This window comes from Neorhizobium descurainiae (assembly GCF_051400715.1).
Classification (GTDB): Bacteria; Pseudomonadota; Alphaproteobacteria; order Rhizobiales; family Rhizobiaceae; genus Neorhizobium.
Window position 1 is genome coordinate 1 of the sequence record NZ_JBLFFK010000010.1, and the last position, 56,346, is coordinate 56,346.

Consider the following 56,346-nt stretch of genomic DNA (forward strand, 5'->3'; position numbering starts at 1 on the left):
GGTCGTCATGCCGTGTGGCAGCAAAAGTGACATTTCTACTTTGCGCAAAAGCGGACATTCCAACTCATCCCCCACATGGATGTAGCCGGGGTACGTTCTATTTCCAAGAGCTTTGACGGGGCTAATGTCTCCCACCCTTCTCAGCTCTCGGCGAAGTTTTTCAGCGCCTCGCCGGACAGCCGGTAGCGGATCCATTCGCTCATCGGTTCGGCGCCGATCGCTTCATAGACATGGATGGCCGGTTCGTTCCAGTCGAGCACGCTCCACTCGAAACGGCCGCAGCCATTTTCAAGTGCGATCTCGGCCAGTCGCTTCAGCATGGCTTTGCCGGCGCCAAGCCCGCGCGCCGTCGGCGTCACGTACAGGTCTTCGAGGTAAAGCCCGTTCTTCGCCTGCCAGGTCGAATAGCTGAAGAACCAGATCGCCATGCCGACCGGCTCGCCGTCCCGTTCGCAAATCAGAGCCTGCGTCACTGAATTCCTGCCGAAGATGGACGCTTCAATCGTCTCCACCGTCGCCGCGACCTCATGCTCGGCTTTTTCATAGATCGCCAGCTCGCGGATGAAACCGAGAAGCGTCGCCGCATCGTCACGGATTGCCTCACGTATGGTCAGAGCCATGGAAAATTCCTTTTGAAATTAATGGATTAAGGCTAAAATTTGAAGCAATTGGCGGCGCAAGACGGATTTCGACGTCGGCCATCTACTCGGCTGCGGTCTTGATCTCGATCGCATCCGTCTCGTAGGAATAGCCATCCAGCATCCCGTAGGCCTGCTCGATATTTTCGATCTCGGCCTCCGCCTTGCCGATCGCCTCGCCGATCGCTTCGCAGCGTGATCTGAGCATGCGCCCCAGAACATCCGTCTCCGGCTTCCTGCCTATGCGGTCCATATGGTTGCGAATGCGGGCTCGATGGCGCTCCATCTCCAGGATATGGAAGCGCGCGTTGACGATCCTGTCGGTGAGCTTGCGTCGTATGGCGGCAACCGGATCGAAACTCCCCGGCTCCCGCTCGTCGAGGATGACCTCGTTGACCAGTGTTTCGAGGATCACCAGCCCTTGCAGATCCTTGGTGTCGGCGAGTTCCGGATCATAGCCGGTATCGTCATAGACCTTGCGGCGTACCGGATCGCAGAGCAGTTCGTAGGACGTCGTCAGCTTGGTGAACAGGTCGACATCGCCGCCGGCATCCGGATGGGCCGTTTTCGCGCGTTTGCGATAGGCCGACTTGATGGCTGCGCCATCCGCCTCGCGGGAAACACCAAGCATCTCATAAGGGTCGATCACAGTGTCACCTGTTTTCGGCAAGTCAGTTTTCATTGTCGTAACGGCTATGGCCCGCGGGCTCAACCCATTATGCATTCTTATGGCCAATTAGGGGCAGACCACCCCCTGCCCGATTTCCCCACAGCTAAGGGCGGCGGGAAAACAGGGAAAGGCGGCGGCCTTCCGATACGGGCGCCATCAGGAAACTGACGACGACGCAGGGCAGCAGCACGAGGAAGGTCGCGACAAGACTGACATGTTCGGCGATGAAACCGAGCAACGGCGGAATACCGATGGTGGAAAGCATCAGGGTCAGCGCCAGCGCCGCGAGGTTTTCCGACGGCTGCCCTTTGCCGAGCGTGATCGTCGTGGAGACGGCCAGCGGGAAAGCGAGCGCCACGCCGCACCCGATCAGGAAAAGCGCGACGCCGGCGAGCATCAGTCCGGGCGTCGTCACAAGAAGCACGATGCCGGCGGCTACCGAAACGGCCGAGGCGCGCACCAGGACCACCGGTCCGAAACTATCGCGCAGCATGTCGCCGGAAAGCCTGGTCAGCCCCATGCCGACGGTGAAAACGGCATAGAGCACGCCGGCGATCGCCGGGTCGGCTTTCAGTTCTTCGCGCAGAAAGAAGATGCCCCAGTCATAGATCGCGCCTTCGACGATGCACAGTCCGAAGACCATGACGCAGATCAGAATGATCGTACGGTCCGGCAGGACATAGGCCGGGCGTTTGCGATCCATCTGCGGTTCGGGGGCGACGTCCTTCGGCGTTATCCAGAACACGAGCAGGCAGGCGGCGATGACGAAGCCGGCGGCCATGACCTGCTGGTGAAAGGGCGCGACCGCCCTCTCCGCCAGAAAGCCGGAACACAGGGAACCGACCAGCAGGCCCACGGACCAGAAGCCATGGCTGCGTGCCAGGACTTTCGTGCCCGTGCGCTGCTCGATGCCGGCGGAGATCATGTTGGCGGCCACATCGAAGATCGTCCGGAAGAAGCCGAAGAGAAAAAAGCAGATGGCGAAGCCGCCGACCGGAAGAACAGTCAGGGCCGGGCTCAGCACGGCGCAGACCGGCAGCGTGACCAATGCCGTCAGCCGCGGCGTGAACCGGTCGGTGATCCTTCCCGCAAGTGGCAGGGCGAGAAACGTACCGACGGGCGCACTTAGAAGCGCGAGGCCGAGAACCGCCTTGTCTATGCCCATCGAGGCCTGGATGGCCGGCAGGCGCGTGAACAGCGAAATGAACAGGATCGCATTGCTGAAATAAAGCAAGGCCGGCGGCAGAAGGGTTTTCATCGAAATGGCAGTCCGGGCGAATCAGGGTTCCCGGCCGCATTCCTGCCAGCGCGGGACGCCGCGGGCAAGCGACGATAATGGGACCCTGCCCTGCGCCACCACAGGGGGAAAATTCACGGAAAAGTGCGTATTCCGCTCGCTCTTCGGCCGATGTGTCATCATCCTGTAATCATTCAGATTCGTTTGCCCAACCAAAGGCACCGCCGGAAAAATTCGCGCGAACCATCTTCTCCTTTGCCGGAAAGGCGCTAGCCTCTTCGGGCCCGCTCCTGGAGAAACCCGATGCCCGTTCGATCTCTTTACGTCGTTCTGAGTTTCGTTCTCTTTTCCTTCACCGCCGCCAAAGCCGAAGATCCGGTCGCAGAGGCTCAGGCCGTCATTTCCGGCCAGATCGACGCACTCCTGCGCAACGATGCGGAAAAGGCCTATTCTTTCGCCTCCCCCGGCATCCGCAGCCTTTATCCGAGCAAAGATCAGTTCCTGGACATGGTGCGCAAGAGCTATGAGCCGGTCTATCACGCCGGCAACTACGCCTTCGGCCGCTCGAAACTGATCGGCGGCGGCGAAATGGTGTTGCAGGAGGTGATGATCAGCGCCCGCGAGGGCAAGGACTGGACCGCGATCTACCAAATGCGGCTGATGGACGGAAGCTACAAGGTCGACGGCGTCAGGATGATCCGCAACACCGCCAGTACCGGCATCTAATTACCACCCCCGCCCTCAGACCGGATCAACATCGCCCTTGGCCCACATTTCCTGGGTCTCGGCATAAAAATCCGCAAAGCGGCCTTCGGCGATCGCCTGGCGGATACCCTTCATCAGGTCCTGATAGTAGTGCAGATTGTTCCAGGAGAGCAGCATGCCGCCGAGCGCCTCGTCGGAGCGGACGAGGTGATGCAGATAGGCTCGGGAATAGTCCCGCGCCGCCGGGCATGCCGATTCCTCGTCGAGCGGCCGCAGATCCTCGGCATGGCGGGCGTTGCGGATGTTGACCTTGCCGCGGCGCGTGAACGCAAGGCCGTGACGGCCGGACCGGGTCGGCATGACGCAGTCGAACATGTCGATACCGCGCGCGACCGATTTCAGGATATCGTCCGGCGTGCCGACACCCATCAGGTAGCGCGGCTTTTCCGCAGGCAGCACCGGCAGCGTGATTTCCAGCATCTTCAGCATGACGTCCTGCGGTTCGCCAACGGCGAGGCCGCCCACCGCATAGCCTTTAAGGTCGAGTTCCCTCAGACCTTCGGCGGAACGGATGCGCAGGTCCGGCTGGTCGCCGCCCTGGACGATGCCGAACATGGCCTTGCCGGGCTGATCGCCGAAAGCGATCCTGCAGCGCTCGGCCCAACGCAAGGACAATTCCATGGCGCGCTCGATTTCTTTGGGCTCGGCGGGAAGCGCCACGCATTCATCGAGTTGCATCTGGATGTCGGAGCCGAGCAGGCCCTGGATTTCGATGGAGCGTTCCGGCGACATGTGGTGCAGGCTGCCGTCCACATGGCTCTTGAAGGTGACCCCCTTTTCGTCGAGCTTACGCAGACCCGACAGCGACATGACCTGGAAGCCGCCGCTGTCGGTGAGGATCGGATGCGGCCAGCGGATGAGATTGTGAAGCCCGCCGAGGCGCGCGACGCGTTCCGCTCCGGGCCGAAGCATCAGGTGATAGGTGTTGCCGAGAATGATGTCGGCGCCGGTATCGCGCACCTGGTCGAGATACATCGCCTTGACGGTGCCGACCGTACCGACCGGCATGAAGGCGGGCGTGCGGATCGTTCCGCGCGGCATGCTGATCTCGCCGAGGCGCGCGCCGCCGTCGGTCTTCTTGAGATTGAACTGGAAGGTTTCGGTCATTTGTCGGTCCGGAAAAGGAGACTCGAATCTCCGTAGGAATAGAAGCGGTAGCCGGCTTCGATCGCGTGGGCGTAAGCCGAGCGCATCGTCTCAAGCCCCGAAAAGGCCGAAACGAGCATGAACAGCGTCGAGCGCGGCAGATGGAAGTTGGTCATCAGCATGTCCACGGCCTTGAAACGGTAGCCGGGCGTGATGAAGATGCCAGTGGGGCCGCTCCAAGGTTTTATCGTGCCGTCCTCGGCGGCAGCGCTTTCGATCAGGCGCAGCGAGGTCGTGCCGACGCATACGATGCGCCCGCCCCTTCGCTTCACGGCATTCAGCCGCGCGGCCGTCTCGGCGCCGACATAGCCGATCTCCTGATGCATCTTGTGCTCTGTCGTGTCGTCTGCCTTCACCGGCAGGAAGGTGCCCGCCCCGACATGCAACGTGACGAAATGCCGTTCGATGCCGGCGGCGTCGAGCGCGGCGAAGAGTTCCAGCGTGAAATGCAGACCGGCCGTCGGGGCCGCGACGGCGCCCTCCTCACGGGCGTAAATGGTCTGATAATCCTTGCGGTCCCGGTCGTCTTCCGGCCGCTTGGCGGCGATATAGGGCGGCAGCGGCATATGGCCGACCGCCATGATCGCCTCGTCAAGCGCCGGGCCGGACAGGTCGAAGCGCAGCGTCACCTCGCCGCCCTCGCCCTTCTCCTCGACGGTCGCAGCAAGCGAACCGAGAAGGCAGGCGCTCCCGGCATAGCCAGACTGGGGACCGAACTCGATGCGGTCGCCGATCTTGATGCGTTTTCCCGGCTTGGCGAAGGCTTTCCAGACATCCGGCGCGGTGCGCATGTGGAGCGTTGCGGAAACCTGTTGACCGCCCGCCCCTTCCCGGTGGCGAATTCCTTCGAGCTGGGCGGGAATGACCTTGGTATCGTTGAAGACCAGAGCATCGCCCGATTTCAGAAAGCCGGGCAGCTCCGATACGCGATGATCGGAAAGAACAGGCTCACCATCCGGCCGGACGACAAGCAGCCGGGCGCTGTCGCGCGGGCTCGCGGGCCTCAGCGCGATGCTTTCCTCCGGCAGATCGAAATCGAACAGATCGACACGCATTCGGGCTTAAACTTCCAGAAAAGCGAAACCCGCCCCGCCGAGAGACGGAGCGGGCCATGAATTCAGATCGGATCAGACGTCCGCGGCAACACGAAGCGACACGATGGAATCCGGATCCTTGACCGGCTCGCCCTTCTTGATCTGGTCGATATTGTCCATGCCTTCGATGACCTGGCCCCAGACCGTGTACTGCTTGTTCAGCCACGGGGCATCCGTGAAGCAGATGAAGAACTGCGAATTGGCCGAGTTCGGGTTCTGCGAGCGGGCCATGGAGCAGGTGCCGCGCACATGCGGAACAGCGGAGAATTCCGCCTTCAGGTCCGGCTTGTCCGAGCCGCCCATGCCGGCGCGGGCCGGGTTGAAGCTTTCGGCGCCCTGCTTGCCGAACTTCACGTCCCCCGTCTGAGCCATGAAATCGGCGATGACGCGGTGGAAAACGACGCCGTCATAGGCTTTATCGCGGGCAAGCTCCTTGATGCGGGCGACGTGGCCAGGCGCCAGGTCAGGCAGGAGCGAGATGACGACCTTGCCCTTGGTGGTTTCCATGATGAGGGTGTTTTCCGGATCCTTGATCTCGGCCATTTGCTTCTCCTTTCGAGGCGGCAGACATGTCGTCCGACTTAACGCCTTGGTTCATTACTTCTTGCCGACGGAGACCTTGATCATCTTGTCGGGGTCCGTCACTTCGCCGTTGGGGCCCTGGCCGCGCTTTATTTTGTCGACGAATTCCATGCCCGACACGACCTTGCCGATGACCGTATACTGGCCGTTCAGGAAAGCACCTTCGTCGAACATGATGAAGAACTGTGAATTGGCGGAATTCGGATCCTGGGCGCGCGCCATGCCGACGGTGCCCCGTTCGAACGGCACTTTCGAGAACTCGGCAGGCAGGTCCGGGAGGTCGGAGCCGCCCGTGCCGGCGCGGGCCGGATTGTAGCTCGGACCGCCTTCCTTGCCGAATTGAACGTCACCGGTCTGCGCCATGAAGCCGTCGATCACACGATGGAAGACGACGTTGTCGTAAGCGCCCTTGGCCGCGAGCGCCTCGACCTGCGCCACATGCTTGGGCGCCACGTCCGGCATGAGCTCGATCACCACAGGCCCGTCCTTGAGCTGGACGGTGAGCGTGTCGGCCGACGCGGCGACGGATGGTAGGATCATCGAAGCGAGAGCAAATGCGCCAACGGCGGCGAGACGAAACAGTTTCATGGGAACTCCGGGGTTCGGAAACGATCAGCGTTTCAGCTTGCTATTGAGGGCTGCGAGGACTGCGCCGGGTACGAAGGCGCTGACATCGCCGCCCATGGCAGCGATCTGCCGGACCAATGTGCCGGTAATGGGGCGGGTGGCGACGCCCGCCGGCAGGAAGACGGTCTGGATGTCCGGCGCCATCTGCCGGTTCATGCCCGCCATCTGCATCTCATAGTCGAGATCGGTGCCGTCGCGTAAGCCCCGGATCAGCAGCGTCGCACCGCTGGCGCGGGCTGCATCGACGACCAGCCTGTCGAAGGCGACGACGGAAAGGCTGTCCGCGCGCCCGGGCAATACCTCTTCGAGCGAGGCACGGATCAGCTCCGCCCTTTCCTCGAACGAGAACATCGGCGCCTTGCCTGGATGAATGCCGATCGCGACGATGAGCTTGTCGGCGACATTCAGCGCCTGCACGAGCACGTCCAGATGACCGTTCGTCATCGGATCGAAAGAACCCGGGTAAAAAGCAGTGGTCATGCCGGCGTCCGGACCTGTTTCAGCGGATATTTTCTGCGCCTTTTGTCACGGAAGTTCCGCCGCCGCAAGGCTCCTATTCTGAACGAGAGATGAACGGCCCGTTCAAGGGCGTTTCAGCGGCGCTATGGTTTCATAGGCATCGTGGCGGGCACGAAGACCCGTCCGTATCGCGGGAGAACAACAGGAAGATGCTGGCCGTGGTGGTGATAGGCGCTGTTGCCTTGTCACTTTTCATCGAGGTCGTGCTTTTCTTCCTCGCTCCGGAAGAGCCGTGAAACGGTTCGAATTCTGAACGCCAGATGAACGAAGCATTCAAGGACGCTTCAGAGCAAGCCGGATAAGTTTCTCTCAAAATGCGGTGGAACCTGTTTGCGCGGCGCGCGTTCAGGCAAACAAGAAGGACAGACGGAGATGATCGCGAAAAGGAAAACGATCATGCCGGACAAGATCACCATGATCAATCTGGTATGGACGGCAATGATCGCTGTGATGCTGACGGCAACAGTAACCCTTTATCAAGATAAATCCGAGTTGACAGATTTGAATTATCCGCAGGTAACGGGTCGTTATACCGATCTTTCCTATTACTGAGGCGGATACGAACAAGAAGGGATGACCATGTTCGTGACGTTGACTGTACTGGCAGGTTTAATCAGCATCATGTTCGTGGCATCCGTGGCCTCCACGATTTCCGAGCTTCGCCGCGAGCGCGAAGACATGAAGGATTTCAGGGATTTCGCGCGCCGCCACAGCGCATTCTGACGATTTTCACAGTAGCGGACCGGTTCGCAGATTCCCGTCGCGCCCGGTTCAAACAAAAGCCGGAGGACTTTCGTCCTCCGGCTTTTCAGTTCGTTCATCTGCCGAAAGAGGTGCGGCTTATTCAGCCACCCCCTCGTCATTCGGGCCCTCTTCCGGAGCGGCACCCAGATCGCCAGTCTCGGCCGTGATCTCTTCCGGCAGACCGTTGCCGTTTTCCTCATCGCCTTCCGGCTCGCTGATGCGTTCGACCGAGACCACCTTCTCGTCCTTGGCGGTGGAGAAGATCGTGACCCCCTTGGTCGCGCGGCTGGCGATACGGATGCCGTTGACGGGCACGCGGATCAGCACGCCGCCATCGGAAACGAGCATGATCTGGTCGTTCTCTTCGACGGGGAAAGCGGCGACCAGTTCGCCGATCTCCGCCGTCTTGGATGTGTCGGTGGCACGGATGCCTTTGCCGCCACGGCCCGAGGTGCGGAAATCGTAGGAGGACGAACGCTTTCCAAACCCCTTTTCCGAGACCGTCAGCACGAACTCTTCGCGTGCCTTCAGCTCCTCGTAACGTTCGTCGGAAAGCTGTCCCCCTTCGGTGACCTCCTCCCCGACCAGCGCGATATCCTCCTCGTCGACGCCCGCGGCGCGCCGCTCGGCGGCCGAGCGCTTGAGATAGGCTGCACGCTCCCAAGGCTCCGCATCCACATGGCCGACGATGGTCATGGAGATGATGCGGTCGCCCTCGCCGAGCGTGATGCCGCGCACGCCGATCGAATTGCGGCCGGCGAAGACGCGGACGTCGTCCACAGGGAAGCGTATGCACTGGCCGAGCGCCGTCGTCAGAAGCACGTCGTCGCCGGGCTCGTTGAGATCGGGATTCGGCCCCGTGCAGGTCTCGACGGAGAGGATCTCGTCGCCCTCCTCCTCGAGCTTCATGGCGATCTTGCCGTTGCGGTTCACCTGAACGAAGTCCGACAGCTTGTTGCGCCGGACGGTGCCGCGCGTGGTCGAGAACATGACGTCCAGATTATCCCAGGTCGCTTCGTCCTCGGGCAGCGGCATGATCGTCGTGATGCGCTCGCCGGCTTCCAGCGGCAGCATGTTGATCAGCGCCTTGCCGCGCGACTGCGGCGTCCCGATCGGCAGGCGCCAGACCTTCTCCTTGTAGACGATGCCGCGCGAGGAGAAGAACAGCACCGGCGTATGGGTATTGGCCACGAACAGGCGCGTGACGAAATCCTCGTCGCGCGTCGCCATGCCGGACCGGCCCTTGCCGCCGCGGCGCTGGGCCCGATAGGTGCCGAGCGGAACGCGCTTGATATAGCCGAGATGCGATACGGTGACGACCATGTCCTCGCGGGCGATGAGGTCCTCATCGTCCATATCCGGACCGCCTTCCATGATCTCGGTACGGCGCGGCGTGCCGAACTCGTCGCGCACGGCGGCCAGCTCGTCCTTGACGATCTGCAGAATGCGCAGGCGCGACGACAGGATATCGAGATAATCGCTGATCTCGGCGCCGATCTTGTTCAGCTCGTCGCCGATCTCGTCCCGGCCGAGAGCGGTGAGACGGGCAAGGCGCAGTTCGAGGATGGCGCGCGCCTGCTCTTCCGAAAGATTGTAGGTGCCGTCCTCGTTGATCTTGTGGCGCGGATCGTCGATCAGGCGGATCAGCGCCTCGACATCCTGAGCCGGCCAACGACGGGTCATCAACTGTTCGCGCGCCGTCTGCGGATCGGGCGCACGACGGATCAGCAGGATGATCTCGTCGATGTTCGCAACCGCAATCGCCAGGCCCACCAAAACGTGGGCCCGCTCGCGGGCCTTGCGCAGCAGGTATTTCGTGCGCCGGCTCACCACGTCCTCGCGGAAGGACACGAAGGCCTTCAGCATGTCGATCAGGGTGAGCTGTTCCGGCTTGCCGCCGTTCAGCGCCACGATGTTGCAGCCGAACGAGGTCTGCAGCGGCGTATAACGGTAAAGCTGATTGAGGATCACTTCCGCGTTGGCATCGCGCTTCAGCTCGACCACGACGCGGTAGCCCTGGCGGTCGCTCTCGTCGCGCAGGTCGGAAATGCCCTCGATACGCTTCTCGCGCACCAGTTCGCCGATCTTCTCGACCATCGCGGCCTTGTTCACCTGGTAGGGAACCTCGGTGACGATGATCTGCTCCCGGTCGCCGCGCATGGGCTCTATGGTCGCCCGTCCGCGCATGATGATCGAGCCGCGGCCCGTCTCGTAAGCCGCCCTGATGCCGGAACGGCCGAGGATCAGGGCGCCGGTCGGGAAATCAGGACCGGGGATGATCTGCATCAGCTCCGGCAATTCGATCGCCGGATTGTCGATCATGGCGATGCAGCCGTCGATGACCTCCGAAAGGTTGTGCGGCGGAATGTTGGTCGCCATGCCGACGGCGATGCCGCCCGCGCCGTTGACGAGCAGGTTCGGAAACTTCGCCGGCAGCACGACGGGCTCGGAGAGCGTGCCGTCATAGTTGTCGCGGAAATCGACGGTTTCCTTGTCGAGGTCGTCGAGCAGAGAATGGGCCGCCTTCTCAAGGCGACATTCGGTATAACGCTCGGCCGCCGGAGGGTCTCCGTCGATCGAGCCGAAATTACCTTGGCCGTCGATCAGCGGCAGGCGGAGCGACCAGTCCTGCGCCATGCGGGCGAGCGCGTCATAGATCGCCAGGTTGCCGTGGGGATGGTATTTACCCATCACGTCTCCGGTGACACGGGCGCATTTGACGTATTTCTTGTTCCAGTCGATGCCGAGTTCCGACATGCCGTAAAGGATGCGCCGGTGGACAGGCTTCAATCCGTCACGGACGTCCGGAAGGGCGCGGCTCACGATCACGCTCATGGCGTAATCGAGATAGGACCGCTGCATCTCTTCCATGATGGAAATGGGTTCGATGCCTGGAGGCAGCTTTCCGCCGCCGGGTGTGCTTTGCTCAGTCAAATCGGATCACGATCTCTGTTCGGAATCAGTTGGTTGTCTTATAGCGGAAAGCGGTTCCGAGCGCCAATTTCCACAGTGGTTTTGAACAGCTTTTGCGGTGTTTTCCAGGCATCTTTGGCAGGATGCCGCCTTATTTTCGAAAGCCCGTTGCAGGCTTCCCTAAACCGCACACCTGTCCTAACAATCTTCGCATGAGACTGCAAGAACTGCAGCCGGACGGGGGAAGACATGGCGACGCCTGACATGCTGATCAATGCGCTCACGACGATGCTCGTGACACTCGACCCGCCAGGGCTCGCACCGGTCTTCCTGGGCCTCACCGTCGGCATGACGGCACCTCAGCGCCGCCAGGTCGCCTTCCGCGGCTCGCTGATCGCCTTCGGCATACTGGCGGTCTTCGCGCTCTTCGGTTCGAGCGTGCTCGGGCTTCTCGGCATTTCGATCGGCGCCTTCCGCATCGCAGGCGGCATGCTGCTCTTCTGGATCTCCTTCGAAATGGTCTTCGAAAGACGCCAGGAGCGGAAGGAAAAGACTTCCCAGGCGGCAATCACCATCGACCATATTCATAATATCGCGGTCTTTCCGCTCGCCCTGCCCTTGATCGCCGGGCCGGGCGCGATCTCCGCCACGGTGCTGCTCGCCGGCACTTTCCCCGGCCCCGCCGACCGGGCGCTGCTGATCGGCGTCATTGCGCTGATCATGGCGCTCGTCTACGTGACCCTGCTGATCGCCGAGCGCCTCGACCGCTTCCTCGGCGTCACCGGCCGGGCCATCCTCACCCGCCTGCTCGGGGTCATCCTCGCTGCGCTTTCCGTCCAGTTCGTGGTCGACGGTGTGCGCTCCGCGTTCAATCTCTGAAAGCTGCAAGAACCCCATGACGGAGCGGTGTTTTCTGTTAAAAGCCGATGCACCGAACGGAATCGAAGGTTTTGCATCAATGCGCCCCATCCTGCGCCGACTCTTGCCGGAAACCCCACCCGTCAGCGCAAGGGAACGGTTGCGCGCCGCGCTTGGCGCGCTTGCCGGCATCCTGGTGACCGGTCTGCTGGGCAGCCTGGCTTTGCGGGCGGACGCGTCGCTTCCGGCCCTGATCGCACCGATGGGCGCCTCGGCCGTGCTGCTGTTCGCCGTCCCGTCGAGCCCGCTCGCCCAACCCTGGTCGATCCTCTGCGGCAACACGATCGCAGCGCTGGTCGGTGTGACGGCTGCTCTGCTCATCGGCGACCTGTTCCTGGCATCCGCGCTGGCGATCGGCGTGGCGATCGCTGCGATGATGACGTTCCGCTGCCTGCATCCGCCGAGCGGAGCGATCGCGCTCACCGCCGTGCTCGGCGGGCCGGCCATCCATGAATTAGGTTACGGTTTCGTGCTGTGGCCGGTCGCCGGCAATTCGCTGGCTCTCGTGGTGCTGGCGCTGATCTTCAACAATCTGACCGGCCGCGCCTATCCGCATGCAGTCAAGCTATCGACGGACCACGGTACCAGGGACCTTGCCCCGATCCAGCGGATCGGCTTCACCTCCGCCGATCTGGACGAGGTGCTGAAGGAATATGACGAATTCCTCGACATCGACCGCGACGATCTCGAAACGATCCTGCGGCGGACGGAGCTGCGATCCTATCGCCGGCGCGCCGGCCATTTCGACTGCGCCAGCATCATGTCCCGCGACGTGGTGGCCGTGGCGCCCGACAATACGCTGAAGGAAGCACACGACCTGATGCGCTCCCACCATTTCAAGGCCCTGCCGGTCACCAACGACCGCGCCGAAGTGGTCGGCATCGTCACCCAGACGGATTTTCTGGACAAGGCGCGCTGGACCAACGGACGGCCGAAGATCGGCTTCGGCCAGCGGCTCCGCCTCGTGCTGTCCGGCGCCAGCGCTCCGAACGACACGGTAAAGGACATCATGACGACGCCGGTGAAAACCGTCCGCCCGGATACACCGATCGCCAACGCGATGATCATCTTCGCCGAGGAAGGCCTGCACTACCTGCCGGTGACGCGGGAGAACAACAAGCTGGTCGGCATCCTGTCGCAATCCGACGTGATGGTGGCCATGCTGGCTGACAAAGCGGCCGCCTGAAAACCATTCGGGGAAATCGCAAACACTTCCCCGAATGTCAAAACGCAAATGAGTTCTGCGGCTAGACCGGATTAGAACGGAATATCGTCGTCGAGATCGCGCGAGAAATTGCCCCCGGCGGCCGGCGGCTGGCTGCCGCCGCGGCTCGCACCGCCGGACGGCCGGCGGTCGTAGTCGTTTCCGCCACCGAAATCGTCGCCGCCGCCGAAATCATTGCCGATGCGGCCGCCACCGCCGCCGTAACCACCGCGATCGCCGCCGCCTTCGCCACGGCCATCCAGCATCGTCAGCGTCGAATTGAAGCCCTGCAGCACCACTTCCGTCGAGTAACGGTCATTGCCGCTCTGGTCCTGCCACTTGCGGGTCTGCAACTGGCCCTCGATGTAAAGCTTGGCGCCCTTCTTCACATATTGCTCGACGACCTTGCAGAGGCCTTCGTTGAAGACGACGACAGTATGCCATTCGGTCTTCTCACGGCGCTCGCCCGAATTGCGGTCGCGCCAGGTCTCGGAAGTCGCAATTCGCAGGTTGGCGATCGGCCGGCCGTCCTGTGTGCGGCGGATTTCCGGATCGGCCCCGACATTTCCCACCAGGATGACCTTGTTCACGCTACCAGCCATAACTCTCACCTTGTCCGCCGCATCCCACGGCCTTGAACCAATCCCATCACTTTAACCCATCGGCCCGATCCGTTGGGCGCCCATGATTTTTAATCCACAGGCAAATTTGTTCTTTATTTGTTCTAATTTATTCCTATAGTGCTGTCAACCGACTCGGAACGGCGCTGCATCGCAGCAGTTTCGTCTCGACAGGCGCGCATCAATCACTACATAAGGACCTTCAATCCTCCCCGATGAGTATGACGATGAGTGAACTGAAGACCATTTCCATACGTGGTGCGCGCGAGCACAATTTGAAGGGCATCGATCTCGATCTGCCGCGCAATTCGCTGATCGTCATGACGGGCCTTTCCGGCTCCGGCAAATCGTCGCTCGCCTTCGACACGATCTATGCCGAGGGTCAGCGGCGCTATGTGGAAAGCCTGTCGGCCTATGCCCGGCAGTTTCTGGAGATGATGCAGAAGCCGGATGTCGATCAGATCGACGGGCTTTCGCCGGCGATTTCGATCGAGCAGAAGACGACCTCGCGCAACCCGCGTTCGACCGTCGGCACGGTCACCGAAATCTACGACTACATGCGCCTGCTTTTCGCCCGCGTCGGCGTGCCCTATTCGCCGGCGACGGGCCTGCCGATCGAAAGTCAGACGGTGAGCCAGATGGTCGACCGCGTGCTTGCCTTCGAGGAGGGAACGCGCCTTTATATCCTGGCCCCGATGATCCGCGGCCGCAAGGGCGAGTACAAGAAGGAACTCGCCGACCTGATGAAAAAGGGGTTTCAGCGCGTCAAAGTCGACGGCCAGTTCTATGAGATCGCCGACGTTCCGGCGCTCGACAAGAAATACAAGCACGATATCGACGTGGTGGTAGACCGTCTCGTGGTGCGGTCCGATATCGGCGCGCGCCTGGCCGACAGTCTCGAAACCTCGCTGAAGCTCGCCGACGGGCTGGCGGTCGCGGAATTCGCCGACAAGCCGCTGCCGCCGGAAGAGACCGCAGCCGGCGGCTCGGCCAACAAGTCGCTCAACGAGACGCATGAGCGCGTGCTGTTTTCGGAAAAATTCGCCTGCCCGGTTTCCGGCTTCACCATTCCCGAGATCGAGCCGCGGCTCTTCTCGTTCAACAATCCCTTCGGCGCCTGCCCGACCTGCGACGGTCTCGGCTCGCAGCAGAAGGTCGATGAGGCGCTGATCGTGCCGGAACCTGCCCGCACGCTGCGCGACGGGGCGATCTCGCCCTGGGCGAAATCCGCATCGCCCTATTACAACCAAACGCTGGAGGCGCTCGGCAAGGTCTTCGGCTTCAAGCTCTCGAGCCGCTGGAACGAGCTTTCCGAGGAGGCGAGACAAGCGATCCTGCACGGAACCGAGGAGAAGATCGAGTTCCACTATGCCGATGGTGCCCGTTCCTACAAGACGGTGAAGAATTTCGAAGGCATTGTGCCGAACCTCGAACGCCGCTGGAAGGAGACGGATTCCGCCTGGGCGCGCGAGGATATCGAACGCTACATGTCCGCCGCCCCCTGCCCGGCCTGCAACGGCTACCGCCTGAAGCCGGAAGCGCTTGCGGTCAAGATCAACAAGCTGCATATCGGCGAAGTCACCGAAATGTCGATCAAGGCGGCGCGCGATTGGTTCGAAGTGCTGCCGGCCGAACTGAACGCCAAGCAGAACGAAATTGCGGTGCGCATTCTCAAGGAGATCCGCGAGCGTCTGCGTTTTTTGAACGATGTCGGCCTTGATTATCTCAGTCTGTCCCGAAATTCCGGCACGCTTTCCGGCGGCGAGAGCCAGCGCATCCGGCTCGCTTCGCAGATCGGCTCGGGCCTCACGGGCGTGCTCTACGTGCTCGACGAACCGTCGATCGGCCTGCACCAGCGGGACAACGCCCGGCTGCTCGATACGCTGAAGCACCTGCGCGACATCGGCAACACGGTGATCGTCGTCGAGCATGACGAGGACGCGATCCTGACGGCCGACTACGTGGTCGACATAGGGCCGGCAGCCGGCGTCCATGGCGGCACGGTTGTCGCTCAGGGGTCGCCGAACGAGGTCATGGCCAATCCGAAATCGCTGACCGGCAAATATCTCTCGGGCGAACTCGGCGTGCCGGTGCCGGACGAGCGCCGCAAGCCGAAGAAGGGCAAGGAGATCAAGGTTTTCGGCGCACGCGGCAACAACCTGAAGAATGTCACGGCATCCGTGCCGCTCGGCGTCTTCACGGCGGTGACGGGGGTTTCGGGCGGCGGAAAATCCACCTTCCTGATCGAGACGCTTTACAAAGCGGCGGCCCGGCGCGTCATGGGTGCCCGCGAAATTCCCGCGGAACACGACCGGATCGACGGTTTCGAGTTCATCGACAAGGTGATCGATATCGACCAGTCGCCGATCGGCCGCACGCCGCGCTCCAACCCTGCGACCTATACCGGCGCCTTCACGCCGATCCGCGACTGGTTCGCGGGGCTCCCGGAGGCCAAGGCGCGCGGCTATCAGCCCGGCCGGTTCTCCTTCAACGTCAAGGGCGGACGCTGCGAAGCCTGCCAGGGCGACGGCGTCATCAAGATCGAGATGCATTTCCTGCCGGACGTCTACGTCACCTGCGACGTCTGCCACGGCAAACGCTACAACCGCGAGACGCTGGACGTCACCTTCAAGGGCAAGTCGATCGCCGACGTGCTGGACATGACGGTGGAGGAAGGCGTCGAGTTCTTTTCGGCGGTGCCGGCGGTGCGCGACAAGCTGCAGTCGCTCTTCGATGTCGGCCTCGGCTATATCAAGGTCGGCCAGCAGGCCAATACGCTTTCAGGTGGCGAGGCGCAGCGCGTCAAGCTAGCCAAGGAACTGTCGAAGCGTTCGACCGGCCGCACCCTTTACATCCTGGACGAGCCGACGACCGGCCTGCATTTCCACGACGTCGCCAAGCTCCTGGAAATGCTGCACGAACTGGTGAACCAGGGCAATTCCGTGGTGGTGATCGAGCACAATCTCGAAGTCATCAAGACGGCGGACTGGATCATCGACATCGGTCCGGAAGGCGGCACCGGCGGTGGCGAGATCGTCGCGACCGGTACGCCCGAACAGATCATCAAGGAAAAGCGGTCCTATACCGGTCAGTTCCTCAAGGAATTGCTGGAACGCCGGCCGGCCAAGAAGGTGGAAGCGGCGGAATAGTCGTCCGCATCGGGAGGAGTTTATGACGAAAGCCGGCACTATTCGGACGGGCATCGGTGGCTGGACCTTCGAGCCGTGGGAAGGCACGTTCTATCCGGAAAAACTGCCGAAGAAGAAGCAGCTCGAATATGCCGCGAGCAAGCTCAAGGTCATCGAGGTCAACGGCACCTATTACGGCTCGCAGAAACCCGAAACCTTCGCCAAATGGGCGGCCGACGTGCCGGAAGGTTTCATCTTTTCGCTGAAGGCGAGCCGTTTCACCACCAATCGCAAGATTCTTGCGGAAGCGGGGGAGTCGATTGAGAAGTTCCTTGGCCAGGGCCTGACGGAGCTTGGCGACCATCTCGGCCCGCTGCTCTGGCAGTTCGCGCCGACCAAGAAATTCGAGCCGGACGATTTCGAAGCCTTTCTGAAACTGCTGCCGAACAAGCTGGACGGGCTGAACCTGACTCATGTGGTGGAAGTCCGCCACGACAGTTTCAAGGTGCCGGAATTCGTCGCGCTGCTTTCCAAATACAATATCGCACCGGTCTGCGCCGATCATTTCGAATATCCGATGATCGCCGACGTGACGGCGGATTTCGTCTACGCCCGTCTGCAGAAGGGTTCTGACGACATCAAGACCTGCTATCCGGAAAAGGATATGAAGGCCTGGGCGAAGCGGCTTGAAACCTGGGCGGAGGGCGGCGTGCCGGACGACCTGCCGCTGATCGATGCAGCCCGCAAGGTCGAGAATAAGCGGCGCGATGTCTTTGCCTTCTTCATCCATGAAGGCAAGGTGAATGCGCCCCATGGCGCGATCGCGATGCGCGAGTTGCTGGAAGGCAAGAATTAAACGCCGAGGCTCACACCCGCATGGGCGGCAAGGTCTTCGGCCGTCATGCCCCTGCCCGCCCGCTTGGCCGCCTCGCCATGCAGATGGACGCTCGCGGCGGCGGCGTCGAAAGCCGGCATGCCCTGGGCCAGCAACGCGCCGATCATTCCGGCGAGCACGTCTCCGGAGCCGGCCGTCGCCAGCCAGGGCGGGCCGTTGGCGTTGATGTAGGCGCGGCCATCGGGGCTTGCGATCACCGTGTCGGCGCCCTTGTAGACGATCGCGGCATGGGCGCGTTCGGCGGCCTTTGCCGCCTTTTCCACCTTGCTCAGGTTTTCGTCGGCGGCGAGATCGGGAAAGAGCCGGGAAAATTCGCCCTCATGCGGCGTCAGCACCAAACGGGTTTTGCCAGGCGCGAAGGCATCGAACAGTTCCGGCGGGTTGTCCTTGAAAGATGTGATGCCGTCGGCATCGAGCACCAGCGGCCGGTCCTTCAGCGCCAGCGCGAACTTCCGGGCCCTCTCTCCGATACCAAACCCCGGTCCGAGCACAAAGGCGGCGAGCTTTGCGGTCTGCAGCCAGTCTTCGAGATCGCCGACCGTATCAACCTGATGCAGCATGATCGCGGTGAGCGAATTGGCGTTGACGGGCATGGCATCGCCGGGGGACGCGACGGTCACGAGCCCCGCGCCTGCCTTCAGGCCCGCCATTGCTGAAAGCCGTGCGGCTCCCGTCCGCCCGGCCGGCCCTGAAAAGACCGCCAGATGCCCCCGCCGGTACTTATGAGTGTCCTCTGCCGGCGCCGGCAGAAGATCGCGCCACAGCGCCGGCGCATTCTCTCTGACCTTCCCGGCGACGGATCGGACGATGCGGGCCGGAATGCCGATATCGAAAACTTCGACATCGCCGCACAGCGCTCTGCCCGGCAGCAGAAGATGACCGGGCTTGCGGGTCATGAACGTAATCGTGTGCCTTGCCTGAAAGGCGGCGCCGAGCGGCACGCCCCGCCGTCCGCAGAGGCCGGAGGGAAGATCGACCGCAAGGACGGGGATATCCAGATCATCTACCGCGCGGATCACATCCGAGACGATATCGGGTACGGCGCGCGTGAGACCAGCACCGAACAGCGCATCGACTATCACGTCGCCAGTCTTCGGCCGGTATTTTTCCAGCGGCTCGGATGGCAGGCGGCAGAGGTCGCGCGCCTGTTTGGCATCGCCCTTCAGCTTTCCCGGATCGCCGATATGAAAGGGGGCGACGGCTGCACCGGATTCGGCAAGCACCCGGGCGGCGACGTAGCCGTCGCCGCCATTGTTGCCGGGGCCGCACAGCACGGCGAAGCGGAGCGCGCCGGGGAAATGCCGAAGCGCGGCCGCTGCCACCGCCTGCCCTGCCCGCTCCATCAGGTCGAAGGACGGAATGCCGGACCGGGCCGAGGCAGCGTCTGCTGCGGCCATCGCATCGGGGGTCAAAAGGATATGATCGAGCGAAAGGTTCATCTTCGCTATTGAACGGAAAGACGATCAGAAAACAAGCGTCGTTCCGAACGCCCGTATCGATTAAAATTTATGCAAATGCTTAAAATAAATTCATGACTCCATCAACATTTGCACGATCTCAACTTTCAGAAAATCGTCAAAAAAATCCGATTTTTGCACCGCAACGCACAATATCCGGCAAAGCGGAAACATTTTTGCCACGGGGCCCTCGCTTATGCAGGGAATTGATGCAAAATCACATTATCTTTTTGAATGTGGCGTCAGAGTTTGGCACGATATCTGCATTGGCATGGCCGAGCGGGTAGAGGCCTGCTTCAAGGGAGAAGCGGAGAGATAGTTTCTCATGAAAAAGATCGAAGCGATCATCAAGCCTTTCAAGCTCGACGAGGTGAAGGAAGCCCTTCAGGAAGTCGGCTTGCAGGGGATCACCGTGACCGAGGCCAAGGGTTTTGGCCGTCAGAAGGGCCATACCGAGCTCTATCGCGGCGCGGAATATGTCGTCGACTTTCTGCCGAAGGTGAAGGTCGAGGTCGTCCTGGCGGACGAGAATGCCGATGCGGTCATCGAAGCCATACGGAATGCCGCGCAGACTGGACGGATCGGGGACGGCAAGATATTCGTCTCCAATGTGGAGGAAGTCATCCGCATCCGCACCGGCGAAACCGGTATAGACGCCATCTAATCCGCCTTACGGCCGCCGGCCCGGGTCTCACAATCGTCATCTTACATCGAGGAAGGTCATATGACGAGCGCAAGCGAAATCATGAAACAAATCAAGGAAAACGACGTCAAGTTCGTGGATCTGCGCTTCACCGACCCGCGCGGCAAGCTGCAGCACGTCACCATGGACATTGCGTCGGTCGACGAGGATATGTTCGCCGACGGCGTCATGTTCGACGGTTCCTCGATTGCCGGCTGGAAGGCCATCAACGAGTCGGACATGGTGCTGATGCCCGATCCGGCGACGGTTCACATGGACCCGTTCTTCGCCCAGTCGACCATGGTCATCTTCTGCGACATCCTCGATCCGATTTCGGGCGAAGCCTATAACCGCGATCCGCGCGGCACAGCCAAGAAGGCCGAAGCCTATCTGAAGGCTTCCGGCATCGGCGACACCGTCTTTGTCGGCCCCGAGCCGGAGTTCTTCGTCTTCGACGACGTCAAGTACAAGGCCGACCCGTACAATACCGGTTTCAAGCTCGACTCCTCCGAACTGCCCTCCAACGACGATACCGATTACGAGACCGGCAATCTCGGCCATCGTCCGCGCGTCAAAGGCGGCTATTTCCCGGTTCCTCCGGTCGACAGCCTCCAGGACATGCGTTCCGAAATGCTGACCGTGCTCGCCGAAATGGGCGTGGTCGTCGAAAAGCACCACCACGAAGTGGCCGCCGCCCAGCACGAGCTCGGCGTTAAGTTCGACACGCTGGTGCGCAACGCCGACAAGATCCAGATCTACAAATACGTCGTTCACCAGGTCGCCAACGCCTATGGCAAAACCGCGACCTTCATGCCGAAGCCGATCTTCGGCGACAACGGCTCGGGCATGCACGTGCACCAGTCGATCTGGAAGGACGGCAAGCCGACCTTCGCGGGCGACGAATATGCGGGCCTTTCCGAGAGCTGCCTTTACTATATCGGCGGCATCATCAAGCACGCCAAGGCGATCAACGCCTTCACAAACCCGACCACGAACTCCTACAAGCGTCTCGTTCCGGGTTACGAAGCGCCGGTCCTCCTGGCCTATTCGGCCCGCAACCGTTCGGCATCGTGCCGCATTCCGTTCGGCTCCGGTCCGAAGTCGAAGCGCGTGGAAGTCCGTTTCCCCGATCCGCTGGCTAACCCCTATCTCGGCTTCGCCGCCATGCTGATGGCCGGCCTCGACGGCATCAAGAACAAGATCCATCCCGGCAAGGCCATGGACAAGGATCTCTACGACCTGCCGCCGAAGGAACTGAAGAAGATCCCGACCGTTTCCGGCTCGCTGCGTGAGGCGCTCGACAACCTCGATCGCGACCGCAAGTTCCTGACGGCCGGCGGCGTCTTCGACGACGACCAGATCGATGCCTATATCGAGCTCAAGATGACGGAAGTCATGCGCTTCGAAATGACGCCGCATCCGGTCGAATTCGACATGTACTATTCGGCCTGAGCCCGATCGGGCGCGGTTCGCCGCGCCTCCTTCTCCGGAACGGCGGGTGCAAAAGCCCGCCGTTCGTCATTTTGGGGCCTTGCCTTTCTCACGTCCTCCGGTACGCCTACCCCTCGCCGAACATGCGCGTCTCGACGTTCTCTGCGGCGTGATATCTGCCGCAGCAGAACCGCGAAGAGTTGGAAGTCCTTAAGTCTATCCGGTGGAACGATGGGCGCGCGCCCGCATTACTCTCTTGATGTCGGAGAATTTTATTCCCACATTAGGCTGCGAAAGGACATCGCACCATGAAACAACGCAACGCTAAATTTACCATCGGAGAAGTGGTCCGCCACAAGGTCTTTCCGTTTCGGGGCGTCGTGTTCGATGTGGATCCGGAATACGCCAATACCGAAGAATGGTGGAATGCCATTCCCGCCGAAATCCGGCCGAGCAAGGACCAACCCTTCTACCATCTCCTTGCGGAGAATGACGAGACGGAATATGTCGCCTACGTTTCGGAGCAGAACCTGGAGCATGACGAGAGCGACGCACCGCTGCGCAACCCGCAGGTCTATCAGATCTTCGATCGCGGTCCGTCCGGCCAGCTGAAGCCCAAGATCATCCTGGCCCACTGATCCGATCCACCGTCGGCTTCGAAGGCGTCGGCATTCCAGCCGGCGCTTTTTTGCGTCCGGAATCGAAAAGCCCGGCACGAGGCCGGGCTTCGCTTCCGGGCTTAGCCCGAATTACTGGCCCTGCTTGGCGGCGTTCTGGGCGTCTTCCAGCTTCTTGCGCGTCTCTTCGGCCTTGCGCTGCATGCCCTCTTCCAGGCTCCGCTGGCTCTGGGCAATCTGCTCCTGCGGCATGGCCGGCCCGTCGAAAGCCCCCGTGAAGCCGGAGAGCGAAATCTTGATCGGGTTCGGCGCGCGACGGAAGTTGATCGAGGTGAGGATCACTTCGTTGCCCTTCTTGAGGCTCGCGATCATCGCATCGGTCAGCGGCACTTCCGCCGTGCACTTGTCCGGAAGGCAAACGACATAGTCGAGCTTCTGTCCCTTGCCGCCATCGATCTGCATGACGATGCCGGGCGGCACCAGACGCGCGGTCGGCACGGAAACCTGCAGGATCTTGCGGTTGACTTTGCCTTCGACGGTGATCAGGCCGACTGCCGTGATCAGCTGGCCGTTCTGGGCAGCGATGATATTCTGCACGACGCAGAGGTCGCTGTCGTCCTGCTTGGTGCAGGTCTTGAACCAGCCGAGCGGAGCGCCCGGAGCACTGGCGGCCGGAGCCGCGGCATCCTGTGCAAGGGCTGCAACCGGCAGCGTGCTCGCGCCGATCGAGAGAGCGAGAACGGACATTGCCGTCCGCAGAACTTGGGTTGCCTTGAACATCATAACGAAATCCGTCTCCTGAAATCCGTTGGGTGCGGCCGACGCCGGTCAAATCCCTCGGGGTGTCATTCCTGCCCGTCACCTGTCGGTCAAATGAGGCATTTGAATGACCCGCCCGTCCGGCCACCCTGTTACATCGGGCACGCGCCGATATCCAGCCCTCCTTTCGCATTTTTGACAAGACGTTAACGCCTGCGATCACTTTTTTGCGCGTTGCCGCGGTTGGTGGCCCTGCCGGCATGCGCTATTTTGCGGGCGAATCAGTGAGGATTCCACCGCCATGAGACCCATGCGACGCTTCGTTCCCGTCATCGCCGCACTCCTGATGAGCACGCCCGCAATCGCCGAACCGCTGCACGCGATCGCCATGCACGGCAGTCCGGCGCTCGCCCCGGACTACAAGCACTTCACCTACGTGAACCCGGCCGTGAAGAAGGGCGGCAGAGTGACCTATGGCGTCGTTGGAACGTTCGACAGCCTCAATCCCTTCATCCTGAAAAGCATGGGTACGACTGCCCGAGGGGTGTGGGACACGATCTTCGGAAACCTCATCTATGAGACGCTGATGGTTCGCTCCGCCGACGAACCTTTCTCGCTTTATGGCCTCCTCGCCGAAAGCGTCGAATGGGATGAGGACCGCACCTTCGTTCAGTTCAATCTCAATCCCGAAGCCGAATGGTCGGATGGCCAGCCGGTGACCCCCGACGACGTGATCTTCACGTTCGAGCTTCTGCGCGATAAAGGCCGCATCCCCTTTTCGAACCGGCTGGCGACCGTCGAGAAGATGGAAAAGTTCGGCGAACACAGCGTCCGCTTCACGTTCAACGAAAAGGCCGATCGCGAATCCCCGCTGATTCTCGCGACGGCGACGCCGATCCTGCCCAAGCACGCCATCGACCCGGCCACGTTCGACCAGTCGACTTTGAAACCCCCGGTCGGCTCCGGCCCCTATCGTGTGAAATCCGTCTCGCCCGGAGAGCGCATCGTCTACGAGCGCAACCCGGATTATTGGGGGAAGGACATTCCCTCCAAAATCGGCTTCGACAATTACGATCAGATCACGGTCGAATATTTCCTGCAGGAAAACACGCTGTTCGAAGCTTTCAAGAAGGGTGAAATCGACATCTATCCCGACGGGAGCCCGACCCACTGGGCGCGCGCCTACGACTTCCCGGCGGTCCGCAACGGCGACGTGGTGAAGGATGCCTTCAAGCCGCAACTGCCGACCGGCATGCTCGGTTTCGTCTTCAATACCCGCCGGCCGATCTTTGCCGACGTGAACGTGCGGGCCGGCCTGTCGCTTGCCTTCGATTTCGAATGGGCCAACAGGAACCTGTTCGAAGGGGCCTATACCCGCACCGAGAGCATATGGCAGAACTCCCCCCTCACCTCGCTCGGCAAGCCTGCCGGCGAGCGGGAGCTCAAGATCCTCGGGACGGCCAAGGACCGGGTCGAGCCGGCCGTATTCAATGGAACCTATCGCCTGCCGAAGACCGACGGCTCCGGCGCGGATCGCAAAGTGCTGCGCGAGGCGGTCGAGCTTCTGAAAAAGGGCGGCTATACGATCAAGAACGGCAGGATGTCGGACGCCTCCGGCAGGCCGTTCGCCTTCGAAGTGATGACCCAGACGATAGACCAGGAGAAACTGGCGATCGCCTATCAGCGAACGCTGAAGATGATCGGCGTCGAGATGGCAATCCGCACCGTCGACGATGCGCAATACCAAGCGCGATCCTTCAAGTTCGACTACGACATGATCATGAAATCCTATCCGGCATCGCTTTCGCCGGGCGTAGAACAGCTGGGGCGCTGGGGCTCCGCGGCGCGCGATGCGCAGGGCAGCTTCAATTTCGCCGGCACGGCCGATCCCGACCTCGACAGGCTGATCGAAGCGATGCTGACGGCGCGCAGCAAGGAGGATTTCGAGGCAGCCGTGCGGGCCTATGACCGGATGCTGATTTCCGGCCATTATATGGTACCCCTCTACCACATACCGGAACAATGGGTGGCGCGGCGCAGCTATATCGGCTATCCCGAGACACTGCCGCTTTACGGCTACCAGCTCAACACCTGGTGGGACAAACGCGCGCAATGATTCCGGTCTCTTTCGGCTCTTCCCGAAGAAAGGACGCCGCCATGGAGCGCGTAACCATCGACATCGTCTCGGATATCGTCTGCCCCTGGTGCTATCTCGGCAAAGCGCGGCTCGATCTCGCCGTCGCCGACGTGCAGGACGAGGTGGGCGTCGATATCAACTGGCGGCCGTACCGGCTCAATCCCGACCATCCGCCGGAGGGCGTCGACCATCAGGCCGATCTGGCCGCCAAGCTCGGCGGCAAGGATGCAGTGGAACGCGCTCATGCGATGCTGAGAAAGCTCGGAGAGGAGGTCGGCATCCGCTACAATTTCGAGGCGATCAAGATCGGCCCCAATACGCTCGACGCGCACCGCCTGTTGCATTGGGCGATGATGGAAGGCCGCGAAATCCAAGACAAGGTCGCGACTGCGCTCTTCAAAGCGAATTTCGAGGAAGGCCGCAATGTCGGCGACCACGCGGTCCTCGCCGATATCGCCGAGAAGGCTGGAATGGATCGCAAGGTCGTCGAGAACCTGCTGAAGACCGAGGCCGACAAGGACGCCGTGCTTTCCGAAATCGACGCTGCGCAGAAGATGGGCGTCACCGGCGTGCCCTTCTTCATCATCGACGGGCAGTATGCGGTGAGCGGCGCACAGACGCCGGACGTCCTCGCAAACGCGCTGCGCGAAATCGCCAAGCTGAAGGCCGAAGCCCGCAAGGGCATGATCTGATCATGACCGAACCGAAAGGCGCCGATCAGGCTTTCAAGGGCGTGATGCTCGCCTTCGCGGCCTTTGCCGCCTATGCCTTCAGCGATGCCAGCGTGAAAATGATCCATGGCGCGCTCAGCCCCTATCAATCGTCTTTCATCGGCGCTGTCTTTGGTCTTGCGGGATTTCCGTTCCTGATGAAGCCGGGCGACCGTGTCACGGATGCGTTCCGCACCTCGAACCGCGCGCTATGGCTGCTTCGTTTCGTGGCCCAGGCCGCAGGCACGATCGGCAGCGTCATCGCCTTCACCCATCTGTCGATGGCGGAGGCCTTCGTTCTGATCTTCCTGCTGCCCTGCTTCGTGACGATCATGTCGGTCGTCTTCCTGAAAGAGCAGGTCGGCATCAAACGCTGGAGCGCGGTGGTCATCGGCTTCATCGGTACGTTGATCGTCCTGAGGCCCGGCTTTCGCGAACTGTCGATCGGCCATCTCGGCGCCGTGTTCGGCGGCCTGAGCGGCGCCATCTCGATCATCTGCTATCGGGCCATCGGCCCGACCGAAAAGAACATCTCGATGTACAGCGCCGGCGTTGTGGGCGTGCTCGTCATCTGCGGCGTGCTGATGGTTGCGGATTTCCGTATCCCCACTTGGGAACAGTGGCTTTACCTTGCAGGCTTCGGACTACTGGCGGCGCTTGCCGCCATTCTCCTGATGAAGGCTGCAAACTACGCGCCGGCGGCGATGATCGGCCCGACGCAATACAGCCAGATGATCTGGGCCGTGCTGTTCGGCTACCTGATCTTCGGCGACCATGTCGATTTCCCGATGCTTCTCGGCATCCTGCTGATATGCGGCTCCGGCCTGCTGACCCTTCAGCGCGAGCGGGTCCGCAATGTCCCCCTGCCCGTTGCCGTCGCGCCGGACGCACAGGCGGCCGCGATGATTGCGCCCGAAGCCTCCGATCAGAAGGCGTGATCACGTTTTCGCAAGTTCCGCAAACTGCGTCATCACCTGTGCGGCGGCCGTGAGCCGCTTTTCCGGCGACGGCAGGTCACGGGTCAAAAACACGCTCTGGTCCGGGCGGATCTTCGCGAGCGTGCCCTGCTTGGCGATATAGCCGACGAGTGCGGCGGGGTTCGGGAACTGCTTGTCACGGAAGGAAACGACGATTCCCTTCGGGCCGGCATCGAGCTTCTCGACATTCGCCTTGCGGCAGAGCGACTTGATGTAGACGACCTTCAACAGGTTCTGAACCTCCGGCGGCATGGGACCGAACCGGTCGACCATTTCCGCGCCGAAGCCGTCGATTTCCGAAAGCTCGGAAAGCTCGCCGAGGCGGCGGTAGAGGCCCATGCGCAGATGCAGGTCGGGCACGTAGGTTTCCGGGATCATCACGGTGATGCCGACGGAAATCTGCGGCGACCAGCCGGTATCGGTGATCTCGTCGTCGCCCTTCACCTCGGCGACCGCCTCTTCCAGCATCTGCTGGTAGAGTTCGAAACCCACTTCCTTGATATGGCCGGACTGTTCCTCGCCGAGCAGGTTGCCGGCGCCGCGGATGTCGAGGTCGTGGCTGGCGAGCTGGAAACCGGCACCGAGCGTGTCGAGCGACTGCAGCACCTTGAGACGCCGTTCGGCCGTGGCCGTCAGCGGTTTGTTGACCGGCAGGGTGAAAAGCGCAAACGCGCGCACCTTGGAGCGTCCGACGCGGCCGCGCAGCTGATAGAGCTGCGCCAGACCGAACATGTCGGCGCGGTGGACGATCAGCGTGTTGGCGGTCGGCACGTCGAGGCCGGATTCGACGATCGTGGTCGACAGAAGTACGTCGTACTTGCCGTCGTAGAAGGCATTCATGATGTCCTCGAGCTCGCCGGCCGGCATCTGGCCATGCGCGACCGCGACCTTCAGCTCCGGCACATCGGACTGCAGAAAGGCCTGGATTTCCGGCAGGTCGGCCACGCGCGGACAGACGTAGAAGCTCTGGCCGCCTCGGTAATGCTCGCGCATCAGCGTCTCGCGGATGACGAGCGGGTCGAAAGGCGAAATGAAGGTACGCACCGCCATGCGGTCGATCGGCGGCGTGGTGATCAGCGACAGTTCGCGCACGCCGGTCATGGCGAGCTGCAGCGTGCGGGGGATCGGGGTCGCCGACAGCGTCAGGACGTGAACGTCGCTCTTCAGCTCCTTCAGCCGCTCCTTGTGCTTGACGCCAAAATGCTGCTCCTCGTCGATGATGAGCAGGCTCAGGTTCGCGAACTTGATGCCGGCGCCGAGCAGCGCATGGGTGCCGACGACGATATCGACCTTGCCTTCGGCGAGGTCCTTCTTGGTCTGGGCAAGCTCTTTGCCGGAGACGAGGCGGGAAGCGTGAGCGATGGTGATCGGCAGGCCGCGGAAACGCTCCTTGAAGGTCTTGTAGTGCTGGCGGGCAAGCAGCGTGGTCGGCACGACGACCGCGACCTGGGCGCCGTTCATCGCGGCGAAGAAGGCGGCGCGCAACGCCACCTCCGTCTTGCCGAAGCCGACATCGCCGCAGACGAGCCGGTCCATCGGCCGGCCGGCGCCAAGATCGTCCCGCACGGCATCGATAGCGTTCGCCTGGTCTTCCGTCTCGTCATAGGGGAAACGGGCGGCGAATTCGTCATAGAGCCCTTCCGGCGTCGTCAGCATCGGCGCGCGGCGCGTCATGCGTGTCGCGGCGATGCGGATCAGGTCGTCCGCCATGTCGAGAAGCCGCTTCTTGAGTTTTGCCTTGCGAGCCTGCCAGGCGCCGCCGCCGAGCCTGTCGAGCTGGGCTTCCGCCGCATCAGAGCCGTAGCGGGAGAGAAGATCGATGTTTTCGACCGGCAGGAAGAGCTTTGCCTGTTCGGCATAGTGCAGCTCAAGGCAGGCGCGCGGCGCGCCGGCTGCCTCGATAGTCACGAGCCCGACGAAGCGCCCTATGCCGTGTTCGGCATGGACGACGAGCGAACCTTCATCGAGACCGGCGACTTCGGTCAGGAAATCCGCGCCGCGCTTGCGGCGCCTGCCGCGGCGGACCATGCGGTCCCCCAAAATATCCTGCTCGCCGATGACGGCGATATTGCCGGTCTCGAAACCGGCTTCGAGGCTCAGGACCGCTGAAGCCGCCTCACCTTTCTCCAGCTTTTCCAGATCGGCCAGTTTGTCGATCGGCGTGATGCGTTTCAGGCCGCGCTCGTCGAGCACCTGCAGCAACCGATCGAGCGAGCCGGCCGACCAGCCGGTGACGAGCACCTTGATGCCTTCCGCGCGTTTGTCGGCGATGTGCTTGACGACGAGGTCGAAGACGTTGACGCGCTCGTCGCGATCTTTCTCCTCGGCCTGGGTTTTGGCCCAGCGCGGGCCGGCATGCGCTTCCAAAGTCACCACCCGGCGACCTTCGGCATCCATCTCGTTGAAGGGCGTCAGGCGGAGCGCAGTGACGGCATCGAGCGCCGAGGCGAAAGCCTTGCCGTCGAGATAAAGCTGGCCCGGCGAAATCGGCTTGTAAGGCGCAGCCTGGGCCGCGGCGCCCTTGCCTTCCGTACCGCTGTCGCGGCGCGCCTCGTAGTAATCCAGCACGAGCTTAGAGCGCTCATTCGCCGCCTCGCGGGCGGTATGGTCGGTGACGATGCGGAACCCTTCGAGATAGTCGAAGGCGGTTTCCAGCCTGTCATAGAAGAGCGGCAGCCAATGCTCCATCCCCGCATACCGACGCCCTTCGGAGACGGCTTGATAGAGCGCGTCGTCGCGGGTCGCGGCGCCGAAAAGCGACAGATAGTTCTTGCGGAAACGGCTGATCGTATCCGGCGTCAGCGTCACCTCGCTCATCGGATTGAGGTCGAGGGAGCGCGCCTGCCCGGTCGTGCGCTGGCTCGCCGGGTCGAAGGAACGGATCGATTCCAGCGTGTCTCCGAAAAAGTCCAGCCGCACCGGCTCCTCCGTGCCCGGCACGAAGACATCGAGAATGCCGCCGCGTACCGCGAATTCGCCGACCTCGCGCACGGTCGCCACCCGCTCGAAACCGTTCCTCTCCAGCCGCGCGGCAATATCGTCCATGCGCACCTGGTTGCCGGGCCTGGCCGAGAAGGCGAGGCTTTCGATGATCTCGGACGGCGCGATCTTCTGCAGCATGGCATTGACCGTGACGAGCACGATCGCCGCATGCGGCTTCCTGGCGTGCGAAATCAGGCCGGACAGCGCCGCCAGTCTCCTTGCGGAGACATCGGCACTCGGCGAGACGCGGTCATAGGGCAGGCAGTCCCAGGCCGGCAACGTCAGTACCGGGATTTCCGGCGCAACGAAAGAGAGCATCTGCTCGAGGTCCGGCATGCGCTGGCCGTCGGACATGACATAGGCGACCGGCTGGCCGGCGCGCGCCAGTTCCGCCAGCAGCAGCGGCTCCATGCCGGGCGGCACGTTGCCGATCGTCAGCGGGCCTTGCGCAGCCGCTATCCTCTTCGCATCGAATCCGGGAATCATCGGAACAGAATTCATCGAGTATTTCCAAGCCTCGCTTCGAGGGAGGCCTTGGTCACCGGGTCGAAATCCGGCCTATAGGCGGCCACGCGCGCGAAAAGCGCCGTCTGAAGATGTTTCGGCAGCGGCTTGGCTCCGGTGATCCAGGCATGCAGATCGTGATCGTCCTCGCTCATGATCGCCTCGAACTCGTCGAGTTCCGCATCCGAAAGGCGGCCGATCTCCGCTTCGGCAAAGCTGCCGAACACGAGGTCCATCTCACGGATGCCGCGATGCCAGCAGCGATAGAGAATGCGCCTGCGGCGCGGGTCGAGATCCGCGCTGGTGCGCGCCAGTCCTGTCATGTCGATGTCCCTGTTTTGCGGTTCATATAGGATGCTTTTCCGTCCCCGTCACCTTGCCAAATGGGCAAAACTTGACGCAACTTGCGCCTCATGCGTCCCGCCATCCTCGATCCGCTGTTTTCTCCCGTCGCTTCGCTTGCCGGCGTCGGGCCTAAGCTTGCCGAACTGATCGCCCGCGTCACCGGGCGCGAGGACCCGGACGACTGCCGCGTCGTCGACCTGCTCTTCCACGCCCCCTATTCGCTGATCGACCGGCGCAATCGTCCCGGCATCGCGCTGGCACCGCAGGGCGCAATCGTCACGATCGAGGGCCGCGTCGACCGGCATCAACCACCGCCGCGCGGCAAGCCCAACATGCCTTATCGCGTCTTTCTGCATGACGACACCGGCGAACTGGCGCTCACCTTCTTCCATGCCAAGGGCAATTGGCTCGAAAAATCGCTGCCGATCGACGAGATGGTGATGGTGAGCGGCAAGGTCGACTGGTTCAACGGCCGCCCCTCCATGGTGCATCCGGATTTCATCGTGAAATCCTCGGAAGCGGAAAACCTGCCGCTGATCGAGCCTGTCTATCCATTGACAGCGGGCTTGTCGCCCAAGACCTTGCGCAAGGCGATCGACGGGGCCGTCGCGCGTCTGCCTGCATTTCCGGAATGGGCGGATGTAAGCCTTACGCAACGTCAGGGCTTTCCTTCCGTAACGGAAGCCTTTCAGCGGCTGCACGATCCGCGGGACGAAACGGATGTCGACCCGCAATCACCGGCCCGGCGGCGGCTCGCCTATGACGAGTTCCTGGCCGGTCAGGTATCGCTGTCGCTGGTGCGGCAGCGTATCCGCAAGGTCCCCGGCCAGCCGATCCGGGTGCAGGGCGACCTGGCTGCGACGATCGTCGCGGGCCTGCCATTCTCCCTGACGCCGAGCCAAAGAGCTGCGGTCAACGACATCCTGAAAGACATGGCTGGCGACGAACGCATGCTGCGGCTGTTGCAGGGCGATGTCGGCGCCGGCAAGACGCTCGTCGCCCTTCTTTCCATGGCTGCCGCCGTCGAAGCCGGCGGCCAGGCCGTGCTGATGGCACCGACCGAGATTCTCGCCCGCCAGCATTTCGCCACGATTTCGAAGCTCGCCGGTGCGGCCGGCGTCACTGTCGAAGTGCTGACGGGCCGCACCAAGGGCCGCGAGCGCGACCAGATCGTCGAACGGATCGCCTCGGGAGAGGCACAGATCGTCATCGGCACCCATGCGCTGTTTCAAGATGCGATCAACTATCACAATTTGCTGCTCGCCGTGGTGGACGAACAGCACCGGTTCGGCGTGCACCAGCGCCTGCGGCTCACCGCCAAGGGCATTTCGCCGCATATGCTCGTCATGACCGCGACGCCCATCCCGCGCACGCTGGTTCTCGCGGCTTTCGGCGATATGGACGTTTCGAAGCTCACGGAAAAGCCGGCGGGGCGAAAGCCGATCCAGACGGTCACAATCCCGACCGAGCGGATCGGAGAAATCGTTTCCCGGCTCCGGAGTGCGATCGGCGAAGGAAAAAAAGCCTATTGGATCTGCCCGCTGGTGGAGGAATCGGATGTCTCCGACCTCATGTCGGCGGAGGAGCGTCATACGGTGCTCGCCAAGGAGCTCGGCCGCGACAGTGTCGGTCTCATCCACGGCCGGATGAGCGGGCCGGACAAGGATGCGGTCATGACCGCCTTCAAGAACGGCGAGCTGCGGCTGCTGGTCGCCACGACCGTGGTGGAAGTGGGCGTCGACGTGCCGGATGCGACGATCATGGTGATCGAACATGCGGAACGCTTCGGGCTTGCCCAGCTGCACCAGCTTCGCGGCCGCGTCGGGCGCGGCGAGGAGGCTTCCACCTGCATCCTCCTCTACAAGGGGCCCTTGAGCGAAACCGGCCGGGCGCGGCTCTCGATCCTGCGCGACAGCGAGGACGGCTTCCTGATCGCCGAGGAGGATCTGAAACTGCGCGGCGAAGGGGAACTTCTCGGCACCCGCCAGTCCGGCACGCCGGGCTTCCGGATCGCCAGCCTGGAAGCGCATGCCGACCTGTTGGAAATCGCCCGCAAGGACGCCGCCTATCTGCTCGAACGAGATCCGGAACTCACCGGCGAACGCGGCCGGAACATGCGCGTGCTTCTCTATCTCCACCGCCGCGACGAGGCGATCAGGTTTCTCCGGGCGGGATAAACTATGACGGCAGAGCCGGCGGCGGCAGGACCGCGGTCGGCGCGCCGGCAGCCGGCTTGTATTCCGGAGCGATGAGGCCGCCCGAGATCAGGAGCTTCGCCCCTTCCTCCGGCGTCATGTCGAGCATGACGATCTTGCTTCTCGGCACGAACATCAGGAAGCCGGCCGTCGGAACGGGCGTCGGGGGCATGAAGACGGCGACCATCTCCTCGCCTTCGGCGTTGAGCTTTGCCGCGATCTCGCCCTGCGCATCGCCGGAAATGAAGACCAGCGCCCACATGCCGGGGCTCGGGAACTCGATCAGCCCGCACTTCTTGAAGGAGGTGGACTGCTCCTTCAGAACCGTCTCCAGGATCTGTTTGACGCTCCTGTAGATCGTCCGGACCAGTGGCATCCGGTGCAGGATGGACTCGCCGAAATTGACGATCGACCGGCCGATCAGGTTCTTGCCGAGAAAGCCGACGATCGTGATGAACAGCACCGCAATCACCAATCCTGTACCGGGAATGGTGATGTTGAAATAGTATTGCGGATCGTAGCGCTGCGGAATGTAGGGCGTGACCCAGCTATCGGCCCAGTCGATGAAGGTGAAGGTCAGCCATATGGTAATGGCAAGGGGCGCGCAGATGATCAGTCCTGTTAGGAAGTTATTCCTGAGGCGGCCGGCCAGCGATATTCGCTCTGGACTGTCGCTCATTCCACTTCCCTAAAGTACCTGAATATTGCCGCATCCATTCGATGCGACAATGCCGGATGCGATACTGCGATGCAAGAAAAAGCGAAGGGTCCCTCACTCCACAGTGACGGATTTCGCCAGGTTACGCGGCTGGTCGACGTCGGTGCCCATGAAGACGGCCGTGTGGTAGGCCAGAAGCTGGATCGGCAGCGAGAAAATCATCGGCGCGATGATCTCGTCGACATTCGGCAGAGCGATGGTCGCCATGGTCGGAAGTTTGGAAGACGCAGCCCCTCTCTCGTCGGTGATGAAGATGATTTTTCCGGCGCGGGCGGCCACCTCCTGCATGTTCGAGACGGTCTTTTCGAAGAAGCGGTCATGCGGCGCGATGACGATGACCGGCATGTTCTCGTCGATCAGCGCGATCGGCCCATGCTTCAGCTCGCCGGCCGCATAACCTTCCGCATGAATGTAGGAGATTTCCTTGAGCTTGAGCGCGCCTTCCATGGCCAGGGGAAAGCTCGTGCCGCGGCCGAGATAAAGCACGTCCTTGAAGCGGGAGAGTTCGCGCGACAGTGCCTCGATCTCGGGCTGGATGTCGTTTAGCACCCGGCTCATGATCCGCGGCATCTCGGCCAGATGCCTGACCATAGCCTTCTCATTCTCTGCCGACACCGTGCCGCGGGCGCGGCCGGCGCCGATCGCCAGCGCCGCCAGCACCGCGAGCTGGCAGGTGAAGGCCTTGGTCGAGGCGACGCCGATTTCCGGTCCGGCAAGGATCGGGAAGATCGCATCCGCTTCCCGGGCAATCGTCGATTCCTTCACGTTCACGACCGCGCCGATTTTGAGGCCCTGATCCTTGCAATAGCGCAGCGAGGCGAGCGTATCGGCGGTCTCGCCGGACTGGGAGATGAAGAGCGCCGCCTGCGAGGGCGAGAGCGGCAGTTCGCGGTAACGGAACTCGGATGCCACGTCGATCTCGACCGGCAGGCGCGCATAGCGCTCGAACCAGTATTTGCCGATCAGACCGGAGAGATAGGCTGTGCCGCAGGCGGCGATCGCCAGACCCGACGCCTTGCCGAAGTCGATCGCCGTATCGTTTTCCTTTACCGTATGGGCGGCGAAATCGATATAATGGCTGAGCGCATGGGAGATGATTTCCGGCTGCTCATAGATCTCTTTTTCCATGAAGTGCCGGTGGTTGCCTTTGTCGACCAGGAAAGCGGCCGCCTGGGAAACCTGGCTCCGGCGCTTCACCGGCTTGCCCGAGTAGTCGACGATCTCGACGCCCTTGCGGTTCATGATCGCGCAGTCGCCATCGACGAGGTAGGTAATCTCGCTGGTGAACGGCGACAGCGCAATCGCATCCGAACCCAGAAACATTTCGCCGCGGCCGTGGCCGATCGCCAGCGGCGGCCCGAAACGGGCGGCCATGATCGTCTCCGGATCGTCCTCGAACATCACGACGAGGGCATAGGCGCCCGAAACGCGGTTCAGCATGGCAAGCATGGCGGCCCGGTGATCGAGGCCCTGCCGCGTATATGTGGCAAGCAGATGCGCGACGACCTCCGTATCCGTCTGGCTCTCGAAGACCGCGTCCTCGGCGAGCAATTCCTCCTTCAGCTCGGAGAAATTCTCGATGATGCCGTTGTGGACGACGGCGACGCCTTCCACGAAATGCGGATGGGCGTTCGTTTCGTTCGGTACGCCATGGGTGGCCCAACGGGTATGTGCGATGCCGATCGTGCCGGGCAGCGGCTCCGTATCCAGCCTCTTCTCGAGATTGAAAAGTTTCCCCTCGGCGCGGCGGCGTTCCATCTTCCCGCCGTGGATGGTGGCGACGCCGGCGGAATCATAGCCGCGATATTCGAGCCGCCGCAGCGCGTCGACCAGACGCGACGCCACCGGTTCCGTGCCGACGATACCGACAATCCCGCACATGAAAGACCCTCTCCGCTTCGTTGAACCCGGGCGGATTCCTAGCCGATTGCAAGCTTTCCGCAATCGGCCCGCCGGTCACTTTCGATGTCCGAAAGTAACGGTCGCCGGTTAAGACGCGGTTGTTTATTTGCCGGCTTTTTTAGCGGCCTTGAACGCAAGTGCGCGTTCCCGGATCACTTTGGCACGTTCGGGCTTCACTTCCTGACGCGCGCGCCCAAGCGCAAGCGCGTCCGCCGGCACGTCCTCGGTGATGACGCTGCCCGACGCGATATAGGCGCCGTCACCGATCGAAACCGGGGCGACCAGCGAGGAATTCGAGCCGATGAACGAATTGGCGCCGATCCGCGTCACATGCTTGTTCACTCCGTCGTAATTGCAGGTGACGGTGCCCGCGCCGATATTCGCGCGGGGTCCTACGAAGGAGTCGCCGATATAGGTCAGATGATTGACCTTGGCGCCCTCGCCGATCTCGGAATTTTTCACTTCGCAGAAATTGCCGACTTTCGAATGCACAAGCAGCCTTGCGCCCGGACGCAGGCGCGCGAACGGGCCGATCTCCGCGTCGGCGCCGATGCGGGCGCCTTCGATATGGGAAAAGGAATGGACGATCGCGCCGCTTTCGACCGTCACGTGAGGCCCGAAGAAGACGTTCGGCTCGATCACTGCGTCCTGACCGATCTCGGTATCATAGGAAAGAAAAACGGTTTCGGGCGCGATCATGGTGACGCCGGAGAGCATCAGTTCATGGCGGCGGCGCTCCTGCCAGAGCCTTTCGAGGACCGCGAGCTCGGCCCGGTTGTTGCAGCCGGCAACCTCCGTCTCGGGCGCTTCGACAGCCACCACCCTGCCGCCGGCCGCGCGGGCGATCTCGACGATGTCGGGGAGGTAATACTCGCCCTTGGCGTTGTCGTTGCGGATCCTTTCGAGCAGCGACAGCGCCTTGCGGCCGTCGATCGCCATCAGTCCGCTATTGCACCAGGTGATCCTGCGTTCTTCGTCCGATGCATCCTTCTCTTCACGGATGGCGATGAGTTCACCGTCTTCGACCAGCAGGCGGCCGTATCCGTTCGGCTTGTCCGTATGGAAGCCGATGACCACGACATCCGCGCCTTGCGCCAGCTTTTGGCGAGCCGCGGCGAAAGGTGCCGGGGTGACCAGCGGAACGTCGCCATAGGCGACAAGGACATCATCGTATCCGCGGACGATCGCCTCCTTCGCGGCCAGAACCGCATGGCCGGTTCCCAGCCGTTCCGTCTGCTGGAAAGCCTCTACCGAAACGCCGTCCAGAGAGCCGGCCTTGACGACCGCCTCCGCATCGCGCCCGACCACCAGTGCTGCTTCCGAAACGCCGGTGGAGGCGACCGCCGCCATCACATGCGCAATCATCGACCGGCCGGCCACCCTATGCAGCACCTTCGACATTGACGATTTCATGCGCGTGCTGTCGCCGGCGGCGAGGATGACGGCAAGGCAGGAACGGTTCATCGGGAATCTCCTTCTCGGCATTGGCCGCTTCATATCAGCAAGTTTCTTGAAGCGCGACAAACGGGTTGTGTGCAACCGAAACAAAAAGGGCGCCAACCGGCGCCCTCCTCGCTTCGGTTCAATCAAGGCTTATTGCGGCAGCTTATCGTCCACGCCCTCGACATAAAAATTCATGCCGAGCAGAACGCCGTCCTGAGGCTTCTCGCCGGCGGCGAGCCAAGGCGTGCCGTCCTGCTTGTTGATCGGGCCGGTGAAGGGATGCAGCTCGCCCGACTTGATCTTGGCTTCGGTTTCTTCGGCCATCGCCTTCACGTCGTCCGGCATGTTGGTATAGGGCGCCATGGTCAGGATGCCGTCCTTAAGGCCGTCCCAGATCTGCTCGGATTTCCAGGTTCCGTCGAGCAGCGCCTGGGTCCGCTTGATGTAATAGGCACCCCAGGTGTCGACGATCGCGGTGAGCTGCGTCTTCGGACCGGCGGCGATCATGTCGGAGGCCTGGCCGAAGGCGAGGATGCCGCGCTCGGCTGCGACCTGCATCGGCGCGGTCGTGTCGGTGTGTTGGGTCAAGATATCCACGCCCTGGTCGATCAGCGCCTTGGCGGCATCGGCTTCCTTGCCGGGGTCGAACCAGGTATTGGCCCAGACGACCTTCAGCTTGAAATCCGGGTTGATCGACTTGGCGCCGAGTTCGAAAGCATTGATGCCCATCACCACTTCCGGGATCGGGAAGGAAGCGATGTAACCGGCGACGCCCTTCTTCGACATCTTGGCGGCGATCTGGCCCTGAATGTAACGGCCTTCGTAGAAGCGCGAATTATAGGTGGAAACATTCGGCGCGGCCTTGAAACCGGTCGCATGCTCGAACTTCACGTCCGGGAATTTCTGGGCGACCTTGATGGTGGCATCCATGAAGCCGAAGGAGGTCGTGAAGACGAGCGCGCAGCCGGAACGGGCCATGCGTTCGATCGCGCGTTCCGCATCGGGTCCTTCCGGCACGTTTTCCAGGAAAGGCGTCTCGATCTTGGCATCGAGCGCCTTCTGAAGCTCCTGACGGCCGATGTCATGCGCCTGGGTCCAGCCGCCATCCGTGCGGGAACCGACGTAAATGAAACAGACCTTCGTCTTTTCCTGGGCCTCAGCGCCGGTCGCGAACCCGCCGAGCAAGGCGGCCGATGCGGCAAGGGCGATAATCAGTTTCTTCATTTCCTAACCTCTATTGGCTTGAAGACGGTTTTGTTCTGGCACCGCGGTCACCGGTCGGGGACAAAGGGTTTCCCGAGCGACGCCGGTGTATTGATGAGGGTCGTGCGGCGATTATGCGAGATGATGATCAGCACGACAATAGTAGCCGCATATGGAAGTGCGGACAGAAATTGCGAAGGAATGACGATGCCGAGGTTCTGCGCCAGGATCTGCGCATGCAGCTGGCCGATGCCGACCGCTCCGAACAGATAACCGCCGGCGAGCACCCGCCACGGCCGCCAGGACGCGAAGACGACAAGCGCAAGGGCGATCCAGCCGCGGCCGGCCGACATGTTCTCCACCCATTGCGGGGTATAGACCAGCGAAAGCTGGGCGCCGGCAAGCCCGGCGCAGGCGCCGCCGAACATCACCGCCAGATACCGAGCGCCGATGACGTTGATGCCGAGTGCATGGGCGGAGGCGTGATTGTCGCCGATCGCCCGGATCTTCAAGCCTGTGCGACTCCTGAACAGGAACCAGTTGATGCCGACCACGAGTGCCACGGACAGATAGAAGATGAGATCCTGGCTGAACAGGACGCGACCGAAGAACGGGATGTCGGAGAGCAGCGGAATGACGATCGGCTGCAGCTTGATGCCCGGCAGGCCGACGAAAGCCTCGCCAAGCTGGCCCGAAAGACCAAGCCCCAGGATGGTGAGCGCGAGACCCGTCGCTACCTGATTGGCGACCAATGTCAGGGTCAGGAAACCGAAAAGCAGGGAAAACAGCCCGCCGCCACCGATACCGGCAAGGATGCCGATATAGGGCGAACCGGAAAGCTGCGCGGCGGCGAAGGCGCAGACCGCGCCCATGATCATCATGCCTTCGACGCCGAGGTTCAACACGCCGGCGCGTTCCGCCACCAGTTCGCCGAGGGCTGCGATGACCAACGGCGTCGATGCAGTGATGACGGTAAGAAGAATGGCCTCGAACATCAGCCGCTCACCTCCGCCGGTTTCGTCCGCGCGAAAACCAATCCGATCTTGTAGTGGATCAGCGTGTCGCAGGAGAGCACGAAGAAAAGCAACAGGCCCTGGAAGACGCGGCTCACCTTGTCGGATATGCCGATCGAAAGCTGCGCCGCCTCGCCGCCGAGATAGGTGAGCGCCAGCACGAGGCCGGACGCGATGATGCCGAGCGGGTTCAGCCGGCCGAGAAAGGCGACGATGATCGCCGTGAACCCGTAGCCGGGAGAAATCACCGGCTGCACGTGGCCGATGGAGCCCGAGACCTCCGAAATGCCGGCCAGTCCCGCGAGCGCGCCGGAAAGCAGCATCGAGAACCACACCATGCGCCGGGCGGAGAAACCCGCAAAGCGCCCTGCCCGCTCCGATTGGCCGAGTACGGAAACCTCGAACCCTTTCAGCATGAAGCGCATCATGAACCACAGCGCCACGGCCGCGACGATCGCGAAGACGAAAGCCCAATGGGCACGGCCGGAAGAGAGAATTTCCGGCAGCACAGCTTCGATCTGGAAACCCTTGGTCTGCGGGAAATTGTAACCCTGCGGATCGCGCCACGGGCCGCGCACCAGCCAGTCGAGATAGAGCTGGGCGATATAGACCAGCATCAGGCTCGTCAGGATCTCGTTGGTGTTGAACCTCGTCTTCAGAAGCGCCGGGATTCCGGCATAAAGCGCGCCGCCCGCCATGGCCATGATCAGCATCAGCGGCAGGATCATCGGCGAATGCCAGTCGGGATAAAGTACCGGCAGGATCGAGCCGGTGATCGCCCCTATGGTGAACTGGCCTTCCGCGCCGATATTCCAGTTGTTGGAGCGGTAGCAGACGGACAGGCCGACGGCGATCAGGATGAGCGGCGCCGCCTTGATCGCCAGCTCGTGCAGCGACCAGACTTCGAGCAGCGGTTCGACGAAATAAACATAGAGGGCGTTGAGCGGGCTTTTTCCGAGCAGCCAGAACATGATGGCGCCGAAGACGAGCGTCAGCACCAGCGCCAGCAACGGCGAGAGAAGCGAAAACAGCGTCGAGACGCGGGCGCGCTTTTCGAGTTCAATGCGCATGGGTACCCTCCGGCGTGGAAGGCGCCGCCTCCGATATCGAATGGCTTTCGTGAATGCCGCCCATCATCAGGCCGATGCGTTCCAGCGTCAGCGTGCCGGCCGGATGGGGCTCGGAAAGCCTGCCTTCCGAGATCACCGCGATATTGGTCGCCACTTCGAAAATCTCGTCGAGATCCTGGCTGATCACCACCACGGCCGAGCCCGCCTTAGCGAGATCGATCAGCGCCTGGCGGATGCGGCTTGCCGCGCCTGCGTCGACGCCCCAGGTCGGCTGGTTGACGACAAGGACCGCGGGCTGGCGGTCGAGTTCGCGCCCGACGATGAATTTCTGCAGGTTGCCGCCGGAAAGCGACCCGGCCAACGGATCTTCGCCGCTCTTGCGGACATCCATCGCCTCGCAGATGCGGCGGGTCGCGGAACGGACCGCGTCGTGGCGGATGATCGACGCGAAGCCGCCTGCCAGAAATGCTCTCTTGTCCGACTGGCTGCGGGCCAGCAGGAGGTTGTCCGAGAGAGCCATGGCGGAAACCGCCGCATGGCCGTGACGCTCTTCCGGCACGAAGCCGGCGCCGAGCAGCCGGCGGCCGTTGATGCCGAGGCGGCCGACCGCCTTGCCGCGGATGCGGATCGCATCATCCTCGGAGACCGGATATTCGCCGGACAGCGCATCGAAGAGCTCGCCCTGCCCATTGCCCGCCACGCCTGCGATCGCCAGCACCTCGCCGGCGCGGACCTTCATGGAAATGTTCTTGAGCGAGACTGCGAACGGCGTACGGGCCGGCACCGAAAGGTTGCCGACCTCGATGCGGATATCGCCGAGCGCCGCATCCCCGTCCTGATGCACCTCCGCGACATCCGAGCCGACCATCATGCGCGCGAGCGAGGCGGGCGTCTCCAGCTTCGGATCGCAGGCACCCGTGACCTTGCCGTGGCGCAGAACGGTGGCGCGGTCGCAGATGCGCCGCACCTCCTCCAGCCGGTGGCTGATATAGAGAACCGAGCGGCCCTCGGCCTTGAGCTTGAAAAGCGTCTCGAACAGCCGGTCGGCCTCCTGGGGCGTCAGTACGGAGGTCGGCTCGTCGAGAATGATGAGCTTCGGGTTCTGGAGCAGCGCACGGACGATCTCGATGCGCTGGCGTTCGCCGACGGAAAGGTCCGCAACGTGCGCTTTCGGATCGAGCGGCAGGCCGTATGCCTGGGAAAGCGACGCGGCCTCCTCGGAAATCCTCGCCAGCGAAATCTTCGGATCGAGCGACAGCGCGATGTTTTCCGCGACGGTCAGCGCCTCGAACAGGGAGAAATGCTGGAAGACCATGCCGATGCCCATCTGCCGGGCCTCGCCTGGCGAGGCGATCGCCACCGGCGCGCCTTCCCAGAGGATCTGTCCGGCGCTCGGCTGCAGGACGCCGAAAAGCATTTTTACCAGCGTCGACTTGCCGGCGCCGTTTTCACCCAGAAGCGCATGGATTTCACCCGGCGCGATATCGAGATCGATCGCGTTGCACGCGGCAAAGCTGCCGAAAAGCTTGGTCAAACCTCGAACCGACAAGAGCGGAACGGCCGCCGGGTCATCGGATAACGTCACAGAACCCCCTGTTTGCCGCCTTTGCCCCACCTTCTAACGAGGCTACGCAGGCACGGCAGCGCATTGTTTTTCGAACGCTTCCCGAGACTTAAAGCCTCGGCGTGCGTCTGTCATATTGATACCGTTTTTGTTGCTGCGCACAACATGAAACACGAGGCGGAAAACAAGGTCCAACTATTTTCCGAGATCGGGGAAGAGCTGCAGCACGCCGCCGATGCAATACAGATAGATCCCGCTGGCGACCACCCCCCAGATGACCCAGTCGGGGGTGCCGAAATGCAGGAGAAGCGAATAGCCGCCCAGCGCGCACCAGATGAGGCATATGGCGAGGTTGAGCGGCCTCAGCCGCTTGACGCGAACCGGGTGCAGGAAATTGATCGGCAGGAACGTGAGGACGACGGAGATGGACACGAGGATCATCGCGGTCGTTGCACTGGCATCGATGACGAAGAGCGTGAAGATCACCATGTTCCAGACGACCGGGAAGCCGGAGAAGAAATACTCGTCCGTCTTCATGCCCATGTCCGCGTAATAGACGGCGCTGGAGACGACGATCGCACCAGCGGCAATGAACGACCACGGTTCGCCGATCATGCCGCTCTGGTAGAGCGCGAAAGCCGGCAACAGCACATAGGTGACATAGTCGATGATGTTGTCGAGCGTATCGCCGGACCAGTTCGGCAGGACTTCCTTGACCCGCACCTTGCGGGCGATCGGGCCGTCGATACCGTCGACGAGCAGCGCCAGGCCGAGCCACCAGAACATGTCGACGAAACGATGCTCGGCTGCCGCGACAACGCCGAGGAAGGCAAGAAAGGAACCTGAGGCCGTCAGGAGATGAACGGAAAAGGCGCGGATTTCCGCATAGGGGACGTTCCGGTAGTTGAAGATTCGCCTGATCACGCGTCAGTCCCGCCTTTCGCTCACCCCTCGACGTATGCGGCCAATCGGCATGCTTTGCAACCGGCTTGACCCCTTCCACCGAGGTAAAGCCTTGCTTTTTCCATGCTGCGCCGCGATGCCCCATGGATATCAGCGCGCTGAAGTTCTAGTTAATCCGTCACGGACATTTTCAAGCAGGACGACGGACATGCAGCATCTCGAAATCGCCGTGGTAGGCGGAGGGCTCGCCGGATCGGTCGCGGCCCTGGCGCTGGCGCGCGCCGGCCGCAAGGTGGCGCTCATCGCCCCCGCATCCGGAAAAGTCGACGAGCGCACGACGGCGTTGATGGACCAGTCGATCCGCTTCCTGGAGCGGCTGGGCGTATGGGAAGGCATTGCGCCGTCGGCGGCGCCCCTTTCCATCATGCAGATCATCGACGGCACCAAGCGGTTGCTGCGCGCGCCGGCGGCGCAGTTCCGCGCCATGGATGTCGGGCTCTATGCCTTCGGCTACAACATCCCGAACCGGGCACTCTCCGGGACGCTGGATGCCGCCGTCTCGGCCGAACCCAACATCACGAAAATGGAACAAAGCGTCGGGACGCTGGATTATTCCGCCGAGCGCGTCGCCGTCACGCTTTCGGATGGATCGACGATCACCGCCGATTTCGTCATCGGCGCCGACGGCCGGAAGTCGAAGACCCGCGAGGCGGCCGGGATCGGCGTGCGCCGCTGGTCTTATCCGCAGTCGGCGCTGGTGCTCAACTTTTCCCATACGCTGCCGCACGGCAATGTCTCGACCGAATTCCACACCGAAACCGGACCGTTCACGCAGGTTCCCTTGCCGGGTTTACGATCCAGCCTCGTCTGGGTTGTCAAGCCGCAGGAGGCGCAGCGCCTTGTCGAACTGCCCGCTGCGGAATTGTCCCGAGCCGTCGAGGACCGGATGCAATCGACGCTCGGCAAGGTGACCGTCGAGGGCGCGCCACAGGTGTGGCCGCTCTCCAGCCTGATGGCCGACCGATTCGGCAAGGGACGGCTCGCGCTGATCGGCGAGGCCGCGCACGCCTTTCCGCCGATCGGCGCGCAGGGCCTCAACCTTTCGCTTCGCGATATCATCGCGCTCACGGAACTGCTCACTGCCACGGGCGACCGTCCGATCCCGGCTGACGCCGGCGAGCGCTTCAACCGCCGCCGCCGTCCGGACGTAATGAGCCGCACCTTCGGCGTCGATCTTCTGAACCGCTCGCTGCTTTCGGATTTCCTGCCTGTGCAGATGCTGCGGGCGGCGGGGCTGCACATTCTCACCAATGCGCCGCCGCTCCGCAACCTATTGATGCGCGAGGGGATCGAGCCGGGCCGCGGCTTCCGCGCCGTCATCGACGCCTTGCGGTTACGGAACGAGGTCCGGCGGTAATATCCCGGAATGAATGAGGTAAAGCATGCCCGGTAGCGTCAGCACCGAGGCGACGGTGATGATCAGGATGCTGGCCGAGGCCCTTTCCTGCCAGACACCGTATTGCTGGCTGATGACGAAGACATTGGTTGCCGTCGGCAGCGCCGAGAGCAGCATTGCCGAATAGATCCAGACCGGATCGAAATTGCCGATCAACGAAAGCACCGTGTAGGTGGTCATCGGCAGGACGATCAGCTTGAAGACCGCGATATAGCCGATCTCCACCGGCACGCGCTTGATGGGCCGGAGCGCCAGCGTGACTCCCATGGCGAAGAGCGCGCAGGGGGCGGCGGCCTGGGCCAGATAATCGACCAGCCGTTGGAAAGCCTCCGGCGGCTGGACGGAGAAGGCGGCGAAGCAGAAGCCGAGCGCCGTCGAGATGATGAAGGGGTGGAGCACTACTTTCCGGACAATATCGGCAATGACCTGCAAAGGCGGGCGCTTGTCGCCGCCGGCAATCGCCATCATCGCCGGCGCGACGACGAAATGCGCGGCGTTCTCGAAGCAGACGATCAGCGCCACCGGTACGGCTGCCGCTTCGCCGAAGGCGAGCAGCGCCAGACCCGGCCCCATATAGCCGATATTGCCATACGCACCTGCGAAGGACTGGATGGTGCAGTCTTCAAACGAGTTGCGGCGAATGAAGAAGCCGATCAGGAAGAGGACGAGGAAGATCAGATAGGTCGCGCCGATCTCGCCGAAGATGAAATCGACCCGTGTCAGCTGCTCCACCGGCGTGCGCGACACGAGCTTGAAGAAAAGTGCCGGAAGGGCGGCGTAGATGATGAAGGTATTCATCCAGCCGAGCGCCTCGGCGGGCTGTTTGATGACTTTGGCGGCGAGATAACCAATGAAGATCAGCCCGAAGAAGGGCAGCAGCAATGCGATGATATCGGCCATCATTCCCCTGCCCGAAGCCGGGCCGCGTTGGAAGGAGCCTTCCCGTTAGCCGATTTGCATCAGGATTGGAAAGGTCTGCTGGAACCAGATCGCCACGGAACTGACGAAGCCGAAGATGAAGGCAAGGCCGGTCAGGATCAGGAAAACGCCCATGATCTTCTCGACCATGCCGAGATGACGGCGAAAGCGTGTGAGGAAGCGCATGAAGGTGCCGGAAAAGCCGGCGGCGATCCAGAAGGGCACGGCGAGCCCCAGCGAGTAGATGGCGAGCAGCGTCGCCCCCTCGCCCACCGTATCGCGCGATGCGGCCACACCGAGAATTGCCCCGAGCACCGGCCCGATGCAGGGCGTCCAGCCGAAGGCGAAGGCAAGGCCCATGATATAGGCGCCGGAAAGTGTCGCGGGCTGCCCGCCGCCCTGGAAACGCGCCTCCCGCGCCAGAAGGCCGATCCGGAACACGCCCAGAAAATTCAGGCCCATGACGATGATGATCAGGCCGCCGATCTTGGAGAGTAGATCGAGATGCTGGCGGAGCAGCACACCGATCGTCGAGGCTCCGGCGCCGAGCGCCACGAAGACCGTCGCGAAACCGAGCGTGAAGAAGAGCGCCGACATCAGCACGGCCTTGCGGGTGCCGTTTGCCGATTCGGCGACCACCGCATCGCCACCGCCGCGGAACTGATCGACCGAAATGCCCGCCATGTAACAGAGATAGGGCGGCACGAGCGGCAGCACGCAGGGGGAGAGGAACGACAGGGCGCCGGCAAGAAGCGCGCTCAGAAGGGATATTTCGGCAATCGACACGTGTGGCTCCGATTGACGGGCTTTTCGGCGCCCGCGTTTTCGCCTCAGGTAATGGCCCGGGGCTGCGAATGCCAATCACCTTTTCGCTTCAACCCAGGAAAAGCGTCAAGACGCCGCATTTTTGCTGTTTTTGCGGGTTGACCGCAAGGTGTCGCCTGCATATGTTCCGCGCACTTTCAGGGACGCGCTCCGGCGCGGCCGCGGGAGAGCGTAGCTCAGCCGGTAGAGCAACTGACTTTTAATCAGTAGGTCCAGGGTTCGAATCCCTGCGTTCTCACCACCTTAAGAATTCTTCATCTTCGTCGCGAAGCGTCATTCTTACAAATAAGTCAGGTTCTTGCCGAGCAAACCTCGGGTGCGCTCCGGTAGGCGCGGATGATCTAACCTTTTGAAATATGATTGTTCTTTCTCAAGCCTACAGACCTGGACGTCAAGATTTGGTCGGAAATTCGGCAAGCCTCCGGATTGGAACCTTATTTATTGTTAAGCTGACTGCCATGGATTGAGAGCGTAATTTCACATCGAGGCTGAATATCGCCGGCGGCAGGACATGCTGCGACGCGACGGTATGAGACAGCCCGACGAAACATCTCAGATCACAGTCGGAGGCGCGCCGATGCGCTCGTTTATTCCGATAGACCATCGACCGTCAGCATTGCCACGGCATTCGCCCGGCTAAGCCGACCTTCAAAGGGCAAGACCCGCTCGCTCCTCGCCCGCCAACCCAAGCGAATGCCGATCGACTGCGGACACTCTCCGCAGCCCGCTCCCTTTTGCCCTGACGTCGAAGTCCGGCGCATCGGGGTCTGATAGATGAAAGGAAGATCCTCGTGTCCAATATCCTCCGCAAACATCGTATTGCAGCACTTCTCGGTGCAGCCGTCGTCGCCGTTCCGCTTGCGATGCCCGTCGTCCTGGGCACCAGTGCCGCCCATGCCGCAACCGACACGCCACCCATCCCGGGCATCGCCGCTCCGAGCGGCTCCTTCGCACCGGTCGTTTCGGCCGACAAGCCGGCCGTCGTCACCATCACCACCACGATGAAGGCGCAGAACGTCAGTTCCGACGACAGCTCGCCCTTCGGAGACGATACGCCCTTCGACGAACAGTTCCGGCAGTTCTTCGGCCAGCAGGGCATTCCGATCCCTCGCCAGATGCCGCAACGGCCGGCAGAACGCGCCGAAGCCCTCGGCTCCGGTTTCGTCATCACTTCCGACGGCTATATCGTCACCAACAACCATGTGATCGACAATGCGACAAGCATCCGGGTAACCCTGGACGATGGTTCTGAACTGCCCGCAAAACTCGTCGGCGCCGATGCGAAATCCGATCTCGCCATCATCAAAATCAGCGCGCCCAAGACGCTCGCCACCATTGCCTGGGGCGATTCCGACAAGCTCAATGCAGGCGATCAGATCCTTGCGATCGGCAATCCCTTCGGCATCGGCACGACCATCACCGCCGGCATCGTCTCGGCCCGCGGCCGCGACTTGCACAGCGGTCCCTATGACGACTTCATCCAGATCGATGCGCCGATCAATCACGGCAATTCGGGCGGCCCGCTGGTCGATCTCCAGGGCAAGGTGGTCGGTATCAACACCGCGATCTATTCGCCGAACGGCGGCAGCGTCGGCGTCGGCTTCGCCATCCCCTCCGACCAGGCCCAGAAGGTCGTCGCCAAGCTGATGAAGGACGGCTCGATCGAACATGGCTTCATCGGCGTGCAAATCCAGCCGGTCACCGCCGATGTCGCAGGCGCGATCGGCCTCGGCAGGCCGGAAGGCGCGCTGGTCGCCAAGGTCAGCGCGGATGCGCCTGCCGCCCGTGCGGGCATCGAGACGGGCGACGTCATTACCGCCCTTGGCGGTCAGGCGGTCAAGTCGCCGAGAGACCTGTCGCGCATGGTCGCCGACCTCGCGCCCGGCGCCAGGGAAAGCCTTGCCGTTTGGCGCCAGGGACAAAGCAGGGAACTGAACATCACCATCGGCGGCAATCAGGACGACCGGAGCCAAGCCTCCGCCGACAGCGCCGAAAAATCCAGTCCGGCCGCGCAGCGTATCCCGACGATCGGCGTCGGCCTTGCCGATCTCACGCCCGACATCCGCCAGGCGCTCAATCTGCCGCGACGGGAAAGCGGCGCGGTGATCGAAAGCGTGACCCCCGACAATCCGGGCGCCGATGCGGGTCTGCAGCCCGGAGACGTCATCGTCTCCGTCAATCAGCGGCCCGTCAGATCCGCCGGCGAGGCCAAGACAGCCGTTGCGGAAGCCGGCAGGGCGGGCAGGAAATCGGTCCTGCTTCTCATCCAGCGCGGCGACAACCAGACCTTCGTGGCCGTCCCCTTCTCCGTCGGCTGAGCGGCCTGAATAGTCTTTGCGCATCGGCGCTGCCGGAATCTCTGATTCGACAGCGCCGATGCGGACGCTCCTGCAAATGAGAGCCGGAGGACGCGGAAGCAATACCGTCCGAAAAACTTGTTACGGACGACTTTTTCTGGAGTAACCCGCACCGGAACCTTCGACTATCGACGCCGTTAGTATGGCCGAAGGAGTTTTTGATGCGAATTATTTTTGTCATTCTCGTTTTCTCGGTGCTCAGCATCCTGGCCTTCAAATACAACGATCAGTCACTCGGCGACGCCGACATACTGGCGTCGCCGGCGGAGCTTTCGGCGAAGAACTAGGGCTTGGAACCATGGTCGCGCTGAGGCCGGTCGCCTAACGCAAGCTTTCTCGACGGCTTGACCATTCCTGCCCTTCGACCATATTTCCCCCGTCCACCCAAGATCATTTTCCGAAACGAGAGATTTCATGGCCAAGCCCAAGATTGCGATCATCATCACCAGCACGCGCGATGTCCGCTTCGGCGAAAAACCCGCCAGGTGGATCTACGATACGGCGTCGCAGCGCGACGACATGGAATTCGAGATCGTCGACCTGCGCGACTTTCCGCTGCCCTTCTTCAACGAAAAGGCTTCCAACGCCTGGGTTCCGACCGAGAACGAAGTGGGCCGGCGCTGGCAGAAGAAGGTCGCGGAATTCGACGGCTACATCTTCATCGTCGCCGAATACAATCGCTCGATCACGGCGGTGCTGAAAAACGCCCTCGACTATTCCTACAACGAATGGAACCGCAAGCCGGCGGCTGCCGTCGGTTACGGCAGCGTCGGTGGCGCCCGTGCGGTGGAGCATCTCCGCAACATCGCCGTGGAGCTGCAGATGGTGCCGACCCGTCCGGGTGTCCACATTCAGGGCGCCGATTTCTTCGCGGTGTGGCAGCAGGAAAAGAACCTGACCGAACTCACCCATCTCGAACCGGGCGTAAAAACCATGCTCGACGATCTTTCCTGGTGGGCGGCGGCCCTCAAGGCGGCGCGCGAAAAGGCCTGACCACTCACGAGAGGTTGATCCAACGGTTCCGATGCCGGCTGGAACCTTCTGATTTCGTGGACGTTCCAAGGCAATAAGGAGTGATTGCCATGAACTTCCGAAACGCCCTGATCGCCTTGGGATCGGCGATCGCGGGCGGCCTCGTGGCCGCCCTTCTTATGCATCCGGCAAGCCCGGCCGTGGCCGCAAAAACCGACCGCCTCAGCGGGCCGCCGTCGGAAACCGCCTTCCTGCCGGAACGCTTCGGCGTTCCAAGCTCGACCCAATGACCTCATGGATCAATGTCGTGAAAATCGCGAAAGCCGGCGCCTTACGACGCCGGCTTCCGTTTCAATGGACGGACTTGCCGCCCTCTTCCTCTTCGAACGAGACCGCCACATCGCCATCGGCCGACAGCCGTACCGTGTCCCCTTCGATATCCGCGACGAGATCGAGCGGGATGAAGTGATGATGGCCCATATGGCTGCCCTCACCGCTATCCCTCTTCGTCAGTTTTATCCGGCCGCCTTCGACGCGGTCGACGGTCCCGACATGGACGCCATCGGCGCCGATCACCTCGGCATGTTCCTTGATTCTTCCAGCATCAATCATCGGAAATCTCCTTCCTTGCGCTGCGACAACGCGTGAGTGGAGATATCGATGCATGCTGGCTTTAAAGCAGACGGCAGACCTTTGCGTTCCAAAACATCAGCACCACCTTACCGATATTTAAGTATCTCCTACACGTGTTTCATGTCATTGAGAGCATAGAGAAATCCGCGCATCGACCATGCTTCCGGCCGATTTGCGCGGCATGACGGCGGAACGGGCGCATGGAGCCGCCGGCTGCAGCAGCATCCAGAAAGGGACGCGACCTTGAACGTGCAGAAGACACCGGACCCGGCAGAAAAGACGAGCGCCACGCCCGATCTCGCCGCGATCCTGGCGGCCTCAGGTAGCCGGCGCCACAAGCGCCGCTGGTTCTTCTGGCCGATCGTTCTCATCGTTCTCGCGGTTGTCGCCGTTGGCGCCTATACCTATTTCGGGAATAGCGGACCGCGCTACGACTATACCACGCAGCCGGCGAAGCAGGGCGACCTTTCGGTCATCGTCACCGCGACCGGCTCGGTCCAGCCGACCGATCAGGTGGATATATCGAGCGAGCTTTCCGGCACGGTACGCAAGGTCAACGTCACCTATAACAGCGCGGTCGACCAGGGCGACGTGCTGGCCGAACTCGATACGAACAAGCAGGAGGCCGACGTCCAGAGCGCCCGCGCCCAGCTTGCTTCCGCAAGGGCAAACGTTCTCAAGGCGGAAGCGGAAGCCGCTTCGGCCAAAAACACCCTCGACCGGCTGACGGGCCTCGTCAGCAACCGCATCTCCAGCCAGCAGGAACTCGACGCGGCGAAATATGCCTATGATTCCGCGCTTGCCACCAAGGCGATCAACGAGGCCTCGGTGCTCTCCGCGGAAGCCAATCTGCGGCTTGCGGAAGTCAATCTCTCGAAATTGAAGATCGTCTCGCCGATCGAAGGCATCGTTCTGACCCGCGACGTGGATCCCGGCGCAACGGTCGCCTCCTCGCTCAACGCGCCGGTGCTCTTCACCATTGCCGGCGATCTGAGGCGCATGGAGCTGCAGGTCGCCGTCGACGAGGCGGATGTCGGCCAGGTGCAGGAGGGCCAGACGGCGAAATTCTCCGTCGACGCCTATCCCGACCGCAGCTTCCCCGCGAAAATCGAAGCGGTGCGTTTCGCTTCCGAGACGGTGTCCAACGTCGTCACCTACAAGGCGATCCTGACCGTCGACAATGCCGACCTTCTCCTGCGTCCCGGCATGACGGCGACGGCCGACATCACGGTGCAATCCGTCTCCGATTCGCTCCTCGTGCCGAACGCGGCGCTTCGTTATTCGCCGCCGGTGACGGCGCGCAGCCGCGGCAATTTCCTGACCCGGCTTTTCGCCCCGCCGCGCCCGCGCGGCAATCGCGGTGGCGAGGCTGCGGCTGCCGGGCGCGCCGTCTGGGTGCTGCGCAACGGCGTTCCGCAACGCGTGCAGGTCGAGACCGGTCCGACCGACGGGCAGTTCACGGTGCTGAAATCCGGGGAGATCAAGGAAGGCGATCTCCTGATCACGGATGCCGTCGCGCGGGCCAGTTGAGAGGAGACGCCGTGACGCTCCCTCCCCTCATCACGTTCAGGCAGGTCTCGAAATTCTACGGCCGCGGCGAAGCGACGATCCGGGCGCTCGACCATATCGACCTTTCCATCGCGCCGGGCGAATTCGTGTCGATCATGGGACCATCGGGATCCGGCAAATCGACCGCCATGAACATCATCGGCGGACTCGACGTGCCCTCCTCCGGCGAATACCTGTTCCAGGGCATTCCGACGAGCAGCTTCGACCGTTCGCAGCTCACCCTGCTTCGCCGGCATATGCTGGGCTTCGTCTTCCAGGGGTTCAACCTGCTCGCCCGCACCTCCGCCGTCGAGAATGTCGAACTGCCGCTCGTCTATCGCGGCATGGACCACAAGGAACGCCGCCGGCGCGCGCTTGCCGCTCTGGAACAGGTGGGGCTGAAGGGCCGCGAGGGTCATACGACGCAGGAACTTTCCGGCGGCCAGCAGCAGCGCGTGGCGATCGCCCGCGCCATCGTCACCGATCCCGCCGTGCTGCTTGCCGACGAACCGACCGGCAATCTCGACACCAGGACCAGCATCGAGATCATGGAGCTGATCACCAGGCTCAACCGCGAGAACGGCATCACCGTGATCATGGTGACCCATGAGGAGGATATCGCCGCCTATGGCAAACGCCTTCTGCGCTTCGTCGACGGCCGCCTCGCCTCCGACCACAGCCAGGTGAAGGAACCGGACCATGTTCTTTGAGACGGCAAAACTCGCTTGGCGTGCCATCAGCCGCAACATGCTGCGCTCCTTCCTGACCGTGCTCGGCGTCGTCATCGGCGTTGCGGCTGTGATCGCCATGGTGACGGTCGGTAACGGCACGACGGCCCGCGTCCAGGCGGAGCTCTCGCGGCTCGGCACCAACACGCTTTTCGTGCGCCCCGGCCAGTGGGGTCCCGGACGGGCGAGCACCGAGGCGAAGCGCTTCAACGACAAGGATATCCTGGCGATCCAGGAACAGGTGAGCGGCCTCCGGGCCGTGGCCCCGGTGAATCGCGGCACGGCGACCGTCATCGCCGGCGGCGCCAACCATTCCACCAGCGTGATCGGCACGACCAACGACTATCTGATCGCCCAGGACTGGGACCTGTCGCTCGGCCGCAGCTTCCTGCCGAACGAGGATCGCGGCAGCCAGGCCGCCTGCGTCATCGGTGAAACCGTGCGCCGGGAACTCTTCGGCTCCGCCAATCCGGTCGGCCAGAACATCCGCGTCAGCAATGTCGCCTGTCCGGTCGTCGGCGTGCTCGCCGTCAAGGGCCAGTCCGGTATGGGGGACGACCAGGACGACACGGTCATCATGCCGCTGAAACTGCACCAGCGGCGGATCGGCGGCACGACGACGATCAGCAGCATCATTCTTTCGGCACAGGATGGCGTGGCGACGGCCAAGGTTCAATCCGATGTCGAAAGCCTGCTGCGCGAGCGCCGTCGCATAGCGATCGGCCGCGAGGACGATTTCTCGGTCAACGACATGTCGCAGATCGCTGCCGCGATGACCGGCACTACCGTTCTGCTTACCGGCCTGCTCGGCGCGGTCGCCGCCGTCAGCCTGCTCGTCGGCGGCATAGGCATCATGAACATCATGCTCGTATCGGTGACCGAACGTACGCGCGAGATCGGCATTAGGCTGGCGATCGGCGCGCTGGAACGCCAGGTGCTCACCCAGTTCCTCGTCGAGGCCGTGATGCTGTCGATCTTCGGCGGCGTGACCGGCATCATCGCGGGGCTTACGCTCGCATTCGGCGTGGTCAGCTACCTGCAAGTGCCCTTCGTGGCGAGCCCGACGATCATCCTGCTGGCCTTCGCTTTTTCAGCAGCGATCGGCATGGTCTTCGGGTATTTCCCGGCCCGCCGGGCAGCGCAGCTCAACCCGATCGAAGCGCTGCGGCATGAGTGAGTAAGCAAGCGGGACGAGAGGCTGACATTTTGGCACGTCATCCTCGGGCTTGTCCCGAGGATCTGCAACGGCCTAATATGTTGAATGGCTTAGATCCTCGGGACAAGCCTGAGGATGACGACCATAGTCGATGTCAGACGCGGACTTCCGCTTCCCGCTGTTTGGCAAGTGCGGCGAGGTCCGCGGGCTTCAGTTCGACCGATTCGCCGCAACCGCAGGCGGATGTCTGGTTCGGATTGACGAAGGTGAAGCCGGATCGCATCTGCGTGACTTCGAAATCCATCTGCGTGCCGAGAAGGTAGAGAACCGCCGAGGGCTCGACCCAGACCTTGGCACCGTTAAACTCGACCAGGTCGTCCTTGGCATTGGGTTCGGTGACGAGATCGACCGTATATTCCATACCGGCGCAGCCGCCCTTCTTGATCCCGACACGAAGGCCCTTGGCGTCCGGCCCGGAACTGGCCACGATCTGCTTGACGCGCGTCGCCGCAGCATCGGTCATCGTCATAATTGCGAAGCCCATGGGCTCATTCTCCTTCCACAGCCGGGTTCAAGGCCCGGTGTTATCGGAATCAATGTAGTATCCGTCCGTAAACGGATCAATACCAACTAGTACCAGCCGACGGCGACCTGGGCCTCTTCCGACATGCGGTCAGGGGTCCACGGCGGGTCGAACGTCATCTCGACCTCGACGCCGGAAACACCTTCGACGGCGCCGACGGCGTTTTCAACCCAACCCGGCATTTCCCCGGCGACGGGGCAACCCGGCGCGGTCAGCGTCATGACGATCTTGACCATGCGGTCATCTTCGATGTCGATCTTGTAGACGAGACCGAGTTCGAAAATATCCGCCGGGATTTCCGGGTCATAGACCGTCTTCAACGCGGCGACGATATCGTCGGAAAGCCGCGCCAGCTCGTCGGCCGGAATGGCGGATTGGATGATCCCTTCGCGGGCGTCCCACTTCGGTTCCGTTTCGTCGACAGCCATCACAAGCTTCCTCAGGCAAAGAAATTGCGCGCATATTCCAGCGCATCGGCAAGCGCGTCCACTTCGGCGCGGGTATTGTACATGCCGAAGGATGCCCGGCATGTGGAGGTCACGCCGAAGCGTTTCAAGAGCGGCATGGCGCAATGCGTGCCGGCGCGAACCGCGACCCCCTTGCGGTCGATCACCATCGAAACGTCATGGGCATGGATGCCGGCGAGTTCGAAGGAGAAGATGCCGCCCTTGCCGGGCGCATTACCGATGATGCGCAGCGAATTGATCGCCCTGAGACGCTCGGCCGCATAGGCCGCGAGGTCGGCCTCATGGCGGGCGATCGCCGCCCGGCCGATCTCGTCCATGTAGTCCAAGGCATAGCCCAGCCCGATCGCCTGCACGATCGGCGGCGTGCCGGCTTCGAAACGATGCGGCGGATCGTTGTAGGTGACGTTGTCCTCGGTCACCTCGAAGATCATCTCGCCGCCGCCCTGGAACGGCCGCATCTCCTTGAGGCGATCCATCTTGCCGTACAGCACGCCGATGCCCGAAGGGCCGTAGAGCTTGTGGCCGGTCATGACGTACCAGTCGCAATCGATGTCGCGGACGTCCACCGGCATGTGTACGGCGCCCTGGCTGCCGTCGATCAGAACCGGAATGCCGCGCTCATGCGCGATACGGCAGACCTCCTTCACCGGGACGATCGTGCCGAGCGCATTCGACATATGGGTGACCGCGACGAGCTTCGTCTTCTCGGTCAGGGATTTCTCGAAATCCTCGATATGGAAGGCGCCTTCGTCGTCGACTGGCACCCAGACGAGCTTCGCCCCCTGCCGCTCACGGATGAAATGCCAGGGCACGATGTTGGAGTGATGCTCCATGATCGTCACGACGATTTCGTCGCCTTCGCCGATCTTCGGCATGCCCCAGCCATAGGCAACCGTATTGATCGCTTCCGTGGAGTTCTTGGTGAAGACGATCTCGTCCACCGAGCCGGCATTCAGGAAGCGGCGCACCTTTTCGCGGGCCGCTTCGTAGGCCTCGGTCGCGGCATTCGACAGGAAATGCAGGCCGCGATGCACGTTCGCATATTCGCTCGAATAGGCGTGGCTGATCGCGTCGATCACCACCTGCGGCTTCTGCGCCGAGGCGCCGTTGTCCAGGTACACCAGCGGCTTGCCATGCACCATGATCGACAGGATCGGAAAATCCCGCCGAATGGCTTCCACGTCATAGGTCATCGCTGGAGTACTCTGGTCCATGATCAGGCATGCCTTTCAAGCCAAGCCGAGATGACGCCTTCCAGCGCCTCGACCAGCTTTTCGTCCTCGAGTTCCTCGACGATCTCCGCCACGAAGGCGTTGACAAGCATCGCACGCGCCTTGTTCTCCGGAACGCCGCGCGCCATCATGTAGAAGAGATGGTTGCGATCGATATCGGTGACCGTCGCACCGTGGCCGCAGACCACGTCGTCGGCGAAGATTTCGAGCTCCGGCTTCGCCGAGAAATCCCCGTCATCGGTGAGCAGCAGCGTGTTGCACGACATCTTCGCATCGGTCTTCTGGGCATCGGGTGCGACCCGGATCATCCCTTGGAAGACGCCGCTGGCCTTGTCGAACACGACGTTGCGAACGATCTCCGTCGAATTGGTATGCGGCACGTTGTGCCCAAGCACCAAGGTGAGGTCCGTATGGCTTTCGCCGCCGAGCAGGTTGACGCCGCGCAGCGTCAGTTCGGCACCCTCGCCTTCCACGTTGATGCGCAACTCCTGGCGCACCAGCTTGCCGCCGGCATTGACGACAAAGAGCCTGAGCTTTGCGTTTGCGCCAAGCTCGACGCGGATCTGGCCAAGATGGGTGTCGGCCGCGCCCTGCTGCTGCAGGATGATCCAGGTGACTTCCGCACCGTCTTCCAGCGCGATGTCGCTGATCGAGGACACAAGCGCGGCGCCTTCGGTCACGGCACGGTGACGCTCGATGATCGTCGCCTTTGAGGAGGCTCCGAAGGAGACCGGAAAGCGCGTATGGATCTGGCCGGCCGCATGCAGCGCCTGCAGTTCCAGCGGCTCTTCCAGTTCCGTATTGGCGGGAACCGTGATCGCAAAGCCGTCACGCACGAAGCTGCCGTTGATGCGGCCGATCGCATCGTCCCTGTCGAGCGCCGTCAGGCCGGCAGCGGCCGAACCGTCGGCGAGCCTTTCCCTGAAGGCCGCGACATCCAAGCCTTCGATCGAAGGCTTGGCAGCGACTTCGCCCTGCAGGACAGAAAGAACCTTCGAACCCTCTACGACCGGCGCGATGGGATCGAGCGCCGATACCGAGGCCGGATCCGGAACGGTGCGCAGCAGGTTCTTGAGGTCCGTGTAGTGCCAAGCCTCGATGCGGCGGGTCGGAAGGCCGGCCTTCTTCAAATCGTCCAGAAGCCGGTCGCGCTTGCCCG

General features: G+C 62.3%; 52 protein-coding genes and 1 tRNA gene (1 of these 53 only partly in view). 24 read left to right on the plus strand and 29 right to left on the minus strand.

The window, feature by feature from the left end:
• Positions 1 to 140 precede the first annotated feature (140 nt).
• The 3 genes from ACMGE0_RS17805 to ACMGE0_RS17815 form a co-directional block, all read right to left on the minus strand.
• Entirely contained in the window at positions 141 to 620 is a 480-nt protein-coding gene (locus ACMGE0_RS17805; protein ID WP_436817216.1) for a GNAT family N-acetyltransferase, read from the minus strand.
• Positions 621 to 702: 82 nt separating this feature from the next.
• Positions 703 to 1,320, minus strand: a complete 618-nt coding sequence (locus ACMGE0_RS17810; RefSeq protein WP_436817217.1) for a J domain-containing protein — start codon at positions 1,318 to 1,320, stop codon at positions 703 to 705.
• 91 nt (positions 1,321 to 1,411) lie between these two features.
• A complete protein-coding gene (locus ACMGE0_RS17815; protein WP_436817218.1) occupies positions 1,412 to 2,566 on the minus strand; it encodes an MFS transporter in 1,155 nt (384 codons plus the stop codon).
• Positions 2,567 to 2,848: 282 nt separating this feature from the next.
• On the opposite strand from ACMGE0_RS17815, the gene ACMGE0_RS17820 reads away from it, so the two are divergent.
• Positions 2,849 to 3,271, plus strand: a complete 423-nt coding sequence (locus ACMGE0_RS17820) for a DUF4864 domain-containing protein (protein ID WP_436817219.1) — start codon at positions 2,849 to 2,851, stop codon at positions 3,269 to 3,271.
• A 15-nt stretch (positions 3,272 to 3,286) separates the two neighbouring features.
• Here ACMGE0_RS17820 and tgt read toward each other — a convergent pair whose 3' ends face one another.
• The 5 genes from tgt to coaD form a co-directional block, all read right to left on the minus strand.
• On the minus strand, positions 3,287 to 4,417 hold the full coding sequence (gene tgt / locus ACMGE0_RS17825) for a tRNA guanosine(34) transglycosylase Tgt (RefSeq protein WP_436817220.1): 1,131 nt from the start codon (positions 4,415 to 4,417) through the stop codon (positions 3,287 to 3,289).
• Positions 4,414 to 5,511: a tRNA preQ1(34) S-adenosylmethionine ribosyltransferase-isomerase QueA gene (gene queA / locus ACMGE0_RS17830; protein WP_436817221.1), complete on the minus strand. Its 1,098-nt coding sequence runs from the start codon at positions 5,509 to 5,511 to the stop codon at positions 4,414 to 4,416. Before queA ends, tgt begins: the two co-directional genes overlap by 4 nt.
• A gap of 72 nt (positions 5,512 to 5,583) precedes the next feature.
• Positions 5,584 to 6,093 (minus strand): peptidylprolyl isomerase, encoded by a 510-nt coding sequence (locus tag ACMGE0_RS17835; protein ID WP_436817222.1) that lies wholly within the window; start codon positions 6,091 to 6,093, stop codon positions 5,584 to 5,586.
• 54 nt (positions 6,094 to 6,147) lie between these two features.
• Complete coding sequence (locus ACMGE0_RS17840; RefSeq protein WP_436817223.1) at positions 6,148 to 6,720, minus strand: peptidylprolyl isomerase; 573 nt, start codon at positions 6,718 to 6,720, stop codon at positions 6,148 to 6,150.
• Positions 6,721 to 6,744: 24 nt separating this feature from the next.
• The gene (gene coaD / locus ACMGE0_RS17845; protein ID WP_436817224.1) at positions 6,745 to 7,239 is read right to left on the minus strand and encodes a pantetheine-phosphate adenylyltransferase; all 495 of its coding nucleotides are present in this window, start codon (positions 7,237 to 7,239) and stop codon (positions 6,745 to 6,747) included.
• Positions 7,240 to 7,328: 89 nt separating this feature from the next.
• On the opposite strand from coaD, the gene ACMGE0_RS17850 reads away from it, so the two are divergent.
• From ACMGE0_RS17850 to ACMGE0_RS17860, 3 genes are all read left to right on the plus strand, one after another.
• Entirely contained in the window at positions 7,329 to 7,514 is a 186-nt protein-coding gene (locus ACMGE0_RS17850) for a hypothetical protein (protein WP_436817225.1), read from the plus strand.
• 160 nt (positions 7,515 to 7,674) lie between these two features.
• Positions 7,675 to 7,830 carry a hypothetical protein gene (locus ACMGE0_RS17855; protein WP_159457700.1) on the plus strand — a complete coding sequence of 52 codons (156 nt, stop codon included), beginning with the start codon at positions 7,675 to 7,677 and terminating at the stop codon, positions 7,828 to 7,830.
• Between the two features lie 27 nt (positions 7,831 to 7,857).
• Entirely contained in the window at positions 7,858 to 8,001 is a 144-nt protein-coding gene (locus ACMGE0_RS17860; protein WP_200883928.1) for a hypothetical protein, read from the plus strand.
• 117 nt (positions 8,002 to 8,118) lie between these two features.
• Here ACMGE0_RS17860 and gyrA read toward each other — a convergent pair whose 3' ends face one another.
• On the minus strand, positions 8,119 to 10,956 hold the full coding sequence (gyrA, locus tag ACMGE0_RS17865) for a DNA gyrase subunit A (RefSeq protein ID WP_436817226.1): 2,838 nt from the start codon (positions 10,954 to 10,956) through the stop codon (positions 8,119 to 8,121).
• Between the two features lie 228 nt (positions 10,957 to 11,184).
• Here gyrA and ACMGE0_RS17870 point away from each other — a divergent pair, with 228 nt between their 5' ends.
• Both ACMGE0_RS17870 and ACMGE0_RS17875 read left to right on the plus strand, forming a co-directional pair.
• Positions 11,185 to 11,814: a MarC family protein gene (locus ACMGE0_RS17870; RefSeq protein WP_436817227.1), complete on the plus strand. Its 630-nt coding sequence runs from the start codon at positions 11,185 to 11,187 to the stop codon at positions 11,812 to 11,814.
• Positions 11,815 to 11,893: 79 nt separating this feature from the next.
• A complete protein-coding gene (locus ACMGE0_RS17875) occupies positions 11,894 to 13,039 on the plus strand; it encodes an HPP family protein (RefSeq protein WP_436817228.1) in 1,146 nt (381 codons plus the stop codon).
• Between the two features lie 71 nt (positions 13,040 to 13,110).
• Here the strand turns inward: ACMGE0_RS17875 and ACMGE0_RS17880 are convergent, their stop codons facing one another.
• The gene (locus ACMGE0_RS17880; RefSeq protein ID WP_436817229.1) at positions 13,111 to 13,659 is read right to left on the minus strand and encodes a single-stranded DNA-binding protein; all 549 of its coding nucleotides are present in this window, start codon (positions 13,657 to 13,659) and stop codon (positions 13,111 to 13,113) included.
• Positions 13,660 to 13,904: 245 nt separating this feature from the next.
• Between ACMGE0_RS17880 and uvrA the strand changes: the two genes are divergently transcribed.
• Both uvrA and ACMGE0_RS17890 read left to right on the plus strand, forming a co-directional pair.
• Positions 13,905 to 16,826 (plus strand): excinuclease ABC subunit UvrA, encoded by a 2,922-nt coding sequence (gene uvrA / locus ACMGE0_RS17885; protein ID WP_436817230.1) that lies wholly within the window; start codon positions 13,905 to 13,907, stop codon positions 16,824 to 16,826.
• Between the two features lie 22 nt (positions 16,827 to 16,848).
• Positions 16,849 to 17,661 (plus strand): DUF72 domain-containing protein, encoded by an 813-nt coding sequence (locus ACMGE0_RS17890; protein ID WP_436817231.1) that lies wholly within the window; start codon positions 16,849 to 16,851, stop codon positions 17,659 to 17,661.
• On the opposite strand, the gene ACMGE0_RS17895 is transcribed toward ACMGE0_RS17890, so the two are convergent.
• Positions 17,658 to 19,139 (minus strand): NAD(P)H-hydrate dehydratase, encoded by a 1,482-nt coding sequence (locus ACMGE0_RS17895; RefSeq protein ID WP_436817232.1) that lies wholly within the window; start codon positions 19,137 to 19,139, stop codon positions 17,658 to 17,660. The two genes, ACMGE0_RS17890 and ACMGE0_RS17895, sit on opposite strands and share 4 nt — an antisense overlap.
• Positions 19,140 to 19,482: 343 nt before the next feature.
• On the opposite strand from ACMGE0_RS17895, the gene ACMGE0_RS17900 reads away from it, so the two are divergent.
• The 3 genes from ACMGE0_RS17900 to hspQ all read left to right on the plus strand — a co-directional run bounded on the left by ACMGE0_RS17900 (position 19,483) and on the right by hspQ (position 21,908).
• Positions 19,483 to 19,821: a P-II family nitrogen regulator gene (locus ACMGE0_RS17900; protein WP_056326314.1), complete on the plus strand. Its 339-nt coding sequence runs from the start codon at positions 19,483 to 19,485 to the stop codon at positions 19,819 to 19,821.
• A gap of 60 nt (positions 19,822 to 19,881) precedes the next feature.
• The gene (gene glnA, locus ACMGE0_RS17905) at positions 19,882 to 21,291 is read left to right on the plus strand and encodes a type I glutamate--ammonia ligase (RefSeq protein WP_436817233.1); all 1,410 of its coding nucleotides are present in this window, start codon (positions 19,882 to 19,884) and stop codon (positions 21,289 to 21,291) included.
• 287 nt (positions 21,292 to 21,578) lie between these two features.
• Complete coding sequence (gene hspQ / locus ACMGE0_RS17910) at positions 21,579 to 21,908, plus strand: heat shock protein HspQ (protein WP_085424411.1); 330 nt, start codon at positions 21,579 to 21,581, stop codon at positions 21,906 to 21,908.
• 111 nt (positions 21,909 to 22,019) lie between these two features.
• Here hspQ and ACMGE0_RS17915 read toward each other — a convergent pair whose 3' ends face one another.
• Entirely contained in the window at positions 22,020 to 22,670 is a 651-nt protein-coding gene (locus ACMGE0_RS17915) for an invasion associated locus B family protein (protein ID WP_436817234.1), read from the minus strand.
• A 277-nt stretch (positions 22,671 to 22,947) separates the two neighbouring features.
• On the opposite strand from ACMGE0_RS17915, the gene ACMGE0_RS17920 reads away from it, so the two are divergent.
• Genes ACMGE0_RS17920 through ACMGE0_RS17930 form a run of 3 tightly spaced genes read left to right on the plus strand, consistent with a single transcriptional unit; the run spans position 22,948 to position 26,431 of the window.
• Entirely contained in the window at positions 22,948 to 24,762 is a 1,815-nt protein-coding gene (locus ACMGE0_RS17920) for an extracellular solute-binding protein (protein WP_436817235.1), read from the plus strand.
• Positions 24,763 to 24,803: 41 nt separating this feature from the next.
• Entirely contained in the window at positions 24,804 to 25,475 is a 672-nt protein-coding gene (locus tag ACMGE0_RS17925) for a DsbA family oxidoreductase (protein ID WP_436817236.1), read from the plus strand.
• Between the two features lie 2 nt (positions 25,476 to 25,477).
• A complete protein-coding gene (locus tag ACMGE0_RS17930) occupies positions 25,478 to 26,431 on the plus strand; it encodes a DMT family transporter (RefSeq protein ID WP_436817237.1) in 954 nt (317 codons plus the stop codon).
• Here the strand turns inward: ACMGE0_RS17930 and mfd are convergent, their stop codons facing one another.
• Entirely contained in the window at positions 26,432 to 29,938 is a 3,507-nt protein-coding gene (gene mfd, locus ACMGE0_RS17935) for a transcription-repair coupling factor (protein ID WP_436817382.1), read from the minus strand.
• Positions 29,939 to 29,949: 11 nt separating this feature from the next.
• Positions 29,950 to 30,279 (minus strand): FAD assembly factor SdhE, encoded by a 330-nt coding sequence (locus ACMGE0_RS17940; RefSeq protein ID WP_436817238.1) that lies wholly within the window; start codon positions 30,277 to 30,279, stop codon positions 29,950 to 29,952.
• Positions 30,280 to 30,369: 90 nt separating this feature from the next.
• Between ACMGE0_RS17940 and recG the strand changes: the two genes are divergently transcribed.
• Complete coding sequence (gene recG / locus ACMGE0_RS17945) at positions 30,370 to 32,478, plus strand: ATP-dependent DNA helicase RecG (protein WP_436817239.1); 2,109 nt, start codon at positions 30,370 to 30,372, stop codon at positions 32,476 to 32,478.
• Between the two features lies 1 nt (position 32,479).
• Here the strand turns inward: recG and ACMGE0_RS17950 are convergent, their stop codons facing one another.
• The 8 genes from ACMGE0_RS17950 to pcsA form a co-directional block, all read right to left on the minus strand.
• Positions 32,480 to 33,175: a DUF502 domain-containing protein gene (locus ACMGE0_RS17950; RefSeq protein ID WP_436817240.1), complete on the minus strand. Its 696-nt coding sequence runs from the start codon at positions 33,173 to 33,175 to the stop codon at positions 32,480 to 32,482.
• Positions 33,176 to 33,268: 93 nt separating this feature from the next.
• Complete coding sequence (gene glmS / locus ACMGE0_RS17955; protein WP_436817241.1) at positions 33,269 to 35,095, minus strand: glutamine--fructose-6-phosphate transaminase (isomerizing); 1,827 nt, start codon at positions 35,093 to 35,095, stop codon at positions 33,269 to 33,271.
• Between the two features lie 123 nt (positions 35,096 to 35,218).
• Positions 35,219 to 36,580 (minus strand): bifunctional UDP-N-acetylglucosamine diphosphorylase/glucosamine-1-phosphate N-acetyltransferase GlmU, encoded by a 1,362-nt coding sequence (gene glmU, locus ACMGE0_RS17960; RefSeq protein ID WP_436817242.1) that lies wholly within the window; start codon positions 36,578 to 36,580, stop codon positions 35,219 to 35,221.
• Positions 36,581 to 36,709: 129 nt separating this feature from the next.
• Positions 36,710 to 37,783 carry a BMP family ABC transporter substrate-binding protein gene (locus ACMGE0_RS17965; protein ID WP_436817243.1) on the minus strand — a complete coding sequence of 358 codons (1,074 nt, stop codon included), beginning with the start codon at positions 37,781 to 37,783 and terminating at the stop codon, positions 36,710 to 36,712.
• Positions 37,784 to 37,830: 47 nt separating this feature from the next.
• Positions 37,831 to 38,757 carry an ABC transporter permease gene (locus tag ACMGE0_RS17970; RefSeq protein ID WP_436817244.1) on the minus strand — a complete coding sequence of 309 codons (927 nt, stop codon included), beginning with the start codon at positions 38,755 to 38,757 and terminating at the stop codon, positions 37,831 to 37,833.
• Entirely contained in the window at positions 38,757 to 39,845 is a 1,089-nt protein-coding gene (locus ACMGE0_RS17975) for an ABC transporter permease (RefSeq protein WP_436817245.1), read from the minus strand. The genes ACMGE0_RS17970 and ACMGE0_RS17975 overlap by 1 nt, the downstream gene beginning before the upstream one ends.
• On the minus strand, positions 39,835 to 41,430 hold the full coding sequence (locus ACMGE0_RS17980; RefSeq protein ID WP_436817246.1) for an ABC transporter ATP-binding protein: 1,596 nt from the start codon (positions 41,428 to 41,430) through the stop codon (positions 39,835 to 39,837). The genes ACMGE0_RS17975 and ACMGE0_RS17980 overlap by 11 nt, the downstream gene beginning before the upstream one ends.
• A 174-nt stretch (positions 41,431 to 41,604) precedes the next feature.
• The gene (pcsA, locus tag ACMGE0_RS17985) at positions 41,605 to 42,333 is read right to left on the minus strand and encodes a phosphatidylcholine synthase (RefSeq protein WP_436817247.1); all 729 of its coding nucleotides are present in this window, start codon (positions 42,331 to 42,333) and stop codon (positions 41,605 to 41,607) included.
• A 187-nt stretch (positions 42,334 to 42,520) separates the two neighbouring features.
• Between pcsA and ACMGE0_RS17990 the strand changes: the two genes are divergently transcribed.
• On the plus strand, positions 42,521 to 43,729 hold the full coding sequence (locus ACMGE0_RS17990) for a UbiH/UbiF family hydroxylase (RefSeq protein ID WP_436817248.1): 1,209 nt from the start codon (positions 42,521 to 42,523) through the stop codon (positions 43,727 to 43,729).
• Here the strand turns inward: ACMGE0_RS17990 and ACMGE0_RS17995 are convergent.
• Together ACMGE0_RS17995 and ACMGE0_RS18000 are read right to left on the minus strand one after the other, a co-directional pair.
• Positions 43,706 to 44,668, minus strand: a complete 963-nt coding sequence (locus ACMGE0_RS17995; protein ID WP_436817383.1) for an AEC family transporter — start codon at positions 44,666 to 44,668, stop codon at positions 43,706 to 43,708. The two genes, ACMGE0_RS17990 and ACMGE0_RS17995, sit on opposite strands and share 24 nt — an antisense overlap.
• Before the next feature lie 45 nt (positions 44,669 to 44,713).
• A complete protein-coding gene (locus ACMGE0_RS18000; protein WP_436817249.1) occupies positions 44,714 to 45,472 on the minus strand; it encodes a cytochrome c biogenesis CcdA family protein in 759 nt (252 codons plus the stop codon).
• A gap of 204 nt (positions 45,473 to 45,676) precedes the next feature.
• On the opposite strand from ACMGE0_RS18000, the gene ACMGE0_RS18005 reads away from it, so the two are divergent.
• The 5 genes from ACMGE0_RS18005 to ACMGE0_RS18025 all read left to right on the plus strand — a co-directional run bounded on the left by ACMGE0_RS18005 (position 45,677) and on the right by ACMGE0_RS18025 (position 49,130).
• Positions 45,677 to 45,752 (plus strand) — tRNA-Lys (locus ACMGE0_RS18005).
• 550 nt (positions 45,753 to 46,302) lie between these two features.
• A complete protein-coding gene (locus tag ACMGE0_RS18010) occupies positions 46,303 to 47,829 on the plus strand; it encodes a DegQ family serine endoprotease (protein WP_436817250.1) in 1,527 nt (508 codons plus the stop codon).
• Positions 47,830 to 48,029: 200 nt separating this feature from the next.
• Positions 48,030 to 48,155, plus strand: a complete 126-nt coding sequence (locus ACMGE0_RS18015; protein WP_436817251.1) for a hypothetical protein — start codon at positions 48,030 to 48,032, stop codon at positions 48,153 to 48,155.
• 127 nt (positions 48,156 to 48,282) lie between these two features.
• A complete protein-coding gene (locus ACMGE0_RS18020) occupies positions 48,283 to 48,861 on the plus strand; it encodes an NADPH-dependent FMN reductase (protein WP_436817252.1) in 579 nt (192 codons plus the stop codon).
• An 89-nt stretch (positions 48,862 to 48,950) separates the two neighbouring features.
• Complete coding sequence (locus tag ACMGE0_RS18025) at positions 48,951 to 49,130, plus strand: hypothetical protein (RefSeq protein WP_436817253.1); 180 nt, start codon at positions 48,951 to 48,953, stop codon at positions 49,128 to 49,130.
• A gap of 61 nt (positions 49,131 to 49,191) precedes the next feature.
• Here the strand turns inward: ACMGE0_RS18025 and ACMGE0_RS18030 are convergent, their stop codons facing one another.
• Positions 49,192 to 49,452 (minus strand): DUF2171 domain-containing protein, encoded by a 261-nt coding sequence (locus tag ACMGE0_RS18030; RefSeq protein WP_436817254.1) that lies wholly within the window; start codon positions 49,450 to 49,452, stop codon positions 49,192 to 49,194.
• A gap of 264 nt (positions 49,453 to 49,716) precedes the next feature.
• On the opposite strand from ACMGE0_RS18030, the gene ACMGE0_RS18035 reads away from it, so the two are divergent.
• Genes ACMGE0_RS18035 through ACMGE0_RS18045 form a run of 3 tightly spaced genes read left to right on the plus strand, consistent with a single transcriptional unit; the run spans position 49,717 to position 52,926 of the window.
• Positions 49,717 to 51,003 carry an efflux RND transporter periplasmic adaptor subunit gene (locus tag ACMGE0_RS18035; RefSeq protein WP_436817255.1) on the plus strand — a complete coding sequence of 429 codons (1,287 nt, stop codon included), beginning with the start codon at positions 49,717 to 49,719 and terminating at the stop codon, positions 51,001 to 51,003.
• Between the two features lie 11 nt (positions 51,004 to 51,014).
• Complete coding sequence (locus tag ACMGE0_RS18040) at positions 51,015 to 51,731, plus strand: ABC transporter ATP-binding protein (RefSeq protein ID WP_436817256.1); 717 nt, start codon at positions 51,015 to 51,017, stop codon at positions 51,729 to 51,731.
• Positions 51,721 to 52,926 carry an ABC transporter permease gene (locus ACMGE0_RS18045; protein WP_436817257.1) on the plus strand — a complete coding sequence of 402 codons (1,206 nt, stop codon included), beginning with the start codon at positions 51,721 to 51,723 and terminating at the stop codon, positions 52,924 to 52,926. Before ACMGE0_RS18040 ends, ACMGE0_RS18045 begins: the two co-directional genes overlap by 11 nt.
• Before the next feature lie 133 nt (positions 52,927 to 53,059).
• On the opposite strand, the gene sufA is transcribed toward ACMGE0_RS18045, so the two are convergent.
• From sufA to sufD, 4 genes are all read right to left on the minus strand, one after another.
• Positions 53,060 to 53,449: a Fe-S cluster assembly scaffold SufA gene (sufA, locus tag ACMGE0_RS18050; protein ID WP_436817258.1), complete on the minus strand. Its 390-nt coding sequence runs from the start codon at positions 53,447 to 53,449 to the stop codon at positions 53,060 to 53,062.
• A gap of 86 nt (positions 53,450 to 53,535) precedes the next feature.
• A complete protein-coding gene (locus ACMGE0_RS18055) occupies positions 53,536 to 53,916 on the minus strand; it encodes an SUF system Fe-S cluster assembly protein (protein WP_085424385.1) in 381 nt (126 codons plus the stop codon).
• Positions 53,917 to 53,927: 11 nt separating this feature from the next.
• Complete coding sequence (locus ACMGE0_RS18060) at positions 53,928 to 55,169, minus strand: cysteine desulfurase (protein ID WP_436817259.1); 1,242 nt, start codon at positions 55,167 to 55,169, stop codon at positions 53,928 to 53,930.
• A 2-nt stretch (positions 55,170 to 55,171) separates the two neighbouring features.
• On the minus strand, positions 55,172 to 56,346 hold the 3' portion of the coding sequence (gene sufD, locus ACMGE0_RS18065; protein WP_436817260.1) for a Fe-S cluster assembly protein SufD. Its footprint extends 100 nt past the window's final position; the window shows 1,175 of its 1,275 coding nt (coding positions 101–1,275); its start codon lies beyond the right edge, outside the window; its stop codon occupies positions 55,172 to 55,174.

Bases quoted from the DNA above. Each gene is read 5' to 3' on its own strand.
- ACMGE0_RS17950 (WP_436817240.1), bottom strand. From the start codon at position 33,175: ATGAGCGACAGTCCAGAGCGAATATCGCTGGCCGGCCGCCTCAGGAAT.
- ACMGE0_RS18045 (WP_436817257.1), top strand. From the start codon at position 51,721: ATGTTCTTTGAGACGGCAAAACTCGCTTGGCGTGCCATCAGCCGCAAC.
- glmU (WP_436817242.1), bottom strand. From the start codon at position 36,580: ATGAACCGTTCCTGCCTTGCCGTCATCCTCGCCGCCGGCGACAGCACG.
- ACMGE0_RS17820 (WP_436817219.1), top strand. From the start codon at position 2,849: ATGCCCGTTCGATCTCTTTACGTCGTTCTGAGTTTCGTTCTCTTTTCC.
- ACMGE0_RS17915 (WP_436817234.1), bottom strand. From the start codon at position 22,670: ATGATGTTCAAGGCAACCCAAGTTCTGCGGACGGCAATGTCCGTTCTC.
- ACMGE0_RS18025 (WP_436817253.1), top strand. From the start codon at position 48,951: ATGAACTTCCGAAACGCCCTGATCGCCTTGGGATCGGCGATCGCGGGC.
- ACMGE0_RS17860 (WP_200883928.1), top strand. From the start codon at position 7,858: ATGTTCGTGACGTTGACTGTACTGGCAGGTTTAATCAGCATCATGTTC.
- ACMGE0_RS17995 (WP_436817383.1), bottom strand. From the start codon at position 44,668: ATGGCCGATATCATCGCATTGCTGCTGCCCTTCTTCGGGCTGATCTTC.
- ACMGE0_RS17970 (WP_436817244.1), bottom strand. From the start codon at position 38,757: ATGTTCGAGGCCATTCTTCTTACCGTCATCACTGCATCGACGCCGTTG.
- recG (WP_436817239.1), top strand. From the start codon at position 30,370: ATGCGTCCCGCCATCCTCGATCCGCTGTTTTCTCCCGTCGCTTCGCTT.
- ACMGE0_RS17880 (WP_436817229.1), bottom strand. From the start codon at position 13,659: ATGGCTGGTAGCGTGAACAAGGTCATCCTGGTGGGAAATGTCGGGGCC.
- glnA (WP_436817233.1), top strand. From the start codon at position 19,882: ATGACGAGCGCAAGCGAAATCATGAAACAAATCAAGGAAAACGACGTC.
- ACMGE0_RS17870 (WP_436817227.1), top strand. From the start codon at position 11,185: ATGGCGACGCCTGACATGCTGATCAATGCGCTCACGACGATGCTCGTG.
- glmS (WP_436817241.1), bottom strand. From the start codon at position 35,095: ATGTGCGGGATTGTCGGTATCGTCGGCACGGAACCGGTGGCGTCGCGT.
- tgt (WP_436817220.1), bottom strand. From the start codon at position 4,417: ATGACCGAAACCTTCCAGTTCAATCTCAAGAAGACCGACGGCGGCGCG.
- ACMGE0_RS17920 (WP_436817235.1), top strand. From the start codon at position 22,948: ATGAGACCCATGCGACGCTTCGTTCCCGTCATCGCCGCACTCCTGATG.
- ACMGE0_RS17965 (WP_436817243.1), bottom strand. From the start codon at position 37,783: ATGAAGAAACTGATTATCGCCCTTGCCGCATCGGCCGCCTTGCTCGGC.
- ACMGE0_RS17890 (WP_436817231.1), top strand. From the start codon at position 16,849: ATGACGAAAGCCGGCACTATTCGGACGGGCATCGGTGGCTGGACCTTC.
- ACMGE0_RS17875 (WP_436817228.1), top strand. From the start codon at position 11,894: ATGCGCCCCATCCTGCGCCGACTCTTGCCGGAAACCCCACCCGTCAGC.
- ACMGE0_RS18060 (WP_436817259.1), bottom strand. From the start codon at position 55,169: ATGGACCAGAGTACTCCAGCGATGACCTATGACGTGGAAGCCATTCGG.
- ACMGE0_RS18055 (WP_085424385.1), bottom strand. From the start codon at position 53,916: ATGGCTGTCGACGAAACGGAACCGAAGTGGGACGCCCGCGAAGGGATC.
- ACMGE0_RS17900 (WP_056326314.1), top strand. From the start codon at position 19,483: ATGAAAAAGATCGAAGCGATCATCAAGCCTTTCAAGCTCGACGAGGTG.
- ACMGE0_RS17810 (WP_436817217.1), bottom strand. From the start codon at position 1,320: ATGAAAACTGACTTGCCGAAAACAGGTGACACTGTGATCGACCCTTAT.
- queA (WP_436817221.1), bottom strand. From the start codon at position 5,511: ATGCGTGTCGATCTGTTCGATTTCGATCTGCCGGAGGAAAGCATCGCG.
- ACMGE0_RS17835 (WP_436817222.1), bottom strand. From the start codon at position 6,093: ATGGCCGAGATCAAGGATCCGGAAAACACCCTCATCATGGAAACCACC.
- ACMGE0_RS18030 (WP_436817254.1), bottom strand. From the start codon at position 49,452: ATGATTGATGCTGGAAGAATCAAGGAACATGCCGAGGTGATCGGCGCC.
- ACMGE0_RS17815 (WP_436817218.1), bottom strand. From the start codon at position 2,566: ATGAAAACCCTTCTGCCGCCGGCCTTGCTTTATTTCAGCAATGCGATC.
- ACMGE0_RS17895 (WP_436817232.1), bottom strand. From the start codon at position 19,139: ATGAACCTTTCGCTCGATCATATCCTTTTGACCCCCGATGCGATGGCC.
- ACMGE0_RS17990 (WP_436817248.1), top strand. From the start codon at position 42,521: ATGCAGCATCTCGAAATCGCCGTGGTAGGCGGAGGGCTCGCCGGATCG.
- ACMGE0_RS17850 (WP_436817225.1), top strand. From the start codon at position 7,329: ATGAACGGCCCGTTCAAGGGCGTTTCAGCGGCGCTATGGTTTCATAGG.
- ACMGE0_RS17925 (WP_436817236.1), top strand. From the start codon at position 24,804: ATGGAGCGCGTAACCATCGACATCGTCTCGGATATCGTCTGCCCCTGG.
- hspQ (WP_085424411.1), top strand. From the start codon at position 21,579: ATGAAACAACGCAACGCTAAATTTACCATCGGAGAAGTGGTCCGCCAC.
- ACMGE0_RS18015 (WP_436817251.1), top strand. From the start codon at position 48,030: ATGCGAATTATTTTTGTCATTCTCGTTTTCTCGGTGCTCAGCATCCTG.
- coaD (WP_436817224.1), bottom strand. From the start codon at position 7,239: ATGACCACTGCTTTTTACCCGGGTTCTTTCGATCCGATGACGAACGGT.
- ACMGE0_RS17930 (WP_436817237.1), top strand. From the start codon at position 25,478: ATGACCGAACCGAAAGGCGCCGATCAGGCTTTCAAGGGCGTGATGCTC.
- mfd (WP_436817382.1), bottom strand. From the start codon at position 29,938: ATGATTCCCGGATTCGATGCGAAGAGGATAGCGGCTGCGCAAGGCCCG.
- sufA (WP_436817258.1), bottom strand. From the start codon at position 53,449: ATGGGCTTCGCAATTATGACGATGACCGATGCTGCGGCGACGCGCGTC.
- uvrA (WP_436817230.1), top strand. From the start codon at position 13,905: ATGAGTGAACTGAAGACCATTTCCATACGTGGTGCGCGCGAGCACAAT.
- ACMGE0_RS17940 (WP_436817238.1), bottom strand. From the start codon at position 30,279: ATGACAGGACTGGCGCGCACCAGCGCGGATCTCGACCCGCGCCGCAGG.
- ACMGE0_RS17840 (WP_436817223.1), bottom strand. From the start codon at position 6,720: ATGAAACTGTTTCGTCTCGCCGCCGTTGGCGCATTTGCTCTCGCTTCG.
- ACMGE0_RS17855 (WP_159457700.1), top strand. From the start codon at position 7,675: ATGCCGGACAAGATCACCATGATCAATCTGGTATGGACGGCAATGATC.
- ACMGE0_RS18020 (WP_436817252.1), top strand. From the start codon at position 48,283: ATGGCCAAGCCCAAGATTGCGATCATCATCACCAGCACGCGCGATGTC.
- ACMGE0_RS17975 (WP_436817245.1), bottom strand. From the start codon at position 39,845: ATGCGCATTGAACTCGAAAAGCGCGCCCGCGTCTCGACGCTGTTTTCG.
- ACMGE0_RS17805 (WP_436817216.1), bottom strand. From the start codon at position 620: ATGGCTCTGACCATACGTGAGGCAATCCGTGACGATGCGGCGACGCTT.